The sequence below is a fragment of the Pseudomonas sp. NPDC089734 genome, from assembly GCF_044748865.1.
Lineage (GTDB): Bacteria > Pseudomonadota > Gammaproteobacteria > Pseudomonadales > Pseudomonadaceae > Aquipseudomonas.
This window is the reverse complement of sequence record NZ_JBIVGV010000012.1, coordinates 112,851-164,072: the sequence shown is the minus strand read 5'-3', so window position 1 is coordinate 164,072 and position 51,222 is coordinate 112,851. Positions and strand designations below refer to the sequence as shown.

The 51,222-nt window shown below is 57.5% G+C and carries 45 protein-coding genes, 4 tRNA genes and 1 riboswitch (1 of these 50 cut by a window edge); of the genes, 17 read left to right on the top strand and 32 right to left on the bottom strand.

Annotated elements, in window-relative coordinates; genetic code table 11:
- Positions 1-77: 77 nt before the first annotated feature.
- Positions 78-1,199 carry a J domain-containing protein gene (locus ACIPY9_RS16630; protein WP_400703446.1) on the bottom strand — a complete coding sequence of 374 codons (1,122 nt, stop codon included), beginning with the start codon at positions 1,197-1,199 and terminating at the stop codon, positions 78-80.
- A 227-nt stretch (positions 1,200-1,426) separates the two neighbouring features.
- Here ACIPY9_RS16630 and ACIPY9_RS16625 point away from each other — a divergent pair, with 227 nt between their 5' ends.
- On the top strand, positions 1,427-3,058 hold the full coding sequence (locus tag ACIPY9_RS16625) for a methyl-accepting chemotaxis protein (protein ID WP_400703443.1): 1,632 nt from the start codon (positions 1,427-1,429) through the stop codon (positions 3,056-3,058).
- A gap of 66 nt (positions 3,059-3,124) precedes the next feature.
- On the opposite strand, the gene ACIPY9_RS16620 is transcribed toward ACIPY9_RS16625, so the two are convergent.
- A complete protein-coding gene (locus tag ACIPY9_RS16620) occupies positions 3,125-4,033 on the bottom strand; it encodes a LysR family transcriptional regulator (protein WP_400703440.1) in 909 nt (302 codons plus the stop codon).
- Between the two features lie 226 nt (positions 4,034-4,259).
- On the opposite strand from ACIPY9_RS16620, the gene ACIPY9_RS16615 reads away from it, so the two are divergent.
- Both ACIPY9_RS16615 and ACIPY9_RS16610 read left to right on the top strand, forming a co-directional pair.
- Entirely contained in the window at positions 4,260-5,678 is a 1,419-nt protein-coding gene (locus tag ACIPY9_RS16615) for a coniferyl aldehyde dehydrogenase (protein ID WP_400703437.1), read from the top strand.
- Between the two features lie 88 nt (positions 5,679-5,766).
- Entirely contained in the window at positions 5,767-6,444 is a 678-nt protein-coding gene (locus tag ACIPY9_RS16610; protein ID WP_400703434.1) for a type 1 glutamine amidotransferase domain-containing protein, read from the top strand.
- A gap of 81 nt (positions 6,445-6,525) precedes the next feature.
- Here the strand turns inward: ACIPY9_RS16610 and ACIPY9_RS16605 are convergent, their stop codons facing one another.
- The gene (locus ACIPY9_RS16605) at positions 6,526-7,056 is read right to left on the bottom strand and encodes a glyoxalase superfamily protein (protein ID WP_400703431.1); all 531 of its coding nucleotides are present in this window, start codon (positions 7,054-7,056) and stop codon (positions 6,526-6,528) included.
- A gap of 192 nt (positions 7,057-7,248) precedes the next feature.
- Positions 7,249-7,512 (bottom strand): DUF2798 domain-containing protein, encoded by a 264-nt coding sequence (locus tag ACIPY9_RS16600; protein ID WP_400703428.1) that lies wholly within the window; start codon positions 7,510-7,512, stop codon positions 7,249-7,251.
- A gap of 116 nt (positions 7,513-7,628) precedes the next feature.
- On the opposite strand from ACIPY9_RS16600, the gene ACIPY9_RS16595 reads away from it, so the two are divergent.
- The 4 genes from ACIPY9_RS16595 to ACIPY9_RS16580 all read left to right on the top strand — a co-directional run bounded on the left by ACIPY9_RS16595 (position 7,629) and on the right by ACIPY9_RS16580 (position 11,689).
- A complete protein-coding gene (locus ACIPY9_RS16595) occupies positions 7,629-8,588 on the top strand; it encodes a LysR family transcriptional regulator (RefSeq protein ID WP_400703425.1) in 960 nt (319 codons plus the stop codon).
- Positions 8,589-8,885: 297 nt separating this feature from the next.
- Complete coding sequence (locus ACIPY9_RS16590; protein ID WP_400703422.1) at positions 8,886-9,869, top strand: DUF1852 domain-containing protein; 984 nt, start codon at positions 8,886-8,888, stop codon at positions 9,867-9,869.
- Between the two features lie 25 nt (positions 9,870-9,894).
- Positions 9,895-10,923, top strand: coding sequence for a methionine synthase (locus tag ACIPY9_RS16585; RefSeq protein ID WP_400703419.1), 1,029 nt, complete (start codon positions 9,895-9,897; stop codon positions 10,921-10,923).
- A 256-nt stretch (positions 10,924-11,179) separates the two neighbouring features.
- On the top strand, positions 11,180-11,689 hold the full coding sequence (locus tag ACIPY9_RS16580; protein ID WP_400703416.1) for a flavin reductase family protein: 510 nt from the start codon (positions 11,180-11,182) through the stop codon (positions 11,687-11,689).
- A gap of 106 nt (positions 11,690-11,795) precedes the next feature.
- Here ACIPY9_RS16580 and ACIPY9_RS16575 read toward each other — a convergent pair.
- Positions 11,796-11,872: transfer RNA gene (locus ACIPY9_RS16575), tRNA-Arg, on the bottom strand.
- Positions 11,873-12,174: 302 nt separating this feature from the next.
- Here ACIPY9_RS16575 and ACIPY9_RS16570 point away from each other — a divergent pair.
- The 3 genes from ACIPY9_RS16570 (at position 12,175) to ACIPY9_RS16560 (ending at position 13,405) form a co-directional block, all read left to right on the top strand.
- Positions 12,175-12,414 (top strand): hypothetical protein, encoded by a 240-nt coding sequence (locus tag ACIPY9_RS16570; protein WP_400703413.1) that lies wholly within the window; start codon positions 12,175-12,177, stop codon positions 12,412-12,414.
- A 39-nt stretch (positions 12,415-12,453) separates the two neighbouring features.
- Positions 12,454-12,639, top strand: coding sequence for a PA3371 family protein (locus ACIPY9_RS16565; protein ID WP_400703410.1), 186 nt, complete (start codon positions 12,454-12,456; stop codon positions 12,637-12,639).
- A gap of 439 nt (positions 12,640-13,078) precedes the next feature.
- Entirely contained in the window at positions 13,079-13,405 is a 327-nt protein-coding gene (locus tag ACIPY9_RS16560; protein ID WP_400703407.1) for an Arc family DNA-binding protein, read from the top strand.
- Between the two features lie 143 nt (positions 13,406-13,548).
- Here the strand turns inward: ACIPY9_RS16560 and mgtE are convergent, their stop codons facing one another.
- A complete protein-coding gene (gene mgtE / locus ACIPY9_RS16555; protein WP_400703404.1) occupies positions 13,549-14,991 on the bottom strand; it encodes a magnesium transporter in 1,443 nt (480 codons plus the stop codon).
- A gap of 323 nt (positions 14,992-15,314) precedes the next feature.
- Between mgtE and ACIPY9_RS16550 the strand changes: the two genes are divergently transcribed.
- On the top strand, positions 15,315-15,809 hold the full coding sequence (locus ACIPY9_RS16550; protein WP_400703401.1) for a cell envelope protein SmpA: 495 nt from the start codon (positions 15,315-15,317) through the stop codon (positions 15,807-15,809).
- A 43-nt stretch (positions 15,810-15,852) separates the two neighbouring features.
- On the opposite strand, the gene ACIPY9_RS16545 is transcribed toward ACIPY9_RS16550, so the two are convergent.
- The 7 genes from ACIPY9_RS16545 to ltaE all read right to left on the bottom strand — a co-directional run bounded on the left by ACIPY9_RS16545 (position 15,853) and on the right by ltaE (position 21,817).
- Positions 15,853-15,929 (bottom strand) — tRNA-Arg (locus ACIPY9_RS16545).
- Between the two features lie 85 nt (positions 15,930-16,014).
- Positions 16,015-16,091: transfer RNA gene (locus tag ACIPY9_RS16540), tRNA-Arg, on the bottom strand.
- Positions 16,092-16,200: 109 nt separating this feature from the next.
- Positions 16,201-16,291, bottom strand: a tRNA-Ser gene (locus ACIPY9_RS16535).
- Between the two features lie 62 nt (positions 16,292-16,353).
- Positions 16,354-16,542, bottom strand: coding sequence for a carbon storage regulator CsrA (gene csrA, locus ACIPY9_RS16530; RefSeq protein WP_002554426.1), 189 nt, complete (start codon positions 16,540-16,542; stop codon positions 16,354-16,356).
- A gap of 175 nt (positions 16,543-16,717) precedes the next feature.
- A complete protein-coding gene (locus ACIPY9_RS16525) occupies positions 16,718-17,950 on the bottom strand; it encodes an aspartate kinase (RefSeq protein WP_400703398.1) in 1,233 nt (410 codons plus the stop codon).
- A 93-nt stretch (positions 17,951-18,043) separates the two neighbouring features.
- Complete coding sequence (gene alaS / locus ACIPY9_RS16520; protein WP_400703395.1) at positions 18,044-20,668, bottom strand: alanine--tRNA ligase; 2,625 nt, start codon at positions 20,666-20,668, stop codon at positions 18,044-18,046.
- A gap of 144 nt (positions 20,669-20,812) precedes the next feature.
- Positions 20,813-21,817 carry a low-specificity L-threonine aldolase gene (gene ltaE / locus ACIPY9_RS16515; protein WP_400703392.1) on the bottom strand — a complete coding sequence of 335 codons (1,005 nt, stop codon included), beginning with the start codon at positions 21,815-21,817 and terminating at the stop codon, positions 20,813-20,815.
- A gap of 214 nt (positions 21,818-22,031) precedes the next feature.
- Positions 22,032-22,200: riboswitch (FMN riboswitch) on the top strand.
- A gap of 124 nt (positions 22,201-22,324) precedes the next feature.
- Here ltaE and ACIPY9_RS16510 point away from each other — a divergent pair.
- The gene (locus ACIPY9_RS16510; protein WP_400703389.1) at positions 22,325-22,837 is read left to right on the top strand and encodes a 6,7-dimethyl-8-ribityllumazine synthase; all 513 of its coding nucleotides are present in this window, start codon (positions 22,325-22,327) and stop codon (positions 22,835-22,837) included.
- An 18-nt stretch (positions 22,838-22,855) separates the two neighbouring features.
- Here the strand turns inward: ACIPY9_RS16510 and astE are convergent, their stop codons facing one another.
- The 18 genes from astE to ACIPY9_RS16420 form a co-directional block, all read right to left on the bottom strand.
- A complete protein-coding gene (gene astE, locus ACIPY9_RS16505; RefSeq protein WP_400703386.1) occupies positions 22,856-23,866 on the bottom strand; it encodes a succinylglutamate desuccinylase in 1,011 nt (336 codons plus the stop codon).
- 18 nt (positions 23,867-23,884) lie between these two features.
- A complete protein-coding gene (locus tag ACIPY9_RS16500) occupies positions 23,885-24,169 on the bottom strand; it encodes a topoisomerase II (RefSeq protein ID WP_400703383.1) in 285 nt (94 codons plus the stop codon).
- A 65-nt stretch (positions 24,170-24,234) separates the two neighbouring features.
- Positions 24,235-25,581: an N-succinylarginine dihydrolase gene (gene astB / locus ACIPY9_RS16495; protein ID WP_400703380.1), complete on the bottom strand. Its 1,347-nt coding sequence runs from the start codon at positions 25,579-25,581 to the stop codon at positions 24,235-24,237.
- A 51-nt stretch (positions 25,582-25,632) separates the two neighbouring features.
- Positions 25,633-27,102, bottom strand: a complete 1,470-nt coding sequence (gene astD / locus ACIPY9_RS16490) for a succinylglutamate-semialdehyde dehydrogenase (RefSeq protein ID WP_400703377.1) — start codon at positions 27,100-27,102, stop codon at positions 25,633-25,635.
- Positions 27,099-28,124, bottom strand: a complete 1,026-nt coding sequence (gene astA, locus ACIPY9_RS16485; protein WP_400703374.1) for an arginine N-succinyltransferase — start codon at positions 28,122-28,124, stop codon at positions 27,099-27,101. Before astA ends, astD begins: the two co-directional genes overlap by 4 nt.
- A 60-nt stretch (positions 28,125-28,184) precedes the next feature.
- The gene (gene aruF, locus ACIPY9_RS16480) at positions 28,185-29,216 is read right to left on the bottom strand and encodes an arginine/ornithine succinyltransferase subunit alpha (RefSeq protein ID WP_400703371.1); all 1,032 of its coding nucleotides are present in this window, start codon (positions 29,214-29,216) and stop codon (positions 28,185-28,187) included.
- A 138-nt stretch (positions 29,217-29,354) separates the two neighbouring features.
- Positions 29,355-30,572, bottom strand: coding sequence for an aspartate aminotransferase family protein (locus ACIPY9_RS16475; protein ID WP_400703368.1), 1,218 nt, complete (start codon positions 30,570-30,572; stop codon positions 29,355-29,357).
- A 293-nt stretch (positions 30,573-30,865) separates the two neighbouring features.
- Positions 30,866-31,858 carry a GlxA family transcriptional regulator gene (locus ACIPY9_RS16470; RefSeq protein ID WP_400703365.1) on the bottom strand — a complete coding sequence of 331 codons (993 nt, stop codon included), beginning with the start codon at positions 31,856-31,858 and terminating at the stop codon, positions 30,866-30,868.
- A 132-nt stretch (positions 31,859-31,990) separates the two neighbouring features.
- Positions 31,991-32,755, bottom strand: coding sequence for an ABC transporter ATP-binding protein (locus ACIPY9_RS16465; protein ID WP_400703362.1), 765 nt, complete (start codon positions 32,753-32,755; stop codon positions 31,991-31,993).
- A 22-nt stretch (positions 32,756-32,777) separates the two neighbouring features.
- The gene (locus ACIPY9_RS16460) at positions 32,778-33,890 is read right to left on the bottom strand and encodes a succinylglutamate desuccinylase/aspartoacylase family protein (RefSeq protein ID WP_400703359.1); all 1,113 of its coding nucleotides are present in this window, start codon (positions 33,888-33,890) and stop codon (positions 32,778-32,780) included.
- Between the two features lies 1 nt (position 33,891).
- Positions 33,892-34,590 carry an ABC transporter permease gene (locus tag ACIPY9_RS16455; protein WP_400703356.1) on the bottom strand — a complete coding sequence of 233 codons (699 nt, stop codon included), beginning with the start codon at positions 34,588-34,590 and terminating at the stop codon, positions 33,892-33,894.
- The gene (locus ACIPY9_RS16450; protein WP_400703353.1) at positions 34,587-35,276 is read right to left on the bottom strand and encodes an ABC transporter permease; all 690 of its coding nucleotides are present in this window, start codon (positions 35,274-35,276) and stop codon (positions 34,587-34,589) included. Before ACIPY9_RS16450 ends, ACIPY9_RS16455 begins: the two co-directional genes overlap by 4 nt.
- An 88-nt stretch (positions 35,277-35,364) precedes the next feature.
- The gene (locus ACIPY9_RS16445; protein WP_400703350.1) at positions 35,365-36,141 is read right to left on the bottom strand and encodes an ABC transporter substrate-binding protein; all 777 of its coding nucleotides are present in this window, start codon (positions 36,139-36,141) and stop codon (positions 35,365-35,367) included.
- Positions 36,142-36,649: 508 nt separating this feature from the next.
- Positions 36,650-37,606 (bottom strand): isoaspartyl peptidase/L-asparaginase family protein, encoded by a 957-nt coding sequence (locus ACIPY9_RS16440; protein ID WP_400703347.1) that lies wholly within the window; start codon positions 37,604-37,606, stop codon positions 36,650-36,652.
- Complete coding sequence (locus ACIPY9_RS16435; protein ID WP_400703344.1) at positions 37,603-38,379, bottom strand: amino acid ABC transporter ATP-binding protein; 777 nt, start codon at positions 38,377-38,379, stop codon at positions 37,603-37,605. Before ACIPY9_RS16435 ends, ACIPY9_RS16440 begins: the two co-directional genes overlap by 4 nt.
- Complete coding sequence (locus ACIPY9_RS16430; RefSeq protein WP_400703341.1) at positions 38,376-39,467, bottom strand: amino acid ABC transporter permease; 1,092 nt, start codon at positions 39,465-39,467, stop codon at positions 38,376-38,378. Before ACIPY9_RS16430 ends, ACIPY9_RS16435 begins: the two co-directional genes overlap by 4 nt.
- Positions 39,468-39,469: 2 nt before the next feature.
- Complete coding sequence (locus ACIPY9_RS16425) at positions 39,470-40,624, bottom strand: amino acid ABC transporter permease (protein WP_400703338.1); 1,155 nt, start codon at positions 40,622-40,624, stop codon at positions 39,470-39,472.
- A 39-nt stretch (positions 40,625-40,663) separates the two neighbouring features.
- Positions 40,664-41,701 (bottom strand): amino acid ABC transporter substrate-binding protein, encoded by a 1,038-nt coding sequence (locus tag ACIPY9_RS16420; RefSeq protein ID WP_400703335.1) that lies wholly within the window; start codon positions 41,699-41,701, stop codon positions 40,664-40,666.
- Positions 41,702-41,851: 150 nt separating this feature from the next.
- Between ACIPY9_RS16420 and ACIPY9_RS16415 the strand changes: the two genes are divergently transcribed.
- Positions 41,852-42,727 carry a LysR family transcriptional regulator gene (locus tag ACIPY9_RS16415; RefSeq protein WP_400703332.1) on the top strand — a complete coding sequence of 292 codons (876 nt, stop codon included), beginning with the start codon at positions 41,852-41,854 and terminating at the stop codon, positions 42,725-42,727.
- Positions 42,728-42,790: 63 nt separating this feature from the next.
- Here ACIPY9_RS16415 and acs read toward each other — a convergent pair whose 3' ends face one another.
- A complete protein-coding gene (acs, locus tag ACIPY9_RS16410) occupies positions 42,791-44,746 on the bottom strand; it encodes an acetate--CoA ligase (protein WP_400703329.1) in 1,956 nt (651 codons plus the stop codon).
- Between the two features lie 352 nt (positions 44,747-45,098).
- On the opposite strand from acs, the gene ACIPY9_RS16405 reads away from it, so the two are divergent.
- From ACIPY9_RS16405 to ACIPY9_RS16390, 4 genes are all read left to right on the top strand, one after another.
- On the top strand, positions 45,099-45,365 hold the full coding sequence (locus tag ACIPY9_RS16405; RefSeq protein ID WP_400703326.1) for a DUF2790 domain-containing protein: 267 nt from the start codon (positions 45,099-45,101) through the stop codon (positions 45,363-45,365).
- Positions 45,366-45,613: 248 nt separating this feature from the next.
- Positions 45,614-50,068, top strand: coding sequence for a deaminase domain-containing protein (locus ACIPY9_RS16400; protein ID WP_400703323.1), 4,455 nt, complete (start codon positions 45,614-45,616; stop codon positions 50,066-50,068).
- 111 nt (positions 50,069-50,179) lie between these two features.
- Complete coding sequence (gene phhA, locus ACIPY9_RS16395) at positions 50,180-50,983, top strand: phenylalanine 4-monooxygenase (protein WP_400703320.1); 804 nt, start codon at positions 50,180-50,182, stop codon at positions 50,981-50,983.
- A 15-nt stretch (positions 50,984-50,998) separates the two neighbouring features.
- Positions 50,999-51,222 carry the 5' portion of a 4a-hydroxytetrahydrobiopterin dehydratase gene (locus ACIPY9_RS16390; RefSeq protein WP_400703317.1) on the top strand. It continues 133 nt past the right edge of the window, so the window shows 224 of its 357 coding nt (coding positions 1-224); its start codon is at positions 50,999-51,001; its stop codon lies beyond the right edge, outside the window.

Genomic DNA, 51,222 nt, shown 5'->3' with positions numbered 1-51,222 from the left:
GTGAGTAATCACGCTGTGTGCGCTTTACACCTTGCTCCATCTGACTCTCCGGAAATTCGGGATGGGAGGTGTAAACCTTATTCAGGACGGGACAGGATCAGCAAAAAAGCCGGATCCTGACTTTCCTGAAAGTGCAGTGAAAGCCCAAACACCATGGCAATGAGCAACGCGGACAACCCTAACCAGCGCCGAGCCTCATTGGAAAAAGGCTCATGCGGCCGCCTCCAGCCTTCCAGGTCCGCATGCGGAAATGCTTCGAGAGCGCCGGGATAGCGCAGAGTCAGTTGCTCGACCAGCCGCTCGCACAGGGCTCGCACATCCTCATCGACGCTTCTGGCCAATCGTCTGCGCTCGGCAAGGGAGTAAGGAGCGAGCAATAAATGAGCGGCACGCCCTTCGACACTGAACGGCTTGCAACCAAGAAGGCGATTCAGATGCCGGACAAAGTCGTCTTTTTCACACCGATCGAGCAGGCTCTGCCATATAAAGGCCGGCTCTGGATGCAGGTCTTTCTTTACATCCCAGCCAAACAAGGCCGATACCTGCTCGAACAGCGCTGAACTCCAGCCCGTATTGTTATGCAGCATAATCATGACCCAGCGCTGCAAATGTTCATCACGCTCCAGCGAAGCCAGCCAGGGCTGTTGACGCAAGGCTTGCAGCGCCTCGATAAAACCGGACTCATCACCGGATTGCAATTGAGCTTCCAGCGCGGCCCGACGGGAATCGAGCAAGGATTGAGTCAGCCATGACTCTGTCTCGGCGCTCAGACGTATCTGTTGCCACGGGGTCAACCAGTGCAATTGCTCAACAGCAACCTCAAGCAGGCCGACTTCGTTTTCAGCGTCAGCCAGGCAGCGTTGCATCAGTTTTTGCTCAAACACCTCCGCACAGCCTGCGGCCTGAGCCAAAAGGTGCTGCTCATGCAGATTGTCAGCAGTCGTGTGTTCAACCAATGACACGGCCAGAGGAGTGGATATCACCTGCTCGCACGACTCAACGACCAGTTCGCCCGGCTCACTCTCCTCATTCCGATAACGAGCGATGCTCAATGCCTCTTGATAGGCCTCATGCAAACGCTGAAACCCCTCGGCATCGTCATCGGGGCGATTGGTCTTCAGCAGCCGCGCATACTGGCGCTTGATACTTCGTTCGTCGGCATCGGCAGGTAGCGCCAGAATCGCCCAGCAATTACTCATCATTGCCCTTCACAGCCCCTGAAATCGTCAATATACCCCCTTCAGCCTGTCGCCTTCAGACCTTGCCGCGGCGCAGGACCGTGCAGATTTCATCATAACCTCCGACGATTGATGTTATTGATCACTTTTAGTCCATAAAATGCACTTCGCACCTAAAGCTGAAACGCTTCATGTCGATAGTGTTTAGTTGCTTACTTCATTGTTACTCCATCTAGACGGGCCCTCACATGAAACTGAGAAATCTCAACATTGCACCACGCTCGCTACTCTGTTTCGGCTTTTTCGCCCTACTAGTCACTGCCCTGGGACTTTTTTCCCTGCTGCAGTCATCCACGCTGAAAGAGGCGCGGGAGACGCTTCAAGACAATGTATTACCGACTGTTCAGGCCATTGAACAGATCAAAAGCGATTTGCTGACCATTCGACTAGGGAATAGTGGGTTGCGTCTAGCTCAGAACGAAGAGGCAACTAACGCGGCGCATCAACGTGTAACTAAGGCTCGCAGCAGTCTTGAGGCGGACGTGCGCAAACTACAATCTTTGCTAGTCACGGATGCGGGTCAAAAAGCTTATGCCACGATGGCTCATCATCTGGAAAGCTATCTGGCCGTGCATGCCCGTTATCTGGAAGCAGTCAAACAGAAACGTGAAGACGTGATCACCGCCCTGACCCAGCCAACCGGCGAGATGACTCAGGCAGCCGATCTGTTGAGCAAAGACATTGCCGAGGTCTCCCGCCTGGCTGATCTCAAGGTGGCAGAGAGCGACGTCAGTGCCGACAACTCCTACGCCCAGGCCCGTAACGTCACAATCCTCTCCATTATCGTGGCCCTCGTTGCCACTCTGGGGTTGGCGGCCCTATTCACTCGCAGCCTGACATCCCCCATTGCCAAGGCGCTGACAGTTGCCGAACAGATTGCAGCCAATGACCTCAGCAAGCCTATCCAGGCAGACGGCCAGGATGAGCCGGGACGCCTGCTGGCAGCACTTGCGGTCATGCAACAGAACCTGCGACACACCCTGGGCGAACTGGGTAACTCTTCCAATCAACTGGCGTCCACTTCGGAAGAAATGACAGCCGTGACCGAGGACTCGCTACGCGGCGTTCAGCGTCAGAACGATGAAATCAACCAGGCCGCAACCGCCATCAATCAGATGAGCGCCGCAGTCGAGGAGGTCGCACGCAATGCCGCCATGGCCTCCAGTGCCGCTCAGGACTCCAGCAAGTCGGCGGAAAATGGACGCCAGCGCGTGGAAGAAACAGTCAGCGTCATCAACGAACTGCATGAAGCCGTCGGCGCTACGGCTATCGAGATCGATGGCCTGGCTGTAGAGGTACAAAGTATCAGCGGTGTTCTGGATGTCATTCGCGGCATCGCTGATCAGACCAACCTGTTGGCACTCAACGCCGCCATCGAGGCTGCCCGCGCAGGCGAAGCCGGCCGTGGATTTGCGGTGGTGGCCGATGAAGTCCGGGCTCTGGCGCATCGCACCCAGCAGTCGACTGCTGAAATCGAGAAGATGATCGCCTCCATTCAAGGCGGTGCCAGCAAGGCTGTCAGTGCAATGGGTCACAGCAGCGAACGTGCCCGCGCCAGTCTGGACGTCGCCCAGGCAGCCGGTCATGCCCTGGCAGAAATCACCGCTGCGATCGTGCAGATCAACGAACGCAACACCAGCATCGCTTCAGCCACCGAGCAACAGGCAGAAGTCGCTCGTGAAGTTGACCGCAACCTGACCAGCATCCGGGACCTTTCGACTCAGAATGCCACTGGCGCAAACCAGACCTCGGCCGCAAGCGGAGAGCTGTCGCAGCTGGCGGTAGGCCTCAATCAACTGGTCATGCAGTTCAAAGTGTAAATTGCCAACAAGCCAGGCAGGGGCTCCAACAAGGTTGCCTCTGCCTGGAACCCTCACCATATCGCCTCACGTCTCCCCGCCTTTCTGCCGATCAGCACGCAGCCTCCACAACAAGCTTTGCCGGGCATGGGCCACACGCGGCTGACGCAAGGCACTGGGAATCCACAATAGATAGTATTCACGGCTGGCCGGCCCCACCGGAGCCGGGATTTCCTGCAATTCGCCGCGTGCAATATAAGGACGGCATAAATACGCTGGCAACGCGCTCCAGCCAAACCCTTCCTTCAGCAGACTGCATAAGGTTCGTAAATCCTGCCCTACCATCGCGGGCATCAGATTGGGTGCCTCTATCTTGTTCAGGCTCAGCCAACTATCAATAAGCGGTAACTCAAGGTTATAGGCAAGAACCGGCTCTTCGAGCAATGCGTCAGAAAAGTCAGGTGCATCCGTCAGGCGCCGTACCACCGCCGGCGCCGCCACGGCCAGCACTTCATCGACGAACAGCAGCTCACTGCGCAGACGCTTGTTGTTGGGAGGCGCCGCCGAAATACCAAGATCGCAGTGCCCTTCAATCAGCATGTGGGTGATCGAGTCCTGATTGCCACCCTGCATCCGTATCCGGATGCCGACCTCAAGCAAGGGAAGCAACTGCCTGGCCACCACTTCAGCCAGAAAGTCGGCATGACCGATGATCTGGAGCGCTCCTGCCAACTCGACCGAACGCGCCCTGGCCGACGACAGCGCAGCCTCTGCAGCATCCAGTTTGTCACCGATATCGGCAGCCAGCTCATCGGCCGCAGACGTTGGCTCCACGCCACGCGACTGGCGATCGAACAGGCTCCGTCCTATGGCCGCTTCAAGCCCCGAAATGTGTTGCGACACCGCAGGTTGCGTCAGGCTCAAGGTACGTGCCGCGCCACTGATCGAACGCTGTCGGTAAACCTCGATAAAGGTTCTCAAACGAACAAGAGACATACGCGATCCATAAAATATTTTATATATGCACAAAAAAGCCGTTGTTATACACCCGGCCTTTCAGCCCATAACATAGCCACATCGCTTGAGAAAAGCGCTCATGAACGACGAAAAACCGGCTACGAACTGAAGAAAATCTTATACCGGAAAACAGACGTTTTTCCTCTTCGATTTTTCTCGTTTCACGGTTATCCAGCAAACGTCATATAACTCAGGAGCAAAGGTCATGCCTTTTCAGCCAGAAACCAAAGATTTGAAAGCCCTTCTACTGAACATGAAACGCGCCCATACAGCAGCCGGTCCTGCCGACGCAAAACTGCGCCAGGATCGACTGATTCGGGGCGCCCGGCTGCTCAGTGAGAATCATGAAGTCATCGGCAAGGCCATCAACGCCGACTTCGGCAATCGCAGCCTTTATCAATCCCTGATGGCCGATACGGTCATGACGGTCAAAATGCTTCAACACTCGGCCGAATATGTGGCCGAGTGGATGAAACCCGAGCAGGTCGAGGCTCCGGCCCCTGGCATGCAAGCCTGGATCCAGCAGCAACCGCTGGGCGTCGTGGGTGTCATCAGCCCCTGGAACTTCCCGATCAACCTGGCATTCGGTCCACTCGCCGGCGTATTTGCAGCCGGTAATACCGCCATGCTCAAGCCTTCCGAGCTGACACCCCGCACTTCCGAACTGCTTGCCGAGCTGATCGCCGGCTACTTCGATCCGCTGGAGCTGGCGGTAGTACTGGGGGATGCCGGAGTAGGCGCCGCATTCAGCGGACTGCCCTTCGACCATCTGGTGTTTACCGGCAGCACCACTGTCGGGCGTCATGTCATGCGCGCTGCCGCTGAAAATCTTGTTCCCGTGACACTTGAACTGGGTGGCAAATCCCCGGTCGTCGTGGAAGAAGACTTCGACATCCAGACAGCCATCGAGCGCACCTTGACGATCAAGACGTTCAATGCCGGACAGATCTGCCTGGCACCCGATTACATGATGATTCCGAAGTCGAAGGTCGATGCGCTGACAACCGCCGGCAAAGCGTTCATCGCCAGCAGCTTCCCGAGCATTCAGAGCAATCAGGAATACACGTCCATCATCACCCAGCGCCATTTCGACCGGCTCGTGAGCCTGCTCGACGATGCCCGGAACAAAGGTGCGACCGTCGTGAGTCTGGCCCCTCAGGGCGAGCCGGGCTTCGATGCCAAAACACGCAAGGTCGCGCCTCATCTGGTTCTGGAAGTCACCGATGACATGCAGATCATGCAGGAAGAGATTTTCGGCCCGCTGCTGCCGATAAAAACCTACACCGACAGGGCCGAACCGGTGGCTTATATCAATGCCAACCCACGCCCGCTCGCCGCTTATTACTTCGGCAACGATCGCGAACGCCAGCAGTCTTTTGCACTCCAAACCACGTCAGGCGCGCTGGTGGTCAACGACGTAATGAGCCATGTATCCATCGATACCCTGCCGTTTGGTGGCGTAGGAGCATCCGGTATCGGCGCCTATCATGGCGTCCACGGTTTCAGACGCTTTACCCATGCAAAACCCGTTGTTATCCAGAGTGAAGATGGCGCTTCGAACCTGCGGTTACGCGCCCCTTACGGCGACAAATCGGCACCGCTCGAAGCCTTTCTGAAAGGCTGATCCACAGACTGAAATGAAGATCATGTGCAGGAAAGTGACCTGACTTAAAGGTCACCACCTGCCTTACCGACACCACAAGGAAACAGAAATGAAAGTATTGATGGTACTGACTTCTCACGACCAACTGGGCAACACTGGCAAGAAAACCGGCTTCTGGCTCGAAGAGTTCGCCGCGCCCTATTACACCTTCAAGGATGCAGGGGCCGAGATTGTCGTCGCCTCACCTGCCGGCGGCCAGCCACCTTTGGACCCGAAAAGCGACCTGCCTGACTTCCAGACCGAACTGACTCATCGCTTCAAGGCCGACCCTGCGGCGCAACAAGTCCTGGCAACCACCGTGAAGCTGGACACGATCAACGAGCAGGATTTCGACACTGTTTTCTATCCTGGCGGCCACGGCCCACTCTGGGATCTGGCGGAATCGAAACAATCCATCGCACTGATCGAAGCTTTCGAGCGCGCCAACAAACCTATCGGTTTCGTCTGCCACGCACCGGGTGTCTTGCGTCACGTCAAAGCCGCCAATGGTGAGCCGCTGATCAAAGGCCGTCGTGTGACCGGCTTTACCAATGGAGAGGAAGAGGCAGTAGAACTGACCGACGTGGTCCCGTTCCTCATCGAAGACGAGTTCATCGCACTGGGTGGCCTGTATGAAAAAGGTCCTGACTGGCAGCCCTACCTGGTCGAAGACGGCAAACTGGTAACAGGCCAGAACCCGGCCAGCTCTGAAGTAGTCGCCAAGGCCCTGCTGAAACAATTGGCATAAGGGCTTGCAAAGAAAGAGGGAAACCATGCAGAGACGGCATGGTTTCCCTTTTTTGTTCAGTCGTTCAGGACCGAAACCGTATCAGCTCTGGCAGAACCGTATCCGGTTGCCGAACGGGTCATGCACTTCCAGCACCTTTCCCCAGTCCTGCTGAACGATCTCAGGCCGCCCATATCCGTAACGTTTCGCGATCAACTCGTCCCGAAGCAATTCGATCTGCTGCATGGGGATGAAAATCGTCGAACCGGGGCTTGCATCACCATGATGCTCGGAAAGATGAAGCTGCAATCCGCTCCGACTGATGCCCAGATAAAGGGGCATGCCGACCTCGAATCGATGCTCGAATTCGACACTGAACCCCAGGAAATCCAGATAGAACTCACGGGCCTTGGTTTCGTCGAACATTCGCAATATCGGAATGGGCTTGTCGAAAGCAATCGCAGGTGGCGGACTGTCTTGTACCAGCATCGCCGATGCCGTGTTCCAGTCCTTGTAACCCAGTTGTTGCGCAACCAGTTCAAGTGCGGCGGAGTGAGAAAACTCCTGGTGCTGTGCCGCCAGCGAGGCACGCAGCCTCTTGGCCATCTGCTTGACTTGTTCGATTGAAAACATCGCTCCTCCTGTAGTCGAGGCATTCTGGTGCTCGCATTGCCAAAACTCGACCGTTAGAGAGACACGACAGGGTCTGGAAAATACAGAAATGCTTTCACCTTCCCTTAAGGGAGCGAGCGGCGGGCAGCATCGGCCAGCGCCGAGGATAACCAGACTTTCCCTCCAGAGGAAGTGACTCCGAGCGCGTTTTACTCAATGCCCATGAACCGTCCACGCCACAAGCCGTGCAACGATCGGACGCACCACCATTACACAGAAGAATGCCGAAGGCATGGCCACACGATACGCATTCATCACATTTTCCATGTAATGTTCATCCATACCGAATTCAGCGGCAGTGATCACCAGACACATGAGAAACGCCATGATGGTCGACATATAAAATGCAAACACATAAGGCGCTGCACGTTTTGGAAAGCGGATGAATACCGTGTTTCTGTTCGTTCTGACACTCATCGATTAACCCTCACCTTGAGTGGTGAAAGAGCCTAACAAGCGGTTATACGCAGCAGTAGACGCACTCCGCTTGAATCATTGCTAAGCAAAATCAACGAATGGAATGACATACATCGATGGACATTCTGGGCCTGATCAATAGCTACATTCGCGTAGTGGAAACCGGCAGCATTGCAGCGGCTGCCCGTGCGCTGGGGATGAGCGCGGCGGCTGTCAGCCAGAGCATCACCCGACTCGAAGGGCACCTGGGTGTGCGCCTGCTTTCACGCACGACTCGCCGGATGGCACTCACCGAAAGCGGCACGCGCTATTACGAGAAGGTTCGCCATATCCCCCGTGACATCGATCTCGCCTCACAAGCCGCCTGTATCGCAACCGACCCTCAAGGCCCCTTGTGCGTCGCTACCACAGCGGCCTTTGGCCGCCACGTTCTAGCGCCACTGATGCCCGCCTTCAAAACCGCATACCCACGGATTGACGTCGAGTTGATCAGCACAGACCGGCGTGTCGATCATCGTCTTGAGGGGATTGATGTCAGCATCCGGATTGAAGCCCAATTGCACGATGGGCTGATTGCCCGGCGCATCGCTTCACGTCCGTTTGTATTCTGCGCTTCGCCGGACTACCTCGAGCGTGCTGGCGTACCCACCACGATTGAAGACCTCAAGCAGCATGCCTGCCTGGTCTTTCGCTATCCAACCGACGGACGCTTTTTGCCCTGGAACTTCATCGTCGACGGCAAGCGCATCGAGGCCAAGGTCAATCCGGGCTTTATCTGCGACGACATCGACATGCTCGCGCAGATTGCCGTGAACGGCGGTGGGGTTGCCCGCCTCGCCAGCTTCATCGCACAGCCCTTCATCGACAGCGGCCGACTGCTGCCACTGTTCGGCCCCGACAACCGCAGCCCCGCCTCCGCCGAATCAGAACCCATGGAGATCTATGCCTGCGTAGCCGAACGGTCGGCACTGAATGCCAAGGTGCGTGCGTTTATCGAGTTTCTTGAGGCGGCAATCCAAAGCCCTTCACCAACCAGAAGTGGCGCCCTGCAGACAGTTTCCAATGTCGGAGCATAGGCCGCCATATGGTTACAACTGACTGATTTAAATGAATTTTGTTAACCACCTTTTAAATGAAATGACCTCCACGAGCACCTCAACGGCTCAGTGAATATCTGCGGGCCACATCATGAATTCGGCTAACGCGTTTAATGAAATCAATTCGTTTTCTTTCAATCCCTGACCCGGCACAAAATACGCTTTCATTAAAAACATCATAAAGACTTGAGTAAAAGACCAGGGAGAAAAACTGGGAAGTGCTGAAAGGCAGAAACAGGCTCAGGCTTTATGTCGTCAATCAGGGTACCGACTACAATGAACAGCGAGTTTGTTTTTACCATCAAGAGCATTTGCTTCGATGAAAACTATTACCCCTCCGAACACACGCGGACCACGACCAACTTCGCTAATCTGGCGAGAGGAACGAACCGCCAAGAGAATTTGCGCAACACCTTAAGCATGATTGACAATCGTTTCAATGCCTTGGCGCATTGGGACAACCCCAAAGGTGATCGCTACACTGTCGAACTTGAAATCATTTCCGTTGAAATGAATATGGGCACGGACAGCCGTGGCACGGCTATTCCCCTGATTGAAATATTGAAAACACATATTGTCGACCGAAAAACCAACGAACGCACCGAAGGCATTGTAGGGAATAATTTCTCTTCTTACGTTCGAGATTACGACTTTAGTGTGCTCCTGCTGGAGCACAACAAAAACCAGTCAGACTTTATCACGCCAGATAATTTTGGAGACCTGCACGGAAAGCTGTTCAAGCACTTCGTGAACTCAGATACCTACAAGGAAAATTTTAACAAGCCTCCGGTCATCTGCCTGAGCGTCTCGAGCAGCAAGACCTACCAACGCACTGAAAACCGGCACCCTGTATTGGGCGTTGAATACCGGCAAGACGAACACTCTTTAACGGATGAATACTTCAAGAAAATGGGTTTGAGTGTTCGCTACTTCATGCCTCCCAACAGCGCCGCGCCTCTGGCCTTTTATTTTGCCGGCGACTTGCTTGGTGATTACACCAACCTTGAGCTTATCAGCACCATCAGCACGATGGACACCTTTCAAAAAATTTACCGACCCGAGATTTACAATGCGAATTCTGCTGCGGGCAAATCCTATCAGCCAAGCTTGAAACATCAGGATTATTCGCTGACCCGAATTGTTTACGATCGTGAAGAACGTAGCCGGCTGGCGGTTGAACAGGGAAAGTTTGTTGAAGAGCACTTTATCAAACCCTACCAGGCCGTTCTTGATAAATGGTCCGCCCATCACGCTCTTTGACTGTTAAAAATACAAGGCATCCATCATGAAAAAACTGTTACCTACTTCAACGGCCGGCAGCTTGCCCAAGCCCTCCTGGCTTGCCCAGCCCGAGACACTGTGGTCCCCCTGGAAACTGCAGGATGAGGCGTTAATTGAGGGCAAACAGGATGCATTGCGCTTGTCATTGCAAGAGCAACAACACGCCGGTATTGATATCGTCAGTGACGGAGAACAAACACGCCAACACTTTGTCACTACGTTTATTGAACACCTCAGCGGCGTTGATTTCGAGAAACGTGAAACCGTCAGAATTCGTGATCGCTATGATGCAAGCGTCCCGACGGTTGTGGGTGCTGTGACTCGTTCCAGGCCCGTTTTTGTTGAAGATGCCAAGTTTCTACGTCAGCAAACCAGGCAACCCATAAAATGGGCGTTGCCAGGTCCGATGACCATGATCGATACGCTGTATGACAGCCATTATAAAAGTCGCGAAAAACTGGCCTGGGAGTTCGCCAGGATTCTCAATCAAGAAGCCAGGGAACTGGAAGCCGCGGGCGTTGACATTATCCAGTTCGATGAGCCTGCCTTTAACGTTTTCTTTGATGACGTGAATGACTGGGGCGTGGCGACCTTAGAAAGAGCCATTGAAGGTCTTAAATGTGAAACAGCCGTACATATTTGCTATGGCTACGGCATCAAGGCCAATACTGATTGGAAAAAGACGCTGGGGTCAGAGTGGCGTCAATATGAAGAAGCGTTCCCCAAGCTGCAAAAGTCCAGCATCGACATGATTTCACTGGAGTGTCACAACTCTCATGTCCCCATGGATTTAATTGAGCTGATCCGTGGTAAAAAAGTGATGGTAGGGGCCATTGACGTGGCCTCCACTACCATTGAAACACCCGAGGAAGTCGCCAATACCCTGCGAAAAGCGCTTCAGTTTGTAGATGCCGACAAGCTCTATCCTTGTACCAACTGTGGCATGGCCCCGTTATCTCGTCGCGTCGCCAGAGGCAAGCTGAGCGCTTTAAGTGCAGGTGCAGAAATCGTCCGAAGGGAACTCTCGAACTAGTACCAGCCTAGGTTCTGTACGAAAAGTCGGCGAGCGAAGGTCAGGCAAGGCAAAAAACGGCGAGGAAGCGGAGTTAACGGGTTGTCAATGAGCATTCCGAGCCGGTTTTTAACGCCGCCTGACCGAGCGCAGCCACTTTACGTACAAAACCTAAAGACGGAAGAAATGTGCGAGGGGATTGGAGCGGTAGATTCAAATATCACCGGCTTCAGACCTCCTTGGCACTTTCGAGCGCCCCCCCTATTCAGGACCTACCATGTCACTTCCCAGTACTGCTATCGAGCCATTGCGCTTTCGCGAAGCGCTCGGACACTATGCATCCGGTATCACGGTGATTACCTCATACATTGACGGCGAGCCGATTGGCTTTACTTGCCAGTCGTTCTATAGCGTATCGATGAGCCCGCCGCTGGTGTCATTCAGCGTAATGTCCAGCTCGGCCAGCTATCCCAAAATTCGCCAGGCAGGTCGATTCGTGGTCAATATCCTCTCGGATGAGCAGGTCACGGTTTCCAACCAGTTCGCCCAGCGAGGCACGGACAAGTGGCAAGGGATCGAATGGCAGGAATCACCACTGGGTAATCCGATCATTGCTGGCAGCCTGCACTGGCTTGATTGTGAAATTCACGCCGAACACGCTGCGGGAGATCACCTGATCGTGATTGGTGAAGTGAAAGCGTTAAACCTGCAAGAAGCTGCTGCTACCCAACCATTGCTGTATTTCAAAGGCCAATATTGCAACATCGCCGCGCATAGAGCGGTTTGAGCGTTTGTCTCCACGATTCTCGCATGCAGACATTCAATAAAATGCCTCAACGCCCCTCATGAATCACAGCATGAAAGCGTCAAGCAGCTGGTGGCTTTGAAAAATATGGTGTCCCAGGGCAGGTTCGAACTGCCAACCTTCCCCTTAGGAGGGGGATGCTCTATCCAATTGAGCTACTGAGACACTGATTGCCAGCACACCGAACGGCGCCAGCGAGGACGGCGTGCATGTTAACGACATGGAAGGACTTTGTCATGTCGTGATTGCCCTTGGTAATCGTAGTCCGCATCCCGGCGCAGAGCGCCTTGATGAAGGCATCGTGCATTTTGCATCACACCAAAAAGCCATCATTGCAAAACGCAATGAGAACAGCCAACAAACAACATATAACTCATTGTTTTTAAAGGATTTTTTATTGAATTCCTTTTGGCATGCAGGCTGCATTATCAGTACCTGTGACGCCCCCCACTCAAAGGTACCGGAAAATGAACATGACTCTCTCAGTGTTGAATGCAGCAGCCCTGGTAGCGCTGGTGGCCTTTCATTTTCAGGATACCCGCATCCACGACAATCAGATCGGTCCTCGCCACCCGTCTTCCGAACTGGTCCGTCAAGCCCCACAGTTGGCGGTCATGACTGACAGAAGCGCCAATGCAGCTATGCTGAGTCACGAGGTCAAGGAAGTCCCGCATGCCACTCGTGCCGAAGAGCGCTGGGTCTTCTGAGATCGTCACACATCGCCCACCCTTCACGAGAGAGTAGCCATGTCAAAACCCGCATTGTCATTCATGATCCTGGCACTGATGGCTGTTGCCGTTGATCTCCTCCTCCCCGAACAGGCGTATGCATTGAATTACGCATCCAGGATTCTGGCCGGTCTGTTTGCCAGTTTCTTCGTGGCAGCCATGGTCGTTGGTCGTCGCATCAAGTTCGATCCGGTTCTTCGCTGACTGAAACCCGCTGATGGTTGTACTGGTCGGCAAGGCTTCAGCCAGTGCTGACTGGGTCATCGGCCTCTCAAATACCCTCCTTTCGTCCCTTGCCTGCACGCCTGTCGGCATCTTTCGTAATGACGTGAATAAGCATCTACGCTGAAGACAGATAGCCATCATGGCAAAAAGTAGTCAGGCGTTCGTCGCGTCACCCGGATGAGCCGGAATTGGCAAGCTTTGCAAATCCGCTCGCAATTCTGATAATTGGTGCTGGCTAAACGCCTTTATCTGAGTCAATATTTGTCACAGAATTGACGCCAAGGATTCGACGTAATGGGGCATGATGCTGTGCCCCCTTGGATAACTCGGTGGAACATTTGGCCAAAACGACTGTCCTAAGTTGACAATCTTGCGGCCACTTGCGAAACCGCTCCCCCTGAACTAACCGGTTAAATATATGAGCCCTATGAAACAGGCTACTTATTCCAGCCGTACGGCTGACAAGTTCGTCGTTCGCCTACCAGATGGCATGCGTAATCGTGTGCAAGAGGTAGCCAAAAACCACCACCGCAGCATGAACTCGGAAATCATTGCTCGGCTCGAGCAGAGCCTGATTCAGGAAGGTGCACTTGGCGATGAGCCAAACCTGCGTCTTGACAGCCCTGAACTGTCCCTGCACGAACGCGAGCTGCTGCAACGTTTTCGCCAACTGTCGCACCGTCAACAGAACGCTCTCGTATCGTTGATCGCTCACGACACAGAACTCGCCACTGAAGAGTCCTGATCAGTCAGCGCAGCAAAAAATTCAAGCCAGCGAAAGCTGGCTTTTTTGTTGTGGTCCTTTTCCCAAATGCTTATAAGCCGCTTTTTAGAAGCACCTTAAACAAAAAAACCGCCTGGGCAGGCGGTCTTTTTAAACGAGGGCATCTAGAGAAGAAAGAGAGTTGCCAACCCCAGAAAGATGAAAAATCCACCGCTGTCGGTCATCGCGGTAATCATGACACTCGCCCCCATGGCAGGATCACGCCCAAGGCGCGCCAGCGTCATCGGAATACACACCCCCATCAAGGCTGCCAGCAGCAAGTTGAGTGTCATGGCCGCCGTCATCACGACACCCAGTGACCAACTGTCATAGAGCATATAGGCCACAACACCAATCACGCCTCCCCAGATCAAGCCATTGATCAAGGCAACCGCCAGCTCCTTGCGCAACAGACGCGCCGTATTGCCCGTGCTGACCTGGTCCAGCGCCATGGCGCGCACGATCATGGTAATGGTCTGGTTTCCGGAGTTGCCGCCGATCCCGGCCACAATCGGCATCAACGCCGCCAGGGCCACAAGCTTCTCGATCGACCCCTCGAACAATCCAATGACCCGCGAAGCCAGAAAAGCCGTGACCAGGTTGACCGCCAGCCAGGCCCAACGGTTACGCAGCGAGCGCCATACCGAGGCGAAGATATCTTCCTCCTCACGCAAACCCGCCATGCTGAGGACTTCGCTCTCACTTTCCTCACGAATAAGGTCGACCATTTCATCAATGGTCAGGCGGCCGATCAGCTTGCCATTCTTGTCGACCACAGGCGTGGAAATGAGGTCGTAACGCTCGAAAGCCTGAGCCGCATCATAAGCATCGTCTTCTGGATGAAAGCTGACAGGGTCATCGGCCATGACCTCACCGACCTGCTTGTCCGGATCGTTGACCAACAGGCGCTTGATCGGCAGTACGCCCTTGAGCCCCCCCTCATAATCAACCACGAACAGCTTGTCGGTATGGCTTGGCAGCTCTTTGAGCCGACGCAGGTAACGCAACACGACTTCCAGACTGACATCCTCGCGGATCGTCACCATCTCGAAGTCCATGAGCGCACCGACCTGCTCTTCGTCATAGGACAGCGCTGAGCGGACACGTTCGCGCTGCTGGACATCCAGCGCCTCCATCAACTCATGGACAACGTCACGCGGTAATTCGGGAGCCAGGTCGGCGAGCTCGTCGGCGTCCATCTCCTTGGCCGCCGCCAGCAATTCGTGATCGTCCATGTCGGCGATCAGGGTTTCACGAACCGAATCGGACACTTCCAGGAGGATGTCGCCGTCGCGCTCGGCCTTGACCAGTTGCCAGACGGTCAGACGCTCTTCCAGAGGTAACGCCTCCAGAATGTAGGCGACGTCGGCAGAGTGCAGATCGTCGAGCTTGCGTTGCAGCTCAACAAGGTTCTGGCGGTGTACGAGGTTTTCTACACGGTCCTGATGCTGGCCTTCCTGACGATGGATCAGGTCTTCGACCACACGCTGGCGCTGCAGCAGATCGACCACTTGAGCAAGGCGATCCTGCAAGCTTTCCTGCGTTTTCTTTACTTCGATTTCAGTCATAGGCGAACTCCACTCCCAGCAGCGGAGCACGCCGGGAGGATCAATCAGTTGATTCTTGATTGGTGATACGAGCTATTGAGTAACTACTGGGTAAGTCCATGGAGGTATTCCACAAGCCCCGGCGGGGCTGACGGGCGCAATGATACACCGCTTTGAGCGGATCGCACGCGAGAAAATTCAGGCAAGAACAGGCGCTTGCGAGACAAACCTGAGTATTTTGCGAGGCGACGGTGTTACGACGTCACATTCAGCCAAGAAAACACGCTCGTCGCATGGAAAGGCCGGCAGTAGGATGAGCGACGCCCGTCATGGAGGACTCGGCCATGCACATCGCCCCACAGTTTTTTGCCTGGAGCACCCTGCTCTGCCTGCCCCTTTATCTGGAAGCAAGCACCATCCAGCGCTGCGAAGATCCCACCGGAAAAATAATGTTCACAACCCTGGGTTGCCCGGAAGGTCATGACAGCCAGCGACAAGACGCCTTCAACACACCGCCCGGAAGCATCACCCCACTGCTCCCGGCCGCCGAAAAACGGCGCAAGGATAAAAGAAGCACATCCGCAGACAGCGAAATCGTCGTGGTCGGGCAACATGATGACGGGTGCGGCAATCGACTGAGCCCGGAGCAACGCCGAAAAGCGATCATCAATCAACGCACGCCGCCGGGCATGACAAAACGTGACGTGGAAAGCCTGCTGGGTCGCCCGGACAAGATCACCAACAGCAATGGCGTGCTGCGCTACACCTACGCACTGAAAAATGGCCGAAGCAACCATGTGACGTTCGATGAGAACGGGTGCGTAAAAGGAAAACGCTAGAAAGCAAAAAGCCCACATCTTGCGATGTGGGCTTTCTGATGTATGGTGCACTCGACAGGATTCGAACCTGTGACCGCTCGGTTCGTAGCCGAGTACTCTATCCAGCTGAGCTACGAGTGCATTGGTGTTTTTAGACCAGATCACCTCTGGTTGAAGCCAGCTAACTGAATCGGAGTATTACTACATCCAACCAGTTAACCTTAAATGGTGCACTCGACAGGATTCGAACCTGTGACCGCTCGGTTCGTAGCCGAGTACTCTATCCAGCTGAGCTACGAGTGCATGTTTTGGTGTCGCGCATTATAGGTCGTTAAATCATTTTGTAAAGCACTTTTTCTAGTAATTTCAACAACTTACAGAAGAAGCCAGATTCAACGCACTACAGAAATAATGGCGGAGAACGGGGGATTCGAACCCCCGACACCCTTGTGAGGTGTACTCCCTTAGCAGGGGAGCGCCTTCGGCCACTCGGCCAGCTCTCCGCAACACGGGGCGTATAATAACCACCCTTTTCCCCGTTTGCAAACCAAAAATTCAATAAAAATTAATGGCTTGGTTCTTCGTCCTTCTCTTTCTTGATGCGCAGGTAAATTTCTTCACGATGCACAGCGACTTCCTTGGGCGCATTGACACCAATACGCACTTGATTACCCTTGACGCCGAGCACAGTCACGGTGATTTCGCCATCACCAATGATCAGGCTTTCTGCGCACCGACGAGTCAGAATCAGCATACCTTTCTCCTTATGCATTTCAGGAACAACAGTCTGCAAAACCAGTAGGCACAAGCCTGCGACGAAAAAGCCACGAGCCAAGCCTGAGTATTGACTAACGCAAGGAAAAGAACAGCCCTTGCGCACAGCACAGGAAAACGAAGGGCGCGGTCAGACCGCGCCCTTCGCCGACAGATCACTCACCCTGGCGAGGAGCGTCCAACTCAAAAGCGGTGTGCAGTGCACGCACGGCCAGCTCCAGGTACTTCTCTTCAATCACGACCGAGACCTTGATTTCCGAAGTGGAGATCATCTGGATGTTGATCCCTTCCTTGGCCAGGGCCTCGAACATGCGGCTTGCAACGCCTGCGTGAGAACGCATGCCGACACCGACGATGGACACCTTGGCAATCTTGGTATCGCCGGACACTTCACGGGCACCGATTTCACGGGCAGTGGCTTCCAGAACCTGCAAGGCCGACTGATAGTCGTTGCGGTGAATCGTGAAGGTGAAGTCGGTGGTGTTATCGTGCGCAACATTCTGCACGATCATGTCGACTTCGATATTCGCAGCGCTGATCGGGCCGAGAATCTTGAAAGCAACACCCGGGGTGTCTGGTACACCACGGATAGTCAGCTTGGCTTCATCGCGGTTGAAAGCGATGCCGGAAATGATCGGCTGTTCCATGGATTCCTCTTCATCAATGGTAATGAGGGTGCCCGGCCCCTCCTTGAAGCTGTGCAGAACGCGCAGCGGGACATTGTATTTACCTGCGAACTCTACCGCGCGGATCTGCAACACCTTGGAACCCAGGCTGGCCATTTCCAGCATTTCTTCAAAGGTGATCTTGTCCAGACGCTGAGCCTGCGAAACGACACGCGGGTCAGTGGTGTAAACACCGTCGACATCGGTGTAGATCTGGCACTCATCGGCCTTCAATGCCGCTGCCAGTGCTACGCCCGTGGTATCGGAGCCGCCACGACCCAGCGTGGTGATGTTGCCGTTCTCGTCGACGCCCTGGAAACCGGCGACCACCACCACACGACCCGCCTTGAGATCGGAACGGATCTTCTGATCGTCGATCTGCAGGATGCGCGCCTTGTTGTGCGCGCTGTCGGTCAGGATGCGTACCTGGTTACCGGTGTAGGACACCGCCGGCACGCCGCGCTTCATCAGCGCCATGGCCAGCAATGCGATCGTGACCTGCTCGCCGGTCGAGACAATCACATCCAGCTCACGCGGAACCGGCTGATCGCTGATCTGTTTGGCCAGCTCGATCAGACGGTTGGTTTCACCGCTCATCGCTGACAGCACGACCACCAGGTCGTCGCCCGCTTCGCGGAATTTCTTGACCTTGTCGGCCACCTGCTCGATGCGCTCTACAGAGCCAACGGAAGTGCCTCCAAATTTTTGTACGATCAAAGCCATCTCAAAGCCGCCTCAGAACCCGTTAAGGGCACCCATTAACATTCAAATCCAAGTGCCGGGCCTGCCATGCGCTGACAGGCCTGGAGGTTCGACTCAGATACCCTGCTCCACAAAAGGAAGAGCCAGGGCCAGTGCAGCATCCAGCGCACCGGCATCGACACCGCCACCTTGAGCCATGTCAGGACGACCACCGCCTTTACCACCTACGGCGGCGGCCGCTTGTTTCATCAAATCACCGGCTTTGAGTTGGCCAGTCAGGTCCTTGGTCACGCCAGCGACCAAGACAACCTTATCCTCATGAACACTGCCGAGCAGGATCACTGCGCGGCCGAGCTTGTTCTTCAACTGGTCGACCAGCGCCAACAGCGCCTTGCCGTCCTGACCATCCAGGCGCGTGGCCAGAACCTTGACGCCTTTGACATCCAGAGCAGAGGCAGACAGATCGTCGCCCGCCGCACTGGCAGCCTTGGCCTGCAGTTGTTCCAGTTGTTTTTCCAGCTGACGGTTGCGCTCAAGCACAGCCGACAGCTTGTCCAGCAGGTTGTCGCGATTGCCTTTCACAAGGCTCGCGGCTTCCTTGAGTTGATCCTCAGCCGAGTTCAGCCATGCCAGCGCTGCCGCACCGGTAATGGCCTCGATGCGACGCACACCGGCAGCCACACCACCTTCGCTGACAATCTTGAACAACGCGATATCGCCGGTACGGTTGGCGTGGATACCGCCACACAGCTCGACGGAAAACTCGCCGCCCATGCTCAGTACGCGCACATTGTCACCGTACTTCTCGCCGAACAGCGCCATGGCGCCTTTCTTTTTGGCGGTTTCGATATCGGTTTCTTCGGTAACCACCGCCGTGTTCTTGCGCACTTCGGCGTTGACGATCTCTTCCAGCGCCCTCAGTTGCTCGGGCTTGATGGCCTCGAAATGGCTGAAGTCGAAACGCAGGCGCTGACTGTCGACCAGCGAGCCTTTCTGCTGAACATGATCGCCCAGCACCTGACGCAATGCTGCGTGCAGCAAGTGAGTGGCGGAGTGGTTCAGGGATGTGGCGTTGCGCACTTCGGCAGCGACCTGGGCGTCAAGCCCGGCACCGACCTTCAGGCTGCCCGAAACAACCACGCCATGGTGCAGGAATGCGCCACCGGTCTTGGTCGTGTCGCGAACGTCGAAACGCACGGCACCCGCCTGCAGGTAACCGCAGTCACCCACCTGACCACCCGACTCGGCATAGAACGGAGTGGTGTCGAGGATCACAACGCCCTCTTCGCCTTCGTTCAACTGCTCGACAGACTGGCCATCCTTATAGAGGGCCACGATACGGGCGTTGCCACTGGTGGCGCTGTAGCCGGTGAACACCGTGTCTACATCGACCTTGACCAGGCTGTTGTAATCCATTCCGAACGAACTGGCCGAGCGGGCGCGTTCACGCTGCGCTTCCATCTCGCGCTCGAAACCCGCCTCATCGAGGGTCAGGTTACGCTCACGGGCGATATCGCCCGTCAGGTCCATCGGGAAACCATAGGTGTCATACAGTTTGAAGACGACTTCACCCGGTACGACCGTGCCCTTGAGCTCGGCCAGATCCTGCTCGAGGATTTTCAGGCCCTGCTCCAGGGTCTTGGCGAACTGTTCTTCTTCAGCCTTGAGCACGCGCTCGATGTGCGCCTGCTGCTGAACCAGTTCAGGGAATGCAGTGCCCATCTCGGCAACCAGAGCCGCAACGATCTGATAGAAGAAGCTGCCCTTGGCGCCCAGCTTGTTGCCATGACGGCAGGCACGACGAATGATGCGGCGCAATACGTAGCCGCGGCCTTCGTTGGACGGCAGGACACCGTCGGCAATCAGGAAGCCGCAGGAACGGATGTGGTCCGCCACGACCTTGAGCGATGCCTGGTTGTCGTTGCTGCAACCGATGGCCTGGGCCGAGGCGGCCAGCAGGCTCTGGAACAGGTCGATTTCATAGTTGGAATGAACGTGTTGCAGGACCGCGCTGACGCGCTCAAGGCCCATGCCGGTGTCCACCGAAGGAGCAGGCAGCGGATGCAACACGCCATCGGCCGTCCGGTTGAACTGCATGAAAACGTTGTTCCAGATCTCGATGTAACGGTCGCCGTCTTCTTCTGGCGAGCCGGGCGGGCCACCCCAGATTTCTGGGCCGTGGTCGTAGAAAATCTCGGAGCAAGGGCCGCACGGGCCGGTATCGCCCATGGTCCAGAAGTTGTCGGACGCGTATGGCGCACCTTTGTTGTCACCGATACGCACCATGCGCTCGGCCGGAACACCGATGTGTTTGGTCCAGATATCGTAGGCTTCGTCATCGCTGGCGTAGACCGTGACCCAGAGTTTTTCCTTGGGCAGGTTCAGCCACTTTTCGGACGTGAGAAAGGTCCAGGCGTAGGTGATGGCATCGTGCTTGAAGTAGTCGCCAAAGCTGAAGTTACCCAGCATTTCAAAGAACGTGTGGTGACGAGCGGTATAGCCGACGTTTTCCAGGTCGTTGTGCTTGCCACCGGCACGTACGCACTTCTGACTGGTAACAGCGCGGGTGTAGGCACGCTTTTCCTGGCCCAGGAAGCAATCCTTGAACTGGTTCATGCCTGCGTTGGTGAACAGCAGGGTTGGGTCATTGCCCGGGATCAAGGAGCTGGAGGCGACACGGGTGTGGCCTTGCTCTTCGAAGAAGCCAAGGAAGGCTTCACGGATTTCTGCGCTTTTCATAGGTTCTTCCACGGAGACTGCAGCCAGAGGCAAGTGCAAAACGTCAAATGACGTAGCGACGGCAAAGGGCCGCATTATATAGGCGTTGCGTCCTCGGTACAGCGTGTTTGTACGATAGAAACAAGCAACTGGATTATCGGCATCTTATATGCGGGCAAACTCGGCGAATACGGCAATGACGCGTTCGAGTTCAATGCGTGAAACATTCAGATGAGTGACCATGCGCAAGCGGGGGGCGGCGCTGAGCCTGATGCCGCGTTCGGCGCAGAACTCCTTGAGCGAATAGGCTCGCTCGCCCATCTGCACATAGACCATGTTGGTCTGTACAGGCTCGACTTCATACCCCAGCTCGCTAAGACCCAGGGCCAGAAATGCCGCATTGGCATGGTCATCGGCCAGGCGTTCGACATGATGATCCAGCGCATACAACCCGGCAGCCGCCAGGATGCCGGCCTGACGCATGCCGCCACCGACCATCTTGCGCAGGCGACGCGCCTTGGCAATCAGTTCCTCGGAACCACACAGCACCGAACCGACAGGCGCACCCAGCCCCTTGGACAGGCATACCGAGACCGAGTCGAAATGGCGAGCGATCTCCCGGGCATTGATCTCGAGCTTGACCGCGGCATTGTATAGACGCGCGCCATCCAGATGCAGGGCCAGACCTTTTTCACGGGTCAGCTTGCGGGCCTCGGCCAGATAACTCAGCGGCAACACCTTACCTTGCATGGTGTTTTCCAGCGCCAGCAAACGAGTGCGGGCAAAATGAAAGTCATCGGGCTTGATACTGGCCAGCACATGATTCAGGTCCAGCGAACCGTCGGCCTGAACTTCCAGTGGCTGAGGCTGGATGGAACCCAGTACCGCAGCCCCGCCGCCTTCATATTTATAGGTGTGAGCCTGCTGCCCCACGATGTATTCGTCGCCACGCTCACAATGGGCCATCAAGGCCAGCAGGTTGCTCATCGTGCCGCTTGGCACGAACAGCGCGGCAGCAAACCCCAGACGCTCGGCAAGCGTGCTTTCAAGAAGATTGACTGTCGGGTCTTCACCGTAGACATCATCCCCGACGGGCGCATGTGCCATGGCCTCCAACATGCCCGCCGTTGGCCGGGTCACTGTGTCGCTACGCAAATCGATGACAGTCACAGATACGCTCCCTGAAAATTCAAAGGTCGATAATGCAGGCAACCTCAAGCTTGCAACAAGGTATTACTGAGGTTGGCGCACATGATAATCAAGGTCCGCAGCCCCCGGTACTCCCATCCGTTATAAGGAAAAGGTAGGTATACCGTACGAAAGTGTCCATGCAGGATTGAAAAAACTGTGATAAAAATCCCGCGCCGACTTTGAAAGAAGCTGGCAACGTTCTCAGGGCGGGGCGCAATTCCCCACCGGCGGTAATGACGCGCAATGCGTCTAGCCCGCGAGCGCTTGAGGGGTTCCCGGTATTTCCGGGAGTGCTTCAAGGTCAGCAGACCCGGTGTGATTCCGGGGCCGACGGTCATAGTCCGGATGAAGAGAGAACGGGATGGCATCCACAGAACCGTCTGCAAAACCTCTGCATGGACTACATGATCCATGAGGCTTTCCTACGCGGCCTGAATCCCTTTCGATCCAATGCCCTGTTTTTTTCATAAACAGGAGTCAGAACACGTGCAACCTACTGCAATCGACAGCAAGAGCAAAAACCACTCGAACGAACGCATCGCTTTCATCCAGGCTTGCTGGCACAAGGATATTGTCGATCAAAGCCGCAAAGGCTTCGTCACGGAAATGGCCAACCATGGCTACGCTGAAAGCGATATCGACTTCTTTGAAGTCGGCGGTGCCTTTGAAATCCCCCTGCATGCGAAGCTGCTGGCCAATACAGGTCGCTATGCAGGCATCGTTGCTGCCGGCCTGGTGGTGGATGGCGGCATCTATCGCCATGAGTTCGTGGCGCAATCGGTCGTCAGCGCCCTGATGCAAGTTCAACTGGAAACCGAAGTGCCGGTTTTTTCAGTCGTACTGACCCCGCACCACTTCCACGCTGGCGAAGAGCATCACAAATTCTTCTTTGATCACTTCGTACATAAAGGCGAAGAAGCGGCCAGGACCTGTGCCGACACCTTGAACAAGGTTCGCGCCCTGCGCCGCCTTGAGACACAACAGAAAGCCGCGAGCTGATCTGACGCAGGAGCGGATTCATTCGCGAATGAATTCGCTCCCACACGGCACGATCAGAATCCCGGCACGCAAACCATTTTTGACCTTCGGGTTCGGAAAGATAATCCGGGCGCCCTCTTCCTCCACTACCCAGCGCGAGCCGCCTGCGTCCTCGGCAAGCAAATAGCCCTTGTCCAGTGGCGAGAAGTTTTCCACGTTGTCGGGCAGATTGAGAATAAAAGCGTCGCTACGCTTGATGACCTCCCGAGCCACACTGAATAGCTGCAAGCCATTCAGATCCTCACCCTCATCGGATTCGACACCTTCGATCAACTGCTCCAGCACCTGACGCAAGCACGTGAGATTGACCTGCTGGTTCTGGCCGAACGGTCGTGCCTTGCCCAACTCCAGGGTGAATGCTTCGGCACCGAGCCGATCGTAGGTATAGGCGCTGAACACGATAGAAGGCTTGTTCTGCAACAGCACGGCACTCATGCCCGCCGTACGCAGCCGCGCCAGTTCGCGGCGAGAATGCTCGCGCCCCTCTTTCCAGGGGTATAGCGCAAACTGCTCGATCTTCGAGCCGCGAATGGCCGTGTGCAGGTCGTAGTGCAGCCGATAGCGGTCCGGCAGGCTGAAAAAGCTGGCCGCCAGACGCTCCAGCTCACAGGCTCGCATGGCTTCCGGGCCACTGCTTTGTTCGTGACGGCCGCTGAACAGCCGATTGACGTCCTCTTCGACATACCGCACGCCACGGCGCATGGCATCAGGGTTGCCGAACAGGAACAGAATACGGGCACGCGGCTTGAGGTCGCCGCGTGCGATGCTGCGGATCAACTCATCCAGCAGCTCGATGGGGGCTGTTTCATTGCCATGGATACCGGCCGACAGCAGCAAGTCAGTGCCATTGTCCCGGTCCTGGGGCGCACGCACCTCCAATGCGCCCTCCCCCAGCCAGCGCATACGCACGCCACCGACGGTCAGTTGAGTCTTTTCTGCGGGCTCACGCCCGGCCAGAGTCAGTTCAAGCAGTTTACCGAGGGCGAGCATAGGCAGGCTCCTTGAGGTTCAGTGATTGCAGTCAGGCCCGTGTACATGCCCATCGTCTTCACTCATGTCAGCTGGCTCCATTTCCAGCTGCAGACTGACCAGGTTGGTGGCCAGTGGGCGCAACAGCAGGTTGGCGTATTCGGCATCGCCTTCCTCGACATCGACACCGATCAGCAGCTGGCCACGGCCATCCTGCTGAATCCACAGTTCCTTACCCTGCCAGATGACGGCTACGCGGGTGCAGGATGTTTCCAGCTGGGTGCCATCGGCGTCTTCGAGGAGTAATTGCAGGGCGTCGCTCATGTTCGGGATTCTCAGTCGATAGGGAGATTGCACGCAGGATATCGATGCCCTGCGCGCCAGTACTTTCAAACGAGTTGAAAGGGGTAAACGCTGCCCAGTTTAAGGATTTGTGTGAGTTCATCCAATGCTGTGCGGCATTCGATCAGCAATTGCGGATCGGCCAGATCATTTTCGCTCATGCGATCGCGATAGTGCCTGTCGACCCACTGCGTCAGGGTTTCATACAGCGGCACGGTCATGATCACACCCGGATTGACCGCGGTCAGCTCGGTTTCATTGAGGGCCACACGCAAGCGCAGACACGCCGGACCTCCGCCGTTCTGCATGCTTTGCTTGAGGTCGAAGACTTTCACTTCACGAACGGGACCGCCTTCGGCCAGTAGCCGTTGCAGGTAACTCCAGACGCGCAGGTTAGCCTGGCATTCCTGCGGCACGATCAACAGCATCGAGCCATCGGCACGAGACAGCAACTGGCTGTTGAACAGGTAGGAACGCACGGCGTCCTCGACCGACACCTCGGCACGCGGTACGCAAATCGCCCGGAACACTCCGCCGACACGAGCGAGCTTTTCATGCAGCTCGGCCAGCATCGCCTCGGTATTGAGAAACGCATCCTCGTGATAGAACAGGACTTCGCCATTGCCCACCGCGATGACGTCGTTATGAAACACGCCCTGATCGATGACGGCAGGGTTCTGCTGGCCGTACACGACCCCGCTTTCATTCAGGCCATGCAACCGGGCCACGGCTCTGGACGCCTCAAGCGTCTGCCGGGCCGGATACTTCTGGGGAGCCGGGTAGCGTGTGTCGAAGGCACTGCGCCCGAACACGAAGAACTCCACGCCTGCCTGACCGTAATCCCGGCAGAAACGTGTATGGTTGGCGGCCCCTTCATCACCGAACTGCGCCACCGCCGGCAATGCCGCGTGATGGGCAAAATGCTGTGCATCGGCAAACATCGCTCCCAACACCCGGCTGGTCGTCGGATGCTCGATGCTGCGGTGATACTTGCAGTTCAGGTTGGCGGCGGTGAAGTGCACACGGCCATCGGCGGTATCGGCACTCGGGCTGACAGTCGCGGCATTGGCCACCCACATGCTCGACGCCGAACAGCTGGCGACCAGCAACGGCATGTCATGCCTGGCAGCCTGCTCAATCACTTGAGCATCGGTGCCACTGAATCCCAACTGGCGCAGGCCGGCAACATCGGGCCGTTCCTGAGGTGCCAGCACTCCCTGGGTAAACCCCATGTCCATCAGCGCTTTCATCTTTGCCAGCCCCTGCAATGCCGCTTCGCGAGGGTTAGAGCACTGTTGGCCATTGCTCTGGGAAGCAACATTGCCGTAGGACAGACCGCCGTAGTTGTGGGTAGGCCCAACCAGACCGTCAAAATTGACTTCACAGGATTTCATCGGCAAGGCTCCGTGGATCTGTTTTTATAGGTGCATCTGTGTGCAGTGCTATCAGGCAAGCGTGATGCCGGGCGTCAATGCCGCAGGCAAGGTCAAGGCCCCGGCTTCCAGCGACGCGACCGGATAGGCGCAGTAGTCGGCGGCGTAATAGGCGCTGGCCCGATGATTGCCCGAGGCACCGACACCACCGAAAGGTGCGCTGCTCGCCGCACCGGTCAATTGCTTGTTCCAGTTGACGATTCCGGCCCGGCTTTGCAGCCAGAACTGCTGATAACGCGCTTCGGAATCCGACAGCAGACCGGCCGCGAGGCCATATTGCGTATCGTTGGCTTCGGCAATGGCCGCCTCGAAACCGGCGTAGCGAATCACTTGCAACAAGGGACCGAACAACTCTTCGTCAGGACGCTCGCCAACAGCGCTCACATCCAGAATACCGGGCGTCAGCAAGGCGGACTGCGCCTGGGGCTGAGTCATTTCCAGCAAGGGCACTGCGCCACTGGCCAATAGATTGCGCTGGGCAGCCAGCAGGCTTTCAGCGGCTTGCAAGGAAATCACCGCCCCCATGAAAGGCGGTGGCTGCCGGTCGAATGCACCGACCTCGACGGTTGCCGTCACGGCCACCAGCCGGGCCAGGAATGTGTCACCCCATGCGCCTTGCGGTACCAACAAGCGACGCGCGCACGTGCAGCGCTGCCCCGCCGAAATGAACGCGGACTGAATGACGGTGTAGACCGCGGCATCGATGTCCTGAACCTGATCGACCACCAGCGGATTATTGCCGCCCATTTCCAGAGCGAGAATCTTGTCCGGACGGCCTGCGAACTGTTGATGCAAGGCTTTGCCGGTACGGCTGGAACCGGTAAAGAACAGACCATCGATGCCCGGATTGGCAGCCAGGGCAATGCCCGTCTCGCGTCCACCTTGCAACAGGTTCAGGACACCGGCCGGCAAGCCGGCTTCGATCCAGCACTTGACCGTCAACTCGGCCACTTTGGGCGTCAGTTCACTGGGTTTGAACAACACTGTATTGCCGGCCAGCAAGGCAGGCACGATATGCCCATTGGGCAGGTGACCGGGAAAGTTGTAAGGGCCGAACACCGCCACCACGCCATGAGGCTTGTGACGCAGCACAGCCGTCGCATCGCCCAGCGGGCCACTCTTTTCACCGGTCCGCTCGCGATAGCTCTGTACCGAGATGGCAATCTTGTTGACCATGCTGGTCACTTCGGTGGCCGACTCCCAGAGCGGCTTGCCGGTCTCCTCGCCAATGCAGCGAGCCAGCTCATCGGCGTGGTGTTTGAGACTGGCTGCAAACGCCTCCAGCACAGCAATCCGCTCATCCAGCGAACGGCTGGCCCACTCGGCAAATGCCTGACGGGCTGCCTCTACGGCCGCCCCGACCTGCGTGACTGTCGCCCCACGCCCCGACCACAGAACCTGCTGCGTGACCGGATTCAGTGAGTCGAACGCGTCTCCTTCTCCTGACTGCCAGGCACCGGCGATATACAGCGACTCCATCACACGCCCTCCCGAACCGCCGACAAGGGCACCGCACGCACATTGTCACCGGGACTCATGCGCAGGCGCCGGGCCGTCGTCGGATCGACCACCAATGTACCGGCCGCCATGCGGGCAGGTCCGACAGTAATCCGACCGTCTTCACGCTTGCGGTTGTAGATCAGAAATTGCGGGGCATCGTCGCCCGGCGTCCCGATGGCCAGTACCAGCGTCTGGCTGTCATGAACGGCACGAATCTTCGTGGTCTCGCATTCGATGGCCGGGCCGGCATCGAAGATGTCGACATACCCCTGATAGTTGAAGCCCTCGCTCTTGAGCATTGTCAGAGCGGGTTCGGTATCGGCGTGTACACGCCCGATGACGCTGCGTGCGTCTTCCGAAATGAAGCAGGTGTACAGCGGAAACTTGGGCATCAGCTCGGCAATGAACGCCTTGTTGCCGACACCGGTCAGGTAGTCGGCCTGACTGAATTCCATCTTGAAGAAATGACGCCCCAGGCTTTCCCAGAACGGGGAACGCCCGTTCTCGTCCGACATGCCGCGCATTTCGGCAATGATCTTGTTGCCGAACAGCTTCGGAAACTCGGCAATGAACAGCATCCGGGCCTTGGACAGCAAACGGCCATTGAGGCCTGTACGCGAATCGCTGTGCAGGAACAGCGAGCACAGCTCGGAGTTGCCGGTCAGGTCATTGGCCAGGAACAGGGTCGGGATCTCGCGATAGATATTGAGTTCCTGCGAGGCGCTGACCGTGAGCCCGACACGGTAGTTGTACCAGGGCTCACGCAGCCCTACGGCACCGGCGATGGCCGAAATACCGATGACACGTCCGTCATCGTCCTCGAGCACGAACAGGTAGTCGGCATCGGCACGCTCGGCTTCGCCACGAAAGGACTTCTCCGCCCAGCCCACCCGGTGCGCCAGGCGCTGCTCGTTGGCGGGCAATGTCGTCAGGCCTGCGCCGGTGCTGCGCGCCAGCTCGATCAACGCGGGCAGGTCACTGCTGCGTACGGGACGAACGATCATGTTATCTCCTCAGCCGGGCGTTTCTGAACCCCGGAAAACTGGCTAATCCGCTGTGTTCGGTCAGACGGCGACAAGGCGCACGCTGGCGCCTTCACCGACACCCAGGGCCTCGGCGGCTTTCAGGCTCAGCACGACCGGACGGCCGGGTGCCCAGTCCAGATCCAGCAGCAGTGCCCGGTAGTCCTGCAACAGGCCATTGGTCACCAGATACAGACGCCCGCCCTTGCCCGTGTCGTCCGCAGTGCCGGTATCGACCTTGACGGGCACCAGACGGCTCTGGGCAATCGAGCGGATTCCGGATACCCGGGCGTGCAACGTCGGGCCACCGTCGAAAATATCGATGTAATGGTCCGTCTCGAAGCCTTCGCGCATGAGGATGTCGAACGTGATCTGAGCCCGCGGATGAACCTGCCCCATGGCCTCCTGCGCGGCGTCGGACAGGAGCGGCACATAGATGGGGTAATGCGGCATCAGTTCGGCCAGGAATGTCCGGCTTTTCAGGCCGCACAGACGCTCGGCCTCGGCGTAGTTCAGATCGAAGAAGTTACGTCCGATGGCATCCCAGAACGGTGAGTCACCGTTTTCGTCGCTATAACCGACGATCTCGGTCACGACCGAGTCCGCGAAACGTTCAGGATGGCTGGCAATGAACAGCAGACGACCGCGAGAATTGAGCTCCGACCAGGCCGTGCCCACCAGCTCGGGGATCACATAGAAACTGGTCAGCAGGCTGTTGCCGGTCAGGTCATGGCACTGGGACAGGACGTGGATCTTGTTGTGGATCTTCAGCTCGCGGGAGGCATGTACGAACGTTTCGTTACGAAAGCTGTAGAAGGGCTCGGAATACCCCGCCGAAGCGACGATGCCGGAACAGCCCACCAATCGACCGCTTTCGCTGTCCTCCAGGACAAAGAAGTAGGTTTCTTCGCCATTGAAGCTGACTTCGGCAGCGAAGGACGCTTCCGAGGCACTGATCTTGTCGCCCAGGCGACCCTCATCGTCAGGCAAGGACGTCACACCAATCGGGCTGTCGGCCGCGAGGCGCTGAACCTCGGCCAGATCAGCCATTTGCGCGGGGCGCATCACCAGCATGGTGTCACTCCTTACCCTATCAACAGGCCGGAAATACCGGCACTAAAAGCGTACCGCGCAGCCAGGGCATGCCCGATACAGGAAATGAGCCCGATGCCCACCCTGCGGATGACCATCGGGAAGTACAGCCGGAAAAAATCAGGCCGTCAGTTTGGCAATCGCACGCTCGAAGCGAATCAGGCCTTCTTCGATATCGGCCTCTTCGATCACCAGGCTTGGCGCGAAACGAATCACGTCAGGACCGGCTTGCAGGATCATCAGATCCTGAGCCTCGGCGGCATTGAAAATGTCCTTGGCCTTGCCTTTCCAGGCATCGGACAGCACGCAACCGATCAGCAGCCCCAGACCGCGCACTTCAGTGAACACACCGTATTGCTGACCGATCCGCTCAAGACGGGTCTTGAACAATTGGTGCTTGCTCGCTACACCCTCGAGGACTTCGGGTGTGTTGACCACATCGATAACCGCGTCGCCCACGGCACAGGCCAGCAGGTTGCCGCCGTAAGTCGTGCCGTGCACACCCACGGCAAAATGCTTGGCCAGTTTCTCGGTGGTCAGCATCGCCGCCAGAGGGAAACCGCCACCGATGCTCTTGGCGCTGGACAGGATGTCCGGGGTCACGCCGTAGTGCATGTAGGCAAACAGGTGGCCGCTACGGCCCATGCCGCTCTGCACTTCGTCGAAGATCAGCAGTGCGTTGTGCTCGTCGCACAACTTGCGTGCGCCTTGCAGGTATTCCAGCTCGGCAGGCAATACACCGCCCTCGCCCTGAATCGGCTCCAGTACAACGGCGCAGGTCTTGTCGCTGATTGCGGCCTTCAGTGCTTCCAGGTCGTTGTATGGCACATGGCTGATACCGGTGATCTTCGGCCCGAAGCCATCGGAATACTTGGGCTGGCCACCCACGCTCACGGTGAACAGAGTGCGACCATGGAAGCTGTTCAGGGCTGCAATGATTTCGTACTTTTCCGAGCCATACAGGTCATGGGCAACCCGACGCGCCAGCTTGAAAGCGGCTTCGTTGGCTTCAGCCCCGGAGTTGCAGAAGAACACACGCTCGGCAAAAGTCGAGTCCACCAGCTTTCTGGCCAGACGCAAGGCCGGCTCGTTGGTGAAGACGTTGGAGACATGCCACAGATTGTTGGCCTGCTCGGTCAATGCACCGACCAGCGCCGGGTGGCAGTGGCCCAATACGTTGACGGCAATCCCGCCGGAGAAATCCACCAGTTCGCGCCCCGACTGATCCCATACTCGGGAACCCGCGCCACGCACGGGAATGAACCCGGCAGGTGCGTAGTTGGGGACCATAACCTGGTCGAAATCGGCGCGTTGCACCGCAGCTTGCTCAACGGACATCGGAGTCTCCTGAAGAGGAACGCCTGCCGGGTACTGGCAAGCGATGGAAAGATTGTAAGGACTGATTTCTGTTCGGCCTTGTCGCCAGGCGACAACTTGTTACAGCGCAAAACCGGTTTTTTTCACCGCTTTCGGCAATGCGACATATTGCATCACAAAGGCGCAGTCTAAACCCAGTGTCTTTTGCGGATAAATCCACACGCCGCAGGAGCGGATTCATCCGCGAATAGCCGGTACATCCGACGCAGAGAGGTCATTTGAAAGACCGTTTTCGCGAATGAATTCGCTCCCACTCATCCGCGTTCGGCCGGAACCGAGGACAACTCGAAGGGGCTGTTGCTGCGTCGCTGATTGCGGTCTTCACGCGGCGTTGCGCCGAAGAAGTTGCGATAAGCGCTGGAGAAGTGCGGCCCGGACGAGAAGCCACAGGACAGGCCGATCTGGATGATCGACTTACTGGTCTGCATCAGCATCTGCCGCGCCTTGTTCAGGCGCAGCTCCAGGTAATACTGGCTCGGGACACGGTTGAGGTATTGCTTGAAGATCCGCTCCAGCTGACGACGCGACACACAGACATGCTGTGCGATTTCATCCGTGGTCAGCGGCTCTTCGATATTGGCTTCCATCAACAGAACGGCCTGGGTCAGCTTCGGATGGCTGGAGCCCAACCGGTTTTGCAGAGGAATGCGCTGACGCTCCCCGCCTTCGCGAATGCGTTCGACCACCAGTTCCTCGGACACCGCACCGGCCAGCTCGGCGCCGTGGTCACGGGACAGAACGGCCAGCAGCAGGTCGAGCACCGACATGCCGCCACAGGCGGTCAGGCGATCACGATCCCAGTCGAACAGGTGGCTGGTTGCAATTACCTTGGGGAAGCGCTCGCTGAAGTCGTCCTGCCAGCGCCAGTGCACGGCCGCCCGATAGCCATCGAGCAACCCCAACTGGGCCATGGGATATACCCCGGCCGAAAGCCCGCCCATCACACAGCCTGCACGCACCAGTTGCTTGAGGGCACTGGCCAGCGCGGAAGACATCGGCGCTGGCGGCTCATCGGCCAGCAGGAACAGTTTCTGAAACCCATCGATTCGACCGGCCCATGGCTCACCCGGCAATTGCCATGCCCCGGCAGCAACCGGTTCATCCGCGGCCTCGGCCTGAAGGAAGGACAATTCATAGACCACGTCAGGGTGAACGTTCTGGGCAACGCGCAAGGCTTCCTCAGCCAACGCCAGGGTCAAGGCTTTGGTGCCGGGCCAGACAAGGAAACCTATTCGATGGGCAGTCATTGGGACATCCGATACGTATCGCCTCAAAGGCCGGACCTCAACGGGTCCGTGCTGGAGCAGCCAGGTCATGTTGCGTGATGCGCAGCATGCCCTGTTCTGCGGTAAAAGGCATCGTCAAAGCGACACCATGAATTATTTGAGACTCCCCGAGAGGAATTGCTGCAAGCGCTCGGACTGAGGATTGGCCAATACCTCCCGCGGATCCCCCTGCTCCAGCACCACACCCTGATGCAGGAAAACCAGTTGATTGGAGACTTCGCGGGCAAACCCCATTTCGTGGGTGACCACCACCATGGTCCGGCCTTCCTGAGCCAGCCCCTGCATGACCTTGAGCACATCGCCGACCAGCTCCGGGTCCAGCGCTGAAGTCGGCTCATCGAACAGCATGACCTCCGGCTCCATGGCCAGGGCACGGGCGATAGCCACTCGCTGCTGCTCGCCGCCGGACATGTGGCCAGGATAGGCATCCTTGCGATGGGCAACACCGACCCTGGCCAGATAATGCTCGGCCTTTTCCAGCGCTTCCCTTTTCGAGACACCCAGGACATGGACCGGAGCTTCGATGACGTTCTGCAAGGCCGTCATGTGCGACCACAGATTGAAATGCTGGAACACCATGGACAGCCGCGAGCGCATGCGCTGCAACTGCTTCGGGTCGGCAGCCTTCAGGCCGCCGTCCTTGTTCGGCACCAGCCTGAGTTCTTCGTTATTGAGCAGGATCTTGCCGGCATGGGGTTGCTCGAGCAGATTGATGCAACGCAAAAAAGTACTTTTACCCGAACCGCTGGAGCCAATGATACTGATGACATCGCCTGCCTTGGCCGTCAGGGACACGCCCTTGATCACTTCATGGCTGCCATAACGCTTGTGCAGGTCCTGGACTTCCAGTTTGTTCATGCTTTCGGTTCTCATAAAACAGTCAGTCACTGAGCAGGCGCCCGTGGCGCAGCGCTGTGCGCCCCGCCACCTTGGCCAGCCAGAAACCCGGTTGTGCATAGCGAAGCCGCTCGATGGCGAATAACACCCCGGCAGTATTCGCACAGATGGTGCTGACCCGATCGGACAACGGATCGATGACTTCAAACAGTGGCTCACCCACTTCGACGTGGCTTCCGGCAGCACGCAGGAAGGTCACCACACCGGGATGAGGCGCATACAACAGTTCGGTTCCCTCGAACGGCATGCCTTCACAGGCATCGTGGGCAGGCTGCGGCCAGTCGCCACCGATAAAACCCTGCTCGGCCAGAAACGCCAGGATGCCTTCGGCATGAACTTCCGCGTCGACCTTGCCAGTATCGGCCTGACCGCCCAGCTCAATGGTCGTGGCCAGACAGGACAGGGGAATCTGCGCCTCCGGAAAGATCCGCGACAAGCGCAGCCAGGGCAGCGAACAGGCCTCGTCAAAGGAGCTGCCGCCAGAGTCTTCGGCCAGCAGCGCCACCTTGATCCCCAGATGAGCCGACAGTGAACGCCATTGCGGCCATTGTTGCGGCAAGGCATACATGTGCAGGGCAGCATCGGCATCGCAATGGAGGTCGAGCACCACATCCGCGGTGCAGGCATGCCCCAGCAACACGCGCTGCATGCCTTGCAACTCACTTTGTGCGGCCGGAAGACGTTCAAGCGCGGTACTCATGGCCTGGCGAATCAGCTGAATATTGGCGCGCGGGTCATCTCCCAACTGCCCTTCCAGCAACTCGGCGACCGGCTCGCTCAGCTCGGTGAAATCGCGGTTGAAATTCTTGCCGCTGCCGAACTCGAAACGCCCCTGATGCGCACCCTGCAACAACTGGCCCAGACCCAGCGGGTTGGCCACGGGCACCAGTTCGATCACCCCTTTCAGGGCACCCTGCTCTTCCAGTTGGGTCAGGCGTTTTTTCAGCTCCCAGGCCGTACGCATGCCCGGCAATTCGTCCGCGTGCAGACTGGCCTGGATATACGCCTTGCGCTCGCCGTTGCCGAAACGAAAGACGCTCAGTTGACGCTCGGTGCCGAGGCTTCCCCACGGCAATACATGATCGATTCTTTGCATGTCAGACCTTCCGTGGGGCCAGGTAGCCCAGCCAGCGACGCTCCGCCATCTTGAACAGTCGCACCAGAATGAATGTCAGGCACAAATAGAAAACGCCTGCGGTTATATAAGCCTCGAAAGGCAGGTAGAACTGGGCATTGACCGTGCGGGCCGCGCCCGTGATATCGATGAGGGTCACGATGGAGGCCAGACTGGTGGTCTGCAACATCATGATGACTTCATTGCTGTACTGCGGCAGCGCCCGGCGCAAGGCTGAAGGCAGCAGGATACGGCGGTACATCTTGAACGGCGACATGCCGACAGCCCTAGCAGCTTCTATCTCACCAGCCGGTGTGGCCTTGAGGCTGCCGGCAATGATCTCGGCAGTGTAGGCGCTGGTGTTGATGGCGAAAGCCAGACAGGCACAGAAACTGGCACTGGACAGCCACGGCCACAGGACACTCTCGCGCACCGCCGCGAACTGAGCCAGCCCGTAATAGATCAGGAACAGCTGTACCAGCATGGGAGTGCCGCGAATCACATAGGTGTACAGCCAGGCGGGCAGATTGACCCAGCGCCGCTTCGAGACCCGCATCAACCCCAGCGGCAAGGCCGCCAGCAAGCCGAACGACAGGGAAATGCCCAGCAGTTTCAGGGTCACCAGCAAGCCGCCAAAGTACAGCGGCAGGCTGTCCCAGATGACGTTGTAGTCGAAAATCATAGGTCAGCCGCCCTTACGCCCACGGAGTAACGCTTTTCCAGATAACGCAGGGCAAGCAACGACACGCTGGTAATGACCAGATACATCGCAGCGACCGCCAGGAAAAAGGTGAAGGGTTCACGGGTGGCATCTGCCGCCTGCTTGGCCTTGAACATCATGTCTTGCAGACCGACGACGGAAATCAGCGCAGTCGCCTTGGTCAGCACCAGCCAGTTGTTGGTAAAGCCCGGAATCGCCAGACGGATCATCTGCGGCACCAGGATCCGGAAAAAGACCTTGAAACGGCTCATCCCGTAAGCCATCCCGGCTTCGGCCTGGCCTTTCGGGATAGCCATGAAGGCACCGCGCAGGGTTTCGGAAAGGTAGGCACCGAAGATGAACCCCAGGGTTCCGACCCCGGCCAGAAAGGGATTGAGGTCGATGTAGTCATCGAAGCCCAGCATCGGAGCAATGCGATTGAGCAGGTCCTGGCCGCCGTAGAAGATCAGAAGAATCAGGACCAGGTCAGGAATGCCACGAATCACCGTGCAGTACAGATCACCCAGCCACGCGAGCCACCGTACGGGCGACAGGCGCAACGCCACGCCAATCAGGCCAAGAACGATTGCCAGAGCCATCGATGACAGGGCCAACTGCAACGTCAGCCAGGCACCTTCGAGGATCACAGCCCCGTAGCCTTTCAACATGTTGTACGGTCCTCGAACCGGGGTATAAAAAATGGCGCAATCCAGGCTGCCCTGTTTGCGCCATCTCGTTCAATGGTGTTGCGACAACTTACTTGCCGTAGATATCGAAATCGAAGTACTTGTCCTGGATAGCCTTGTACTTGCCGTTGGCACGAATCGCAGCGATGGCAGCATTGATACGGTCCAGATTGGCCTTGTCGCCCTTGCGAACCGCGATACCGATGCCGTCACCGAAATACTTGGGATCGGAGAACGAAGGCCCGGTAAAGGCATAGCCCTTGCCGGCGTCGGTTTTCAGGAAGCCGTCCTGCAGCAGGGTGGCGTCGGCGACGGTGCCGTCCAGACGACCGGCAGTGATATCCAGGTAGATTTCGTTCTGCGAACCGTAAGGCGTGACCTCTGCACCCAGAGGAGCCAGGGTTTCACGGGCGAAGCGCTCATGGATCGAACCGCGCTGCACACCGATCTTCTTGCCCTTGAGCTCAGCGAGGCTGTCGCTGACCACAGTGCCTTCCTTCATCACCAGACGAGCCGGGGAATTGTAGTACTTGCCGGTGAAGTCGACAGACTTCTTGCGGTCTTCGGTAATCGACATGGACGACAGGATCGCGTCGATCTTGCGCACCTTGAGCGCCGGGATCAGGCCGTCGAATTCCTGCTCGACCCAGGTGCACTTGACCTTCATCTCTTCGCACAGGGCATTGCCGATGTCGTAGTCGAAGCCCACGATGCTGCCGTCCGGAGCCTTGGAGGCGAAGGGAGGGTAAGCCGCTTCGATACCGATCTTCAGCGGTTTTTCATCGGCAAAAACCGGCTGGGCAAGCACAGACAACGCCAGCGCGCCAAGAAGCATGAGCTTTTTCATTTACAGGACTCCATCGGTGAAACACGACAAATGGCAAAGTGAGCGAGAGCTCAATATGCGAAAGAACAATCCGGAGAGAGCGACGCCAGGCAACTGATACCGAAATTCCGGTCAGAGGACCTCTGACAAGTGAGGGGCATTTTAGCGGCAGGTACGAAGTCGATATTTCTTCAATGCGACAACTAGTTACAGATGCGCCAAGAAACGCCTTTCAGCCTGTTGACAGGCTTCCAGCTTCGTGATCCTTGAATTCAAAAAAAGCAGTTGATACAGCAAGAAGCGCGCCCATTATTGGCAAAGCCTTCTAATCCGGCAAGTCCGGCATTGCAGACCACCGACAGGACGCGGATAAATGCATCGTTTTCCTGCAGAGTTTCAGCGATACGTCCCACAAAGAAGCAGGCATGAATGCAAGTGGGTGGGCAGGTAACACATCGATATATATCTTTTTTCCCGCTGCGCATGCAGGCCCGCTGAAAAAGGCCTGCATGCGACAAAACGGACTCAGTTACCGCTCATACCGACGATCGTCACCCGCATAGATGGCCGTATGCAGCACACCATCGGCATCGCGCCAGGCCCGATACATGCCCGGCGTATTGAAGCTCAACGCTGTCTCACCCGATGGAGACACCGCCACCACGCCCCCATTGCCGCCCAGATCCTTCAGCTCTCCCTGAACGACTTGCTCGCAAGCCGTATTCAGGTCGGTCTGAAGCAGACGAATCCGGGACGCAATGTTGTGCGCCACGACGGCACGGATAAAGAACTCGCCATGCCCTGTCGCTGAAATGGCGGCACTGCGGTCATCCGCCCAGGTCCCGGCACCGATCAACGGTGAATCGCCAACCCGGCCATAACGCTTGTTGGTGATACCGCCTGTGGAAGTGGCAGCCGCCACATGCCCGTACCGGTCCAGCGCCACGGCCCCCACAGTGCCGAACTTTTTCTCGATGCCACCCGGTTCCAGCGAAACGACTTCGGGCTGCTGTTGCTGGGCTTCCAGCTGACGACGACGCAACGGTGTGCTGTACCAGTCATTGGCGACCAGTTCCAGATCCTGCTGCTCAAGAAACCGGTCAGCCCCCACGCCTGCCAGCAAGACATGCTCGCTATGCTCCATCACCGCACGTGCCGCACGGATGGGATTGCGGACATGGTGAATACCCGCCACGGCACCGGCTTCGAGATTGGCACCATTCATGATCGCAGCATCCAGCTCATGATCGCCCAGGTGGGTGAACACGGCGCCCTTGCCGGCGTTGAACCACGGGCACTCTTCCAGTTCGACGACACTGGCCTGCGCCGCATCCAGACTGGTCCCCCCCGCCTCCAGAATCACCAGACCGGCCTGCAAGGCATTGAGCAAGGCGGCATGGATGGCATTTTCATCCTCCACGCTCAACATGCCGGGAGTCAGGACACCAGCACCGCCGTGCAAGGCGATAGCGATTGGACGGCTCATTGTGCATTCACTCCATGATCGAGAATCTGGCCGAGGAACAAGCGTGTACGCTCCGATGCCGGAGCCGTGAAAAAGCGCTCGGGCGGTGCCTCCTCAACGATTTCCCCCTTATCCATGAAGATGATGCGATCCGCCACCTTGCGGGCGAAGCCCATTTCGTGGGTCACACAGATCATCGTCATGCCTTCCTGGGCCAGGCCGGTCATGACATCCAGCACTTCGGAAATCATCTCCGGGTCCAGCGCGGAAGTCGGCTCGTCGAACAGCATCACCTTGGGCTGCATGCACAGGGCGCGGGCAATGGCGATGCGCTGCTGCTGGCCGCCCGACAGCTGGGAAGGAAACTTGTTGGCGTGGTCGCGCATCTTGACCTTGTCCAGCAGGTTCAACGCCCGCTCGATGGCTTCGTTCTCCGGCACGCCCAGGTTGGAGGTTTGTGGCAATGTGCAATTCTTCAGCACGGTCAGGTGCGGGAACAGATTGAAATGCTGAAAGCACATGCCGACCTGACGCCGGATACGCTCAAGCTTCCTGACGCTGCCATCGAGCACCTCACCCAGCACCTGCACAGTGCCTTGCTGATGCTGTTCGAGCTGATTGATGCAACGGATCAGTGTCGATTTGCCTGACCCCGACGGCCCGCAGATCACCACTTTTTCACCCGGCCTGACCGAGAGCGAGATATTGCGAAGCACGTGCGTATTGCCGAACCACTTGTTGAGCTGGTCGATGAGCACAATTGAGGCCGCGTCGGCCTCGCGATTCATAGTCATGAGCGGTTCTGCTCCAGTTTGCGTTCCAGGTGCCGGGCATAACGCGACAGCGCGAAACAGATGACGAAGAAATAGATCGCCAGGAAGATGTAGATTTCGTGACCGAAGGCCACCCACTCAGGTGCGGCAGCGGTGCTCATCGCGATACCGACGATGTCCAGCACACCGACGATCATGACCAGCGTGGTTTCCTTGAACAGGCCGATGAATTGCGTCAGCAACGGCGCAATGCATTGCTTGAGCACTTGCGGCAGGACGATTTGCCCCATGGTCTTCCAGTAACCGAAACCCAGCGCCTGAGCCGCCTCGAACTGCCCGCGCGGCAGGTTCTGCAAGCCACCACGCAGCGTCTCGGCCATATAGGCCGCGGTGAACAGAATCAGCACCAGTTGCACGCGCAACAGGATGTCGAACGCCGATCCCGGCGGCAGGAACAGCTGAATCATCAGCGAAGCCATGAACAGCAGGGAAATGACCGGGACCGAACGCACCAACTCGATGTACGCCACACAGAGCATGCGAATGACCGGTTTTTTCGAGCGACGGCCCAACGCCAGCAGGATGCCCAGCGGCAAGGCGAAAATCATGCCGACCGTGCCCAGGAATACCGTCACCATCATCCCCGCGAACTTGGTCGAGGAGATTTCCGGCAGACCGGCACCGCCCTTGAGCAGCCACCACATCACGAAGGGCAAGAGCGCCAGGTAGCCAATCAGCACCCGGCGATCCAGGCTCCTGAAGAACAGCAGCACAAAGGCGCCCACCGCCAGCGCGAGAGCCAGTGTGACCCGCCAGCGCTCGGCTTCCGGATAGAAACCGTAGACAAACAGGTTCCAGCGCTGGGTGATTGGCAGCCAGCAGGCACCCTGCGGATTGCAGGCCGCCGCACTGTCGCCCACGAACGTGGCATTGAAGATCAGCCAGTTCAACGCCGCCGGAACACACCACAACAACAGCGCCAGCACGGCCAGCGTCAGAAGGCTGTGCCCGATGCTCGGAAACAGATGAGTACGCGCCCACAACACCGCCCGCTGCGACACAGGCAACACCGGCGGCAACATCCGAGGAGCTTGATTCATTGCAGTCATGCTCAGTGTCCTCGCTGGCCGATTCGGTGGTTGTAGATGTTCATCAGCACAGAAATCAGCAGACTGATCACGCAATAGGTCCCCATGACCAGCACGATGCACTCAATGGCCTGCCCGGTCTGGTTCAGAGTCGTACCGCCCGTGGAGGACACCAGTTCCATGAAACCGATGACCACACCCAGAGAGGAGTTCTTCACGATATTCAGGTAGGTGTTGGTGACCTGCGGGATCATCGGATAGACCGCCTGCGGCACAATCAGCTGACGCATGGTCGAGCCGCGCTCGAAGCCCAGCGCCCTGGCCGCTTCATACTGACCACGGTTGACCGACTCGATGGCGCCGCGAACGGTTTCGGCAATGTAGCTGGCGCTGTAGAACGACAGGGCCAGGCAGAGCGCGAGCAACTCCGGCACCAGCACGATACCGCCCTTGAAGCCGAACCCTTTCTGTACCGGGACTTCCCATTGCCAATGCGCGCCACTGAACAGATAGGCCAGCAGCGGCAGCAACACGGCGCCTGCCAACAACCATGGCCAGCGGCGGGAACTGAAACCGCGCCACGGGGCCTTCGCCTCGCGAACCCGGCAAGACACATAGGCTGCCAGCATGCCCACGGCCATCAGCAGCAGCCCCCAGCCCATCAGGGCACCGTCTTTCGGCCATGGCAGCATCAGGCCGCTGTTATTCAGCCAGGCCACGCCGAATAGCGGTATCGACTGCTTGATCCCCGGCAACGCCAGCGCCAGGCCGTACCACCAGACCACATGAACCACCAGCGGCACGTTGCGCAAGAACTCGATGCAGGCACCGCTGAGCCGGTTGATCAGCCAGTTTTCCGACACCCGCGCCAGCCCCAGGGCTGCGCCCGTCAGCGTCGCCAGGACGATGCTCAATACCGACACCAGCAAGGTATTGAGCAGCCCCACCACATAGGCTCTCAGGTAGGTATCGTCCGGGGTGTAGTCAATCAGCCTGAAGCTGATGTCATAGCCGGCACGCTGGGACAGAAATCCGAACCCCGAAGCGATATTCAGCGCATCGAGGTTGGCACTGGCGTTGTGCGCGAGCAGGTAGAAAACCAGCGCGACGAGCGCCAGCACCAGCCCTTGCTGCAACGCACTCCAGAGCCGGGCCTTTTGCAGGTATTGGGTCAACATGAAGGTATTCCGTTCGGTCAATGGACAATCAGGCAGGCATCACCGAATCGGTGGTGCGTAGAGCAGGCCTTGATCCTTCCACAGCCGGTTCAGGCCGCGCGGGAAGTTCAGCGTGGTTTTCTCACCCAGGTTGCGCTCGTAGATCTGCGCATAGTTGCCCACCTGCTTGATGGCGCGGTAAGCCCACTGGTTATCCATGCCGAAGGCCTTGCCCACGTTGCCTTCAGTACCCAGCAGACGCGAGACATCGGCTGGCGCATCTTTTTTCGCCTGCAATTCATCGACGTTGGCCGAACTGACACCCAGCTCCTCGGCCGTCATCAGGGCGTATGCGGTAAAGGTCACGATGTTGCGCCAGACGGTATCGCCCTGGGCCACGTAGGCACCCAGCGGCTCCTTGGAAATGACCTCGGGCAACAAGGCGTATTCCTTGGGGTTGCTCATCAGTGCCAGACGCGAAGCCAGGCCTGACAGGTCATTGGAAATCGCATTGCAACGGCCACGCTGGAACGCAGCGAACAGCTCGGGGCTCTTCTCGATGATGACCGTCTTGTAGGTCAGGCCACGCTGACCGAAGTAGTCTTCGAGGTTCTGCTCGGAGGTGGTACCCGGTGACAGGCAAAAGGTTGCGCCGTCCAGGTCGGTGAGTTTTTCGATCCCGTCCTTGGCGTGGGTCATGAAACCCTGACCGTCGTAGAACCAGACCGTGGTGAAGTCCACGCCCAGGCTGGCAACCCGGTCCGCCGTCCAGGAAGTGGCACGCGACAGCACGTCGATTTCGCCTGAGGCCAGCGCGGTGAAACGGTTCTTGCCGGTGGTGGCCAGGTATTCGACCTTGTCGGCATCGCCCAGAACGGCCGCCGCAACGGCACGGCACAGATCCACGTCCATGCCGGTCCACTGACCTTTATCGTCGATCAACGAAAAACCGGGCTTATCGGAGGCCACGCCGCAGCGCACAGCGCCGTGTGCCTTGACCTTTTCCAGCACACCTGCGTGAGCCGCGCCTGTAGCGCTGACGCCGAGCGCCAACAGTGATGCGCTCAGAAGAAGCCTTACCCCATTCAATTTCTGCATATCATTGCCCCTAAGATTTTCTTGTTATGTTGAATGACCACGGTGTAACAGCAGGTGGCGGTTGCATTCACAATAAACATTGACTCACCATCTCGATAGCGACTCTTGATCCACTATCCTGAGTGCATTATCGAATTCTGGAATAATCCTATGGATATCGAGTGGTACGAAGATTTCCTCGCCCTGGTCGATACCGGCAAGTTCACCGCCGCAGCGAGCATGCGCGGCTCTTCCCAATCGGCACTGAGCCGGCGCATTCAGTTACTCGAAAATCATCTGGGCGCGACACTGATCGATCGCGCCAAGACACCGATACGCCTGACGGCTGCCGGTGAAGCCTTGTTGCCCAACGTCGTGGAACTGGTGCGCCTGGCCCGCGATTGCGAGCAAAGCGTGAAAGTCATCGACCGACCGCTCACCTTCGCCTCGCTGCATACTCTGGCCTGCAATTTCTTCCCGCAGTGGATCAGCACGCTGAACTCGCTTGAGTCCCCCATGTTTACCCGCATCGACACGGGCTATCGCAGCACCGATGACTACTACATGGCACTGATGTCGGGTCGTTGCGATTTCATTCTGTTCTACCGCGATGCCAGGACCGAGTCCTATTCACAACAGGGGGACTTTGAAGTGCTTTCGCTGGGGCATGACGAGTTGTATTGGGTCGCGACACCGGAGCTGGCTGCACGTTGCGCACAACCCAAGACCCCGATCCCTTTGCTGACTTACTCACGCAGCGCTCAACTGCATGAAATGTCGCGCCTGCAGATCAGCCGCCACCCCGAACCCAACCGCTTGCGGCATGTCTTTGAAGCCACGGTCTCGGAAGCCCTCAAACCCATGGTTGCCAGCGGCCAGGGCGTAGCCTGCATGCCGCACAGCATGGTGGCCCCCTTGATCAAACGCGGTGAGCTGGTCCGCCTCTACCCCGATATGGAGTCCGATCATCTGGAAATCATTCTGGTGCGCTGGCGAGACAACCGTAACCCTTCGGCCAGGGCGCTCTGGGAGCGATTGACAGGCTGACGCCAGGCATGAAAACGCCCCGGCCGGTCTTCACCGGGCGGGGCGTTTTTCAGCGCTCAGAACTCAGGCAGCGCTCATGGTCTTGTGGGTATCGACCAGATGCTGGACCACGCCCGGATCGGCCAGGGTCGAGATATCGCCCAGAGAGTCGTACTCGCCGGTCGCAATCTTGCGCAGGATACGGCGCATGATCTTGCCCGAACGGGTTTTCGGCAGGCCCGGCGCCCACTGGATGAAATCAGGCGAAGCAATCGGCCCGATCTCCTTGCGCACCCAGTTGCGCAGCTCGATACGCAAGGCTTCATCCGGTACCTCACCCGCATTGAGGGTGACATAGACGTAGATGCCCTGCCCTTTCAGGTCATGGGGCACACCCACGACAGCGGCTTCGGCGACTTTCGGGTGCGCAACCATCGCGCTCTCGATTTCGGCGGTCCCCATGCGGTGCCCGGAAACGTTGAGTACGTCGTCCACACGCCCGGTGATCCAGTAGTAGCCATCCTCGTCGCGACGCGCACCGTCACCGGTGAAATACATGCCACGGAAGGTCTTGAAGTAGGTATCGACGAAACGGTCATGGTCGCCATACAGCGAACGGGACTGGCCTGGCCAGGAGTCCAGGATCACCAGGTTGCCTTCGGCAGCGCCTTCGATCAGGTTGCCCAGGTTATCCACCAGCGCCGGGATCACGCCGAAGAACGGACGTGTGGCCGAGCCAGGTTTCAGGGCCGTCGCACCCGGCAACGGGCTGATCAGAATGCCGCCGGTTTCGGTCTGCCACCAGGTATCGACAATCGGGCAGTTCTTCTTGCCGACGGTTTCGTAGTACCAGCCCCACGCCTCAGGGTTGATCGGCTCACCCACGGACCCCAGCAGACGCAGGCTGGAACCATCGGCACCTTCCACCGATTTGGCCCCTTCGGCCATCATGGCGCGAATGGCCGTCGGTGCCGTGTAGAGAATGTTGACCTTGTGCTTGTCGACGATCTTCGACACGCGTGTGATATCCGGGTAGTTCGGCACGCCCTCGAACAGCAAGGTGGTCGCACCGTTGGCCAGCGGGCCGTAGACAATATAGCTATGGCCCGTGACCCAGCCCACGTCTGCGGTACACCAGTAGATTTCCCCTGGTTTGTAATCGAACACACGCTCATGGGTCAGCGCGGCATATAGCAGGTAGCCAGCGGTGGTGTGCAACACGCCCTTGGGCTTACCGGTCGAACCCGAGGTGTAAAGGATGAACAGCGATTCTTCCGCGCCCATTTCCTTCGGCGCACAGGTGCTCGAGGCCACTTCCAGCAGGGCGTGGTACCAGATGTCCCGGTGACGGTTCCACTCGATCTCGCCGCCGGTGCGCTTGCAGACAATGACCTTCTGCACACTGCTGGTTTCAGGGTTGGTCAAGGCACGGTCGACGTTGGCCTTGAGCGGGGTTTTCTTGCCGCCACGCAGGCCTTCATCCGCCGTGATCACCACTTTGGAGCTGCAATCGATGATGCGGCCTGCCAGGGCTTCGGGAGAGAAACCGCCGAAGACCACCGAATGGATGGCACCGATCCGGGCACACGCCAGCATGGCGACCACGGCTTCGGGGATCATGGGCATGTAGATGGTGACGACATCGCCGCGGTGCACATCCTGGCCGCGCAGGGCGTTGGCAAACTTGCAGACTTCCGCATGCAGCTCGCGATAAGTGATTTCACGGTGCTCGGAAGGGTCATCGCCTTCCCAGATGATTGCAATGCTGTCGCCGCGCTCTTCCAGATGACGGTCCAGACAGTTGTAGGCCACGTTCAGTGTGCCGTCGGCAAACCACTTGATGTCGACGCGATGGTCGTCGAAAGACGTCTGCTTGACGTGGGTGAAGGGTTTTATCCAATCGAGGCGCTGTGCCTGCTCGCGCCAGAAACCATCAGGGTTGACCACTGACTGCTGGTACATGGCCTTGTAGGTCGCCTCGTCGGTCAGCGTATTCGCTACGACTTCCGGGCGCACGGGGTACAGAGAAGCTGCACTCATCTTGGATACCTCGGTGTAATAGTTGTTGTTTTATGACTCCGTTGTATCCCGCCACATCCTGTGGGGCCATTCGACGTTGGTCTTACCGGAGCCGGCCTATCCCCCTTCGCGGACAAAAGGCGAAGCAACGGAAGAAAAGCCTGTCTTCACGATTGTTACCATTTCAATAAAAACCATTATCAAAAGACTTCATATATACCACCCGGCAAGGGGAATAGAATGCCCACCGCCAACATGGCAAACAATTAACGTCCCCCACGACGGCTTGTTTTAAACGTAATTCGACACTGTTTCGCACATCACCTCACAAGGGTGATGTGCCTCCTCTCGAACTCAAGAAGGTATAGAGCACATGAAAGTTTCAATGCTGGTTCTGGCGCTTTGCGGTTTCAGCACTCTGGCCCTGGCCGAAGAGTCGCAAACTCAAGTAACGGCGCAACAGACACCCGTGGAGACTTACACTTACAACTCCCACCCCGACATTGCCAGAGTGCTGTCCGTCAGCCAGCCGCCCAACGTCTGCAAGGTCGTGCCGGCCCGCATGCGCTATGAGGATTCCCATGGGCAGCAGCACATCATGAGTTACCTGGTCATGGGCAATGGCTGCAGCAACGGCTGACCCGTCACGGGTCCAGACAACCTGTGTGCCAGCCTTGTTTTAAAGGCTGACGCACGGCCTGAACGACAGATATTCGGAAACAGATAGTCAATCATTCTTTCCTGTTTAAATTGCACTATCAGTGCATCACCCGTCTGACGCGGACGTCCGGAATATAACAACTTGAACGCTGGCTCTTTTTACGGAGCCGGCATTCATGCCCACGTTTTATTCATGGATGGACGTATATGAACAATGACTCAACAATAATGGCCGACAGCCCTGAACTGATCCGCCATATCAATAACCTCACGCTTCAGGACCTTTGCCTTCCCAATGAATTCACCGGCACGGTCTATTCGCCTGTCGAATCGTTGAGCGACCTGTTCAGAAAGTGCCTGGGTATCCAGGCCAGCGACAGGATCAGAAAAATCGACTTTGACCCCGATTACCTTGAGCACCTCGAACAGCGTGTCAAAACACCCACAGTGGAAAAACGTGTTTCCGGCATGCTGTACAACGGTGATGAAAAACACCCTGTGCCCCCTGGCGGGCGTCTCGCATTCTTCAGAAAAATGTGCAGGCTTGCCCTGGATGACTTCAAAAGCCGAAACCCCGGCAAGCTGTCCGATCCCTCGACGCTCACACCCGGCCATGCCATTTTCTCGCTCGCGGGAGAACTCTGGAGCAGCGGTGCCTGCGCCTACCGCGAACAGGCATTCTGGTTCGCCGGATTCATTCTCTATCCCGATCTGAAAAAGGCCGCCACGCCCGGGCGCCCGGAGCAGTTGTTCCCCCTGCCCCCCTTGATGATGCTGCCGAATGATCAGGACCTCGGAGCAACACTGGCCCGCCTGCTGGCAGACCAGCCGGGCACCACCGTGCTCGAGAAACTGACCCGGCACCTGAATCTGGATGTGATGCATCTGGATTCCGGGCATTTCAGGCCATTGACCCCCAACGAAGCCTCGGCCCTGGACGCTCCTCCAGCGCGACTCCACACAAAAGACCTGGTGCGCGGCGTGATACTGGATCGCCCCCCCAAAGCCGCCCTGAACGCCTTGATGAACAGTCGAGCATTCAAGGCGCTTGCCGCCCGGCTGGCGGAAGCCCTGGGATGGAGCCCTCTCGTCTCTCCCCCGGAAACCGTGACGACACCCTCCCAGCGCCTGCTTCTGGAAGCCTTGATGGATGTGTTCTATCCGCCTCGTGATCGACGCATGAACTTCATCCTCCATTACAGCCTGTTCGACAAGGGCAATGACGACCTTTCATTCGCCGAAATCCGCATTGATCTGGATAACGCCACCCGTGACACCCTGAAGTGCGCCCTGGCGGACGCCCAGCTCGTCAATGAACTGCTGCTGCACCGCTTCGCTCCCGAGCTTCTGCTGACGGATGTTCCTGCTGACTTCCGTTATCAGGCCACTCCTCGCTGGGTCAACCTGCGCCATGGTCTGGCGTTATGCGACCCGACCCGGGCACCGGACTTCGAGGCACTGGAAGCCCTGCCGATGGAACGGACCAAGGCCGCACTTACGGAGCAGGAGAAAACAGACATCGTCAGCCTGCTCAACGATGCCATCCTGGCATGGGCCAACCATGAAGCGATCATTCCCTCGAAAAGCAGCTATACGATCACCGATATCTACAGGGCCACCCGCGCCTTCATGCTGTTGTGTGACCGGCACTTGCTGCAACTGGTGCCCAACCGGGCCTATGCCGCCCAACGCACACTTCTGGCGGCGGGCATCGACCCTGGCGCACAGGTTCAGGACCAGGTCATCAGGATCGCGTACTCGGAGCTTGAATCCTATCTCGACGATGGCTCCCATTACCGCCATGCGAAGCTGGCCAACACCCCCCTGCCGGATATCACCCGCCAGTTTCATGACGACTTTGACCGATACCTGAAGGAAGCAGAAACGATCCTGAGCCGTGCCACCCGGATGTTTCTTCATGACCTTCCCGCAGAGGACAAAAAACGGCTGCTCGATGGAAAACTGAAGCTGTATGCCACCAGCTGGAAGGAATATATCGGTCCCGACCATCCTCACCAGGCTCAGGAAAGTGACTGGCGATACCGTCGAGGCAATCTGGGCTGCCTCATTCATGCGCACTATCAGGATGAGCACTTCATCTACGAAGTGTTTCCCCTGGAAAACCGCTTCCTGTGCCACCGCCTGAGCCCGAAAGACGTCGCCATCATCACCAATCCGGACCTGTTCCAATCGGTCATGTATGGTGTCGCCAGCCTGGAATACTCCTCCTATAACCATGGTCCCGATACTTACCCAGGCTTTCCCCGCCTCAACTATCTGGAAACCGTCCGGGGTCCAACCGTCGAAGACAAAATCGCTCGTTGCATGACCCACGATATTTTTCTGTTTCACAAGGAAATCATTCGTGAAAACTGCATGGGCCTGACGACCGCCGAAAGTCGCCGCAAGAAACGCACAGAAGCGCCCTTTGAGGCGATCTGGCAGGACATCAAGAATATCGTCCCCTTCGTAGGATGCTTTGATGTCAACGATGGTGCCGATGCTGCCAGTTGCCTGCTGGATGTCGTCCCTGAACTGGGCCGCCCGCTGGCCACCGCCAGCCGGACCGTCGCCAGTACCCTGAGGGTCGCCAATACCGTGGGCAAAAAACGCCTGCTGATGCCGATCATGGCGTCCCGCTTGTTCATGCAGGGTGTCCACCATTCGGCCAGCGAACTGAAGGCACTGGCCAGACGCTTCGTCAACACCAGGACTTCAATCCCGGCTTATCGCGCCAGCCTCCTGCACTCGACTCAGCCGTCATCGACCTGGCGACCGGCTACCCCCATGGACCGGCTCACTCAGGTCGACGGGGTCAGCAATATTGCCATCCGCAATACAGGCACCCTGCAGAATCCCGATTATCGACAGATCGACCTGCACACCGGCAACACCTATGGCCCCAGGCTGGTCCCGTTTGCATCGCCCCATGATCCGGCAGGCGAACCGATCTATCTGTCCATGCGTGAAACCATCGTTCCAGGGCAATACCCCGGCTGTGCACCGGTTCAACGTACCGCCGATGACGCCTGCGGAGTCCGGATCGCCGCCAATTGTGAGGTCTATACCCTGTACAGGGAGCAGGGGCTGGTCGATATCCGCATCGACAATGTCATCTATCGCCTGGACACCTCACAAGACACGCCCTTCCTCCGTCGACTCGACCTGGACACTTCAGACTACCGGACACAGCAACTGCTTGAATCGCCCGGTCACTGTCGGCCGAAACGCGATCTGCTTCAAACCTGTACAGCCCCTCTGTCGCTCAAGACCAAACCGCCGGAAGTCAACCTGGATGCCGGATCGAGCCGGCAGCAACAGGCCGCCGTGGCCTTCAGCCTGCGTGAATACAGGCCCGCTGAAATGCTCGTCGAACTTCCCGGCAGTGCCCCTCGCCTGCTCCCTGTCATGGTCATGGAGGGGCATTTTCAGAAGTGGGCCGACCATATCGTACCGGCCAAGGGACGAAAGCCCGAGCAAGTCATTGGCAAGAAACTCAGCGTATTGACCCCGGAAGAAAAAGCCGCACTCAACCTGCCGGACAAACCCGTTTACCAGGAGCAGATCACAGGCACCCTGCTGCCACGGCACCCTCTGCCCGAGAATGCCTCGGACAACGTCATGAACTGGATAGACAGACTATTACCGGCCATGGAGTTCAAGCAGATAGCCGAAGGTATTGAAGACAGCAGAGTGCTGAGGGGTGTCAAAGTCGGGGACGACATCATGGTCGAGCCCGACCACGGGGTCTTTTACCGGGCCGCCCTCGGACAGGGCGATACCCTCCTGTTCAGCAGGGTCACCAATCCCGCCGTTATCAAGGCCTATCTGATACCGTCGGAACACATGCGCTTCCTGGCCAATCGCTTTCATGCCAAACAGGACATCGACAATGTCGCCAAACTGCTGTTTGACATGCAGCAACACACGGGCCGTCGTTACGGTGATATTTCCTATGCTCAATACCTTCAGCGCTATCAGCGTCGCCGTTTATGCACCGAACTGGAAGAAGAAGCGGTCCTGATACTCAGCGGCGCAGCCGAACAGGAGCAGTACGTGGAGATGGCCAGAAGCCTGATCCCCGACTTCAAGAAAATCAGCCTGCAACCCGAAGCACGCCAGGCCGCCATCTGCGAAGTGCTCAATCATCTCTTGCCGGCGCGCAACAAGCAGTTGAGCTCTCCGGGCTTCAACCTCGAGACGATTGTACAGATCAGCTCGGCCAACGAAATCTCGCGGCACATCAACCTCTCCAACCTGGCTTATGTCGCCGTCGAAACCCCTTCGGGAGCACGCATGGTCATCTATGCCCTGGCAGGCGGAAAGCGTGCGAAAAAAATACACCTGAAGATCGAGGAGCCTCGCAAGACCATTGGAGGCGTCACGTACATCGACGCCCGAGCCGTGATGCAGACGCGCGCACCGGACCCGAAATACACCAGCCTGCCCACACTGCGTCGGGAAAACACCCTGGTCGTCAGGCAGCATGATCGCCAGCTGGATTCCGAGCGCCTGATCGCAACCGTCATGGACGATGAGCTGGTGCACGACAACGCCGCGCGCATCCACTTCTTTACGCTCATGGACAGCTGCGGCTCCTGTGGCGGTTTTGTACTTCCACGTGTGAGGCTGAACTACCCCAATGCGGAGTTTTCAGTCACTTACATGCTCGACTACCCGTAATTCAACGGAAACGACAGCCCTTTTCTGACAGGAATAATCACATCGCTGGACGTCGCTGTTTCAGTTATCAGGCTAACCTGTAAGAACAATTATTACAGTGAAGAGGTCAACATGAGCCAGACGCCGTATGTGGCCCGTGAACCCGACGCCAGCGGTTTCATCGATTATCCGCCTGCCGAACACGCGGTCTGGAACACCTTGATCACTCGTCAGATGACGGTGATCCAGGACCGCGCCTGTCAGGAGTACCTGGACGGTATCGAACAGCTGGCCCTGCCTCACGATCGCATTCCGCAACTGGGCGACATCAACAAGGTGCTGGCCGCCGCCACCGGCTGGCAGGTTGAACGGGTTCCGGCCCTGATTCCCTTCCAGACCTTTTTCGAGTTGCTGGCCAGCAAGCGCTTTCCCGTGGCGACCTTCATCCGCACCGAAGAAGAACTGGACTACCTGCAAGAACCCGACATCTTTCACGAAATATTCGGTCACTGCCCGTTGCTGACCAATCCCTGGTTCGCCGAGTTCACCCACACCTACGGCAAGCTGGGCCTGAATGCGAGCAAGGAGCAACGGATCTATCTGGCGCGCCTGTACTGGATGACCATCGAATTCGGGCTGGTGGATACACCGCAGGGACGCAGGATCTACGGCGGCGGCATCCTGTCCTCGCCCAAGGAAGCGGTCTACAGCCTGTCCAGTGTTCCGGAGCATCAGGTGTTCGATCCACTGGAAGCCATGCGCACGCCTTATCGCATCGACATCCTGCAACCTTTATATTTCGTACTGCCCAACCTCAAGCGCCTGTTCGATCTCGCCCATGAAGACATCATGGGGCTGGTCGGACACGCCATGCAGTTGGGATTGCATTCCCCTAAATTCGAGCCACGGCCGCCCACCCGAAACCACGCGGCCTGAACAAGGAGTCCTGGCATGTCATCCCTCAATCAAGCCCACTGCGAAGCCTGCCGCGCCGATGCCCCGCAGGTCAGCGAGGCCGAACTGGCCGATCTGATCAAACAGATCCCCGACTGGAACATTGAAGTCCGCGACAGTGTGATGCAGCTGGAGAAGGTCTTTCTCTTCAAGAACTTCAGATTTGCGCTGGCCTTCACCAATGCAGTGGGTGACATCGCCGAAGCGGAAGGTCATCACCC

What these genes read in the sequence shown, in the direction of transcription:
- acs (WP_400703329.1), bottom strand. Translation starts at nt 44,746, where the DNA reads ATGAGTGCAGCTTCTCTGTACCCCGTGCGCCCGGAAGTCGTAGCGAAT.
- ACIPY9_RS16450 (WP_400703353.1), bottom strand. Translation starts at nt 35,276, where the DNA reads ATGTTGAAAGGCTACGGGGCTGTGATCCTCGAAGGTGCCTGGCTGACG.
- ACIPY9_RS16605 (WP_400703431.1), bottom strand. Translation starts at nt 7,056, where the DNA reads ATGTTTTCAATCGAACAAGTCAAGCAGATGGCCAAGAGGCTGCGTGCC.
- ACIPY9_RS16430 (WP_400703341.1), bottom strand. Translation starts at nt 39,467, where the DNA reads ATGACTGCAATGAATCAAGCTCCTCGGATGTTGCCGCCGGTGTTGCCT.
- ACIPY9_RS16595 (WP_400703425.1), top strand. Translation starts at nt 7,629, where the DNA reads ATGGACATTCTGGGCCTGATCAATAGCTACATTCGCGTAGTGGAAACC.
- ACIPY9_RS16425 (WP_400703338.1), bottom strand. Translation starts at nt 40,624, where the DNA reads ATGTTGACCCAATACCTGCAAAAGGCCCGGCTCTGGAGTGCGTTGCAG.
- ACIPY9_RS16415 (WP_400703332.1), top strand. Translation starts at nt 41,852, where the DNA reads ATGGATATCGAGTGGTACGAAGATTTCCTCGCCCTGGTCGATACCGGC.
- ACIPY9_RS16610 (WP_400703434.1), top strand. Translation starts at nt 5,767, where the DNA reads ATGAAAGTATTGATGGTACTGACTTCTCACGACCAACTGGGCAACACT.
- ACIPY9_RS16470 (WP_400703365.1), bottom strand. Translation starts at nt 31,858, where the DNA reads ATGACTGCCCATCGAATAGGTTTCCTTGTCTGGCCCGGCACCAAAGCC.
- astB (WP_400703380.1), bottom strand. Translation starts at nt 25,581, where the DNA reads ATGAAATCCTGTGAAGTCAATTTTGACGGTCTGGTTGGGCCTACCCAC.
- ACIPY9_RS16500 (WP_400703383.1), bottom strand. Translation starts at nt 24,169, where the DNA reads ATGAGCGACGCCCTGCAATTACTCCTCGAAGACGCCGATGGCACCCAG.
- ACIPY9_RS16550 (WP_400703401.1), top strand. Translation starts at nt 15,315, where the DNA reads ATGCACATCGCCCCACAGTTTTTTGCCTGGAGCACCCTGCTCTGCCTG.
- ACIPY9_RS16560 (WP_400703407.1), top strand. Translation starts at nt 13,079, where the DNA reads ATGAGCCCTATGAAACAGGCTACTTATTCCAGCCGTACGGCTGACAAG.
- ACIPY9_RS16405 (WP_400703326.1), top strand. Translation starts at nt 45,099, where the DNA reads ATGAAAGTTTCAATGCTGGTTCTGGCGCTTTGCGGTTTCAGCACTCTG.
- ACIPY9_RS16615 (WP_400703437.1), top strand. Translation starts at nt 4,260, where the DNA reads ATGCCTTTTCAGCCAGAAACCAAAGATTTGAAAGCCCTTCTACTGAAC.
- alaS (WP_400703395.1), bottom strand. Translation starts at nt 20,668, where the DNA reads ATGAAAAGCGCAGAAATCCGTGAAGCCTTCCTTGGCTTCTTCGAAGAG.
- astA (WP_400703374.1), bottom strand. Translation starts at nt 28,124, where the DNA reads ATGATCGTTCGTCCCGTACGCAGCAGTGACCTGCCCGCGTTGATCGAG.
- phhA (WP_400703320.1), top strand. Translation starts at nt 50,180, where the DNA reads ATGAGCCAGACGCCGTATGTGGCCCGTGAACCCGACGCCAGCGGTTTC.
- ACIPY9_RS16525 (WP_400703398.1), bottom strand. Translation starts at nt 17,950, where the DNA reads ATGGCTTTGATCGTACAAAAATTTGGAGGCACTTCCGTTGGCTCTGTA.
- ACIPY9_RS16475 (WP_400703368.1), bottom strand. Translation starts at nt 30,572, where the DNA reads ATGTCCGTTGAGCAAGCTGCGGTGCAACGCGCCGATTTCGACCAGGTT.
- ACIPY9_RS16590 (WP_400703422.1), top strand. Translation starts at nt 8,886, where the DNA reads ATGAACAGCGAGTTTGTTTTTACCATCAAGAGCATTTGCTTCGATGAA.
- ACIPY9_RS16440 (WP_400703347.1), bottom strand. Translation starts at nt 37,606, where the DNA reads ATGAGCCGTCCAATCGCTATCGCCTTGCACGGCGGTGCTGGTGTCCTG.
- ACIPY9_RS16585 (WP_400703419.1), top strand. Translation starts at nt 9,895, where the DNA reads ATGAAAAAACTGTTACCTACTTCAACGGCCGGCAGCTTGCCCAAGCCC.
- ACIPY9_RS16600 (WP_400703428.1), bottom strand. Translation starts at nt 7,512, where the DNA reads ATGAGTGTCAGAACGAACAGAAACACGGTATTCATCCGCTTTCCAAAA.
- mgtE (WP_400703404.1), bottom strand. Translation starts at nt 14,991, where the DNA reads ATGACTGAAATCGAAGTAAAGAAAACGCAGGAAAGCTTGCAGGATCGC.
- ACIPY9_RS16565 (WP_400703410.1), top strand. Translation starts at nt 12,454, where the DNA reads ATGTCAAAACCCGCATTGTCATTCATGATCCTGGCACTGATGGCTGTT.
- ACIPY9_RS16580 (WP_400703416.1), top strand. Translation starts at nt 11,180, where the DNA reads ATGTCACTTCCCAGTACTGCTATCGAGCCATTGCGCTTTCGCGAAGCG.
- ACIPY9_RS16460 (WP_400703359.1), bottom strand. Translation starts at nt 33,890, where the DNA reads ATGCAAAGAATCGATCATGTATTGCCGTGGGGAAGCCTCGGCACCGAG.
- ACIPY9_RS16570 (WP_400703413.1), top strand. Translation starts at nt 12,175, where the DNA reads ATGAACATGACTCTCTCAGTGTTGAATGCAGCAGCCCTGGTAGCGCTG.
- ACIPY9_RS16400 (WP_400703323.1), top strand. Translation starts at nt 45,614, where the DNA reads ATGGCCGACAGCCCTGAACTGATCCGCCATATCAATAACCTCACGCTT.
- ACIPY9_RS16435 (WP_400703344.1), bottom strand. Translation starts at nt 38,379, where the DNA reads ATGACTATGAATCGCGAGGCCGACGCGGCCTCAATTGTGCTCATCGAC.
- ACIPY9_RS16625 (WP_400703443.1), top strand. Translation starts at nt 1,427, where the DNA reads ATGAAACTGAGAAATCTCAACATTGCACCACGCTCGCTACTCTGTTTC.
- ACIPY9_RS16455 (WP_400703356.1), bottom strand. Translation starts at nt 34,590, where the DNA reads ATGATTTTCGACTACAACGTCATCTGGGACAGCCTGCCGCTGTACTTT.
- csrA (WP_002554426.1), bottom strand. Translation starts at nt 16,542, where the DNA reads ATGCTGATTCTGACTCGTCGGTGCGCAGAAAGCCTGATCATTGGTGAT.
- ACIPY9_RS16445 (WP_400703350.1), bottom strand. Translation starts at nt 36,141, where the DNA reads ATGAAAAAGCTCATGCTTCTTGGCGCGCTGGCGTTGTCTGTGCTTGCC.
- ACIPY9_RS16630 (WP_400703446.1), bottom strand. Translation starts at nt 1,199, where the DNA reads ATGAGTAATTGCTGGGCGATTCTGGCGCTACCTGCCGATGCCGACGAA.
- ACIPY9_RS16420 (WP_400703335.1), bottom strand. Translation starts at nt 41,701, where the DNA reads ATGCAGAAATTGAATGGGGTAAGGCTTCTTCTGAGCGCATCACTGTTG.
- astE (WP_400703386.1), bottom strand. Translation starts at nt 23,866, where the DNA reads ATGCTCGCCCTCGGTAAACTGCTTGAACTGACTCTGGCCGGGCGTGAG.
- ACIPY9_RS16465 (WP_400703362.1), bottom strand. Translation starts at nt 32,755, where the DNA reads ATGAACAAACTGGAAGTCCAGGACCTGCACAAGCGTTATGGCAGCCAT.
- aruF (WP_400703371.1), bottom strand. Translation starts at nt 29,216, where the DNA reads ATGCTGGTGATGCGCCCCGCGCAAATGGCTGATCTGGCCGAGGTTCAG.
- ACIPY9_RS16620 (WP_400703440.1), bottom strand. Translation starts at nt 4,033, where the DNA reads ATGTCTCTTGTTCGTTTGAGAACCTTTATCGAGGTTTACCGACAGCGT.